Annotated in this window: 52 protein-coding genes and 1 riboswitch (2 of these 53 cut by a window edge); of the genes, 27 read left to right on the forward strand and 25 right to left on the reverse strand. The window is 60.8% G+C overall.

Going from position 1 to position 57,671, the window contains the following annotated elements; translation table 11 throughout:
• Together BJP05_RS03260 and BJP05_RS03265 are read left to right on the forward strand one after the other, a co-directional pair.
• Positions 1 to 93 carry the final stretch of a bifunctional [glutamine synthetase] adenylyltransferase/[glutamine synthetase]-adenylyl-L-tyrosine phosphorylase gene (locus tag BJP05_RS03260; RefSeq protein ID WP_070362164.1) on the forward strand. It extends 2,952 nt beyond the left edge of the window, so 93 of the gene's 3,045 nt are visible here — the last part of the coding sequence; its start codon lies beyond the left edge, outside the window; it ends in the stop codon at positions 91 to 93.
• Between the two features lie 15 nt (positions 94 to 108).
• A complete protein-coding gene (locus BJP05_RS03265) occupies positions 109 to 420 on the forward strand; it encodes a hypothetical protein (RefSeq protein WP_070363461.1) in 312 nt (103 codons plus the stop codon).
• On the opposite strand, the gene BJP05_RS03270 is transcribed toward BJP05_RS03265, so the two are convergent.
• Positions 417 to 1,745 (reverse strand): nitrate/nitrite transporter, encoded by a 1,329-nt coding sequence (locus BJP05_RS03270; protein ID WP_070362165.1) that lies wholly within the window; start codon positions 1,743 to 1,745, stop codon positions 417 to 419. The two genes, BJP05_RS03265 and BJP05_RS03270, sit on opposite strands and share 4 nt — an antisense overlap.
• A gap of 71 nt (positions 1,746 to 1,816) precedes the next feature.
• On the opposite strand from BJP05_RS03270, the gene thrC reads away from it, so the two are divergent.
• From thrC to BJP05_RS03280, 3 genes are read left to right on the forward strand one after another with little or no spacing between them, the layout of a single operon-like run.
• Positions 1,817 to 3,262, forward strand: a complete 1,446-nt coding sequence (gene thrC, locus BJP05_RS03275) for a threonine synthase (protein ID WP_070362166.1) — start codon at positions 1,817 to 1,819, stop codon at positions 3,260 to 3,262.
• 3 nt (positions 3,263 to 3,265) lie between these two features.
• On the forward strand, positions 3,266 to 3,409 hold the full coding sequence (locus BJP05_RS11275; RefSeq protein WP_168156175.1) for a hypothetical protein: 144 nt from the start codon (positions 3,266 to 3,268) through the stop codon (positions 3,407 to 3,409).
• Positions 3,399 to 4,424: a trypsin-like serine protease gene (locus tag BJP05_RS03280; protein WP_084028652.1), complete on the forward strand. Its 1,026-nt coding sequence runs from the start codon at positions 3,399 to 3,401 to the stop codon at positions 4,422 to 4,424. Before BJP05_RS11275 ends, BJP05_RS03280 begins: the two co-directional genes overlap by 11 nt.
• 1 nt (position 4,425) lies before the next feature.
• Here BJP05_RS03280 and BJP05_RS03285 read toward each other — a convergent pair whose 3' ends face one another.
• Entirely contained in the window at positions 4,426 to 5,154 is a 729-nt protein-coding gene (locus BJP05_RS03285) for a hypothetical protein (RefSeq protein ID WP_070362167.1), read from the reverse strand.
• Between the two features lie 33 nt (positions 5,155 to 5,187).
• Here BJP05_RS03285 and BJP05_RS03290 point away from each other — a divergent pair, with 33 nt between their 5' ends.
• From BJP05_RS03290 to BJP05_RS03300, 3 genes are read left to right on the forward strand one after another with little or no spacing between them, the layout of a single operon-like run.
• Positions 5,188 to 5,715 (forward strand): NUDIX domain-containing protein, encoded by a 528-nt coding sequence (locus tag BJP05_RS03290; protein ID WP_070362168.1) that lies wholly within the window; start codon positions 5,188 to 5,190, stop codon positions 5,713 to 5,715.
• Entirely contained in the window at positions 5,715 to 6,302 is a 588-nt protein-coding gene (locus tag BJP05_RS03295) for a glycoside hydrolase family 25 protein (protein WP_070362169.1), read from the forward strand. The genes BJP05_RS03290 and BJP05_RS03295 overlap by 1 nt, the downstream gene beginning before the upstream one ends.
• On the forward strand, positions 6,299 to 7,513 hold the full coding sequence (locus BJP05_RS03300; RefSeq protein WP_070362170.1) for a cutinase family protein: 1,215 nt from the start codon (positions 6,299 to 6,301) through the stop codon (positions 7,511 to 7,513). The genes BJP05_RS03295 and BJP05_RS03300 overlap by 4 nt, the downstream gene beginning before the upstream one ends.
• Here the strand turns inward: BJP05_RS03300 and BJP05_RS03305 are convergent.
• The 6 genes from BJP05_RS03305 to glnA all read right to left on the reverse strand — a co-directional run bounded on the left by BJP05_RS03305 (position 7,510) and on the right by glnA (position 19,047).
• Positions 7,510 to 8,343, reverse strand: a complete 834-nt coding sequence (locus BJP05_RS03305) for a polysaccharide deacetylase family protein (protein WP_240492797.1) — start codon at positions 8,341 to 8,343, stop codon at positions 7,510 to 7,512. The genes BJP05_RS03300 and BJP05_RS03305 overlap by 4 nt on opposite strands.
• 44 nt (positions 8,344 to 8,387) lie before the next feature.
• Complete coding sequence (locus BJP05_RS03310) at positions 8,388 to 9,572, reverse strand: ATP-binding protein (protein ID WP_070362172.1); 1,185 nt, start codon at positions 9,570 to 9,572, stop codon at positions 8,388 to 8,390.
• 133 nt (positions 9,573 to 9,705) lie between these two features.
• Positions 9,706 to 13,017 carry an exodeoxyribonuclease V subunit beta gene (locus tag BJP05_RS03315; RefSeq protein WP_070362173.1) on the reverse strand — a complete coding sequence of 1,104 codons (3,312 nt, stop codon included), beginning with the start codon at positions 13,015 to 13,017 and terminating at the stop codon, positions 9,706 to 9,708.
• Between the two features lies 1 nt (position 13,018).
• On the reverse strand, positions 13,019 to 15,790 hold the full coding sequence (locus tag BJP05_RS03320; RefSeq protein WP_070362174.1) for a PD-(D/E)XK nuclease family protein: 2,772 nt from the start codon (positions 15,788 to 15,790) through the stop codon (positions 13,019 to 13,021).
• Between the two features lie 186 nt (positions 15,791 to 15,976).
• On the reverse strand, positions 15,977 to 17,131 hold the full coding sequence (locus tag BJP05_RS03325) for an AAA family ATPase (protein ID WP_070362175.1): 1,155 nt from the start codon (positions 17,129 to 17,131) through the stop codon (positions 15,977 to 15,979).
• Positions 17,132 to 17,610: 479 nt separating this feature from the next.
• Positions 17,611 to 19,047 carry a type I glutamate--ammonia ligase gene (gene glnA / locus BJP05_RS03330; protein WP_070362176.1) on the reverse strand — a complete coding sequence of 479 codons (1,437 nt, stop codon included), beginning with the start codon at positions 19,045 to 19,047 and terminating at the stop codon, positions 17,611 to 17,613.
• Between the two features lie 101 nt (positions 19,048 to 19,148).
• Between glnA and BJP05_RS03335 the strand changes: the two genes are divergently transcribed.
• Positions 19,149 to 19,625: an RDD family protein gene (locus BJP05_RS03335; RefSeq protein ID WP_070362177.1), complete on the forward strand. Its 477-nt coding sequence runs from the start codon at positions 19,149 to 19,151 to the stop codon at positions 19,623 to 19,625.
• On the opposite strand, the gene BJP05_RS03340 is transcribed toward BJP05_RS03335, so the two are convergent.
• From BJP05_RS03340 to sucB, 8 genes are all read right to left on the reverse strand, one after another.
• Positions 19,622 to 20,887 (reverse strand): threonine/serine exporter ThrE family protein, encoded by a 1,266-nt coding sequence (locus BJP05_RS03340; RefSeq protein WP_084028564.1) that lies wholly within the window; start codon positions 20,885 to 20,887, stop codon positions 19,622 to 19,624. The two genes, BJP05_RS03335 and BJP05_RS03340, sit on opposite strands and share 4 nt — an antisense overlap.
• A 2-nt stretch (positions 20,888 to 20,889) precedes the next feature.
• Complete coding sequence (locus BJP05_RS03345) at positions 20,890 to 21,678, reverse strand: DUF4191 domain-containing protein (protein WP_070362178.1); 789 nt, start codon at positions 21,676 to 21,678, stop codon at positions 20,890 to 20,892.
• A 51-nt stretch (positions 21,679 to 21,729) separates the two neighbouring features.
• On the reverse strand, positions 21,730 to 22,776 hold the full coding sequence (gene lipA, locus BJP05_RS03350) for a lipoyl synthase (RefSeq protein ID WP_070363464.1): 1,047 nt from the start codon (positions 22,774 to 22,776) through the stop codon (positions 21,730 to 21,732).
• 39 nt (positions 22,777 to 22,815) lie between these two features.
• Positions 22,816 to 23,616, reverse strand: coding sequence for a lipoyl(octanoyl) transferase LipB (gene lipB, locus BJP05_RS03355; RefSeq protein ID WP_070362179.1), 801 nt, complete (start codon positions 23,614 to 23,616; stop codon positions 22,816 to 22,818).
• An 18-nt stretch (positions 23,617 to 23,634) separates the two neighbouring features.
• On the reverse strand, positions 23,635 to 24,027 hold the full coding sequence (gene gcvH / locus BJP05_RS03360) for a glycine cleavage system protein GcvH (RefSeq protein ID WP_084028565.1): 393 nt from the start codon (positions 24,025 to 24,027) through the stop codon (positions 23,635 to 23,637).
• A 2-nt stretch (positions 24,028 to 24,029) separates the two neighbouring features.
• On the reverse strand, positions 24,030 to 25,097 hold the full coding sequence (gcvT, locus tag BJP05_RS03365; protein WP_070363465.1) for a glycine cleavage system aminomethyltransferase GcvT: 1,068 nt from the start codon (positions 25,095 to 25,097) through the stop codon (positions 24,030 to 24,032).
• Between the two features lie 12 nt (positions 25,098 to 25,109).
• A complete protein-coding gene (gcvP, locus tag BJP05_RS03370) occupies positions 25,110 to 27,968 on the reverse strand; it encodes an aminomethyl-transferring glycine dehydrogenase (protein ID WP_070362181.1) in 2,859 nt (952 codons plus the stop codon).
• Between the two features lie 166 nt (positions 27,969 to 28,134).
• Positions 28,135 to 30,168: a 2-oxoglutarate dehydrogenase, E2 component, dihydrolipoamide succinyltransferase gene (gene sucB, locus BJP05_RS03375; protein ID WP_070362182.1), complete on the reverse strand. Its 2,034-nt coding sequence runs from the start codon at positions 30,166 to 30,168 to the stop codon at positions 28,135 to 28,137.
• Between the two features lie 156 nt (positions 30,169 to 30,324).
• On the opposite strand from sucB, the gene BJP05_RS03380 reads away from it, so the two are divergent.
• On the forward strand, positions 30,325 to 30,720 hold the full coding sequence (locus tag BJP05_RS03380) for an oxidoreductase (RefSeq protein WP_070363466.1): 396 nt from the start codon (positions 30,325 to 30,327) through the stop codon (positions 30,718 to 30,720).
• 9 nt (positions 30,721 to 30,729) lie between these two features.
• Here the strand turns inward: BJP05_RS03380 and BJP05_RS03385 are convergent, their stop codons facing one another.
• Positions 30,730 to 32,220, reverse strand: coding sequence for a leucyl aminopeptidase (locus BJP05_RS03385; protein WP_070362183.1), 1,491 nt, complete (start codon positions 32,218 to 32,220; stop codon positions 30,730 to 30,732).
• A gap of 147 nt (positions 32,221 to 32,367) precedes the next feature.
• On the opposite strand from BJP05_RS03385, the gene BJP05_RS03390 reads away from it, so the two are divergent.
• Positions 32,368 to 33,483 (forward strand): branched-chain amino acid aminotransferase, encoded by a 1,116-nt coding sequence (locus tag BJP05_RS03390; RefSeq protein ID WP_070362184.1) that lies wholly within the window; start codon positions 32,368 to 32,370, stop codon positions 33,481 to 33,483.
• A gap of 7 nt (positions 33,484 to 33,490) precedes the next feature.
• Here the strand turns inward: BJP05_RS03390 and BJP05_RS03395 are convergent, their stop codons facing one another.
• Positions 33,491 to 34,489: a nicotinate-nucleotide--dimethylbenzimidazole phosphoribosyltransferase gene (locus BJP05_RS03395; protein ID WP_070362185.1), complete on the reverse strand. Its 999-nt coding sequence runs from the start codon at positions 34,487 to 34,489 to the stop codon at positions 33,491 to 33,493.
• An 18-nt stretch (positions 34,490 to 34,507) separates the two neighbouring features.
• Positions 34,508 to 35,215 carry a DUF3043 domain-containing protein gene (locus BJP05_RS03400; RefSeq protein ID WP_070362186.1) on the reverse strand — a complete coding sequence of 236 codons (708 nt, stop codon included), beginning with the start codon at positions 35,213 to 35,215 and terminating at the stop codon, positions 34,508 to 34,510.
• Positions 35,216 to 35,365: 150 nt separating this feature from the next.
• Here BJP05_RS03400 and BJP05_RS03405 point away from each other — a divergent pair, with 150 nt between their 5' ends.
• The gene (locus BJP05_RS03405) at positions 35,366 to 35,710 is read left to right on the forward strand and encodes an iron-sulfur cluster assembly accessory protein (protein ID WP_070362187.1); all 345 of its coding nucleotides are present in this window, start codon (positions 35,366 to 35,368) and stop codon (positions 35,708 to 35,710) included.
• A 77-nt stretch (positions 35,711 to 35,787) separates the two neighbouring features.
• On the opposite strand, the gene BJP05_RS03410 is transcribed toward BJP05_RS03405, so the two are convergent.
• Positions 35,788 to 36,780: a S41 family peptidase gene (locus BJP05_RS03410; RefSeq protein ID WP_205634845.1), complete on the reverse strand. Its 993-nt coding sequence runs from the start codon at positions 36,778 to 36,780 to the stop codon at positions 35,788 to 35,790.
• 13 nt (positions 36,781 to 36,793) lie between these two features.
• Complete coding sequence (gene asnB / locus BJP05_RS03415) at positions 36,794 to 38,716, reverse strand: asparagine synthase (glutamine-hydrolyzing) (protein ID WP_070362188.1); 1,923 nt, start codon at positions 38,714 to 38,716, stop codon at positions 36,794 to 36,796.
• A 436-nt stretch (positions 38,717 to 39,152) separates the two neighbouring features.
• On the opposite strand from asnB, the gene BJP05_RS03420 reads away from it, so the two are divergent.
• The 14 genes from BJP05_RS03420 (at position 39,153) to BJP05_RS03480 (ending at position 53,218) form a co-directional block, all read left to right on the forward strand.
• Entirely contained in the window at positions 39,153 to 40,247 is a 1,095-nt protein-coding gene (locus BJP05_RS03420) for a cytochrome c oxidase subunit II (protein ID WP_070362189.1), read from the forward strand.
• Between the two features lie 17 nt (positions 40,248 to 40,264).
• On the forward strand, positions 40,265 to 40,696 hold the full coding sequence (locus BJP05_RS03425; protein WP_070362190.1) for a cytochrome c oxidase subunit 4: 432 nt from the start codon (positions 40,265 to 40,267) through the stop codon (positions 40,694 to 40,696).
• A gap of 455 nt (positions 40,697 to 41,151) precedes the next feature.
• Positions 41,152 to 41,772 (forward strand): heme-copper oxidase subunit III, encoded by a 621-nt coding sequence (locus BJP05_RS03430; RefSeq protein WP_205634846.1) that lies wholly within the window; start codon positions 41,152 to 41,154, stop codon positions 41,770 to 41,772.
• 80 nt (positions 41,773 to 41,852) lie between these two features.
• Positions 41,853 to 42,701: a cytochrome c gene (locus tag BJP05_RS03435; protein ID WP_070362191.1), complete on the forward strand. Its 849-nt coding sequence runs from the start codon at positions 41,853 to 41,855 to the stop codon at positions 42,699 to 42,701.
• Entirely contained in the window at positions 42,698 to 43,918 is a 1,221-nt protein-coding gene (locus BJP05_RS03440; protein ID WP_070362192.1) for a ubiquinol-cytochrome c reductase iron-sulfur subunit, read from the forward strand. The genes BJP05_RS03435 and BJP05_RS03440 overlap by 4 nt, the downstream gene beginning before the upstream one ends.
• Positions 43,918 to 45,537 carry a cytochrome bc complex cytochrome b subunit gene (locus BJP05_RS03445; protein ID WP_070362193.1) on the forward strand — a complete coding sequence of 540 codons (1,620 nt, stop codon included), beginning with the start codon at positions 43,918 to 43,920 and terminating at the stop codon, positions 45,535 to 45,537. Before BJP05_RS03440 ends, BJP05_RS03445 begins: the two co-directional genes overlap by 1 nt.
• A gap of 535 nt (positions 45,538 to 46,072) precedes the next feature.
• Positions 46,073 to 46,244: riboswitch (cyclic di-AMP (ydaO/yuaA leader) on the forward strand.
• Positions 46,245 to 46,258: 14 nt separating this feature from the next.
• Positions 46,259 to 47,002: a C40 family peptidase gene (locus BJP05_RS03450; RefSeq protein ID WP_070362194.1), complete on the forward strand. Its 744-nt coding sequence runs from the start codon at positions 46,259 to 46,261 to the stop codon at positions 47,000 to 47,002.
• A gap of 125 nt (positions 47,003 to 47,127) precedes the next feature.
• Positions 47,128 to 48,174: a C40 family peptidase gene (locus tag BJP05_RS03455; RefSeq protein ID WP_083433139.1), complete on the forward strand. Its 1,047-nt coding sequence runs from the start codon at positions 47,128 to 47,130 to the stop codon at positions 48,172 to 48,174.
• Positions 48,175 to 48,179: 5 nt separating this feature from the next.
• On the forward strand, positions 48,180 to 49,325 hold the full coding sequence (locus BJP05_RS03460) for a glycosyltransferase family 4 protein (RefSeq protein ID WP_070362196.1): 1,146 nt from the start codon (positions 48,180 to 48,182) through the stop codon (positions 49,323 to 49,325).
• An 11-nt stretch (positions 49,326 to 49,336) separates the two neighbouring features.
• Positions 49,337 to 50,308, forward strand: coding sequence for an ROK family protein (locus BJP05_RS03465; RefSeq protein WP_070362197.1), 972 nt, complete (start codon positions 49,337 to 49,339; stop codon positions 50,306 to 50,308).
• On the forward strand, positions 50,301 to 51,041 hold the full coding sequence (locus tag BJP05_RS03470; protein ID WP_070362198.1) for a 1-acyl-sn-glycerol-3-phosphate acyltransferase: 741 nt from the start codon (positions 50,301 to 50,303) through the stop codon (positions 51,039 to 51,041). Before BJP05_RS03465 ends, BJP05_RS03470 begins: the two co-directional genes overlap by 8 nt.
• Before the next feature lie 13 nt (positions 51,042 to 51,054).
• Positions 51,055 to 51,231: a hypothetical protein gene (locus tag BJP05_RS11280; RefSeq protein WP_168156176.1), complete on the forward strand. Its 177-nt coding sequence runs from the start codon at positions 51,055 to 51,057 to the stop codon at positions 51,229 to 51,231.
• Positions 51,231 to 51,743: a polyadenylate-specific 3'-exoribonuclease AS gene (locus tag BJP05_RS03475; RefSeq protein ID WP_070362199.1), complete on the forward strand. Its 513-nt coding sequence runs from the start codon at positions 51,231 to 51,233 to the stop codon at positions 51,741 to 51,743. Before BJP05_RS11280 ends, BJP05_RS03475 begins: the two co-directional genes overlap by 1 nt.
• An 86-nt stretch (positions 51,744 to 51,829) precedes the next feature.
• Entirely contained in the window at positions 51,830 to 53,218 is a 1,389-nt protein-coding gene (locus BJP05_RS03480) for a class II 3-deoxy-7-phosphoheptulonate synthase (RefSeq protein ID WP_070362200.1), read from the forward strand.
• A gap of 22 nt (positions 53,219 to 53,240) precedes the next feature.
• On the opposite strand, the gene BJP05_RS03485 is transcribed toward BJP05_RS03480, so the two are convergent.
• Positions 53,241 to 54,443, reverse strand: coding sequence for a protein kinase (locus BJP05_RS03485; RefSeq protein WP_070362201.1), 1,203 nt, complete (start codon positions 54,441 to 54,443; stop codon positions 53,241 to 53,243).
• Positions 54,444 to 54,491: 48 nt separating this feature from the next.
• Between BJP05_RS03485 and BJP05_RS11380 the strand changes: the two genes are divergently transcribed.
• Entirely contained in the window at positions 54,492 to 54,854 is a 363-nt protein-coding gene (locus BJP05_RS11380; protein WP_240492798.1) for an Rv2175c family DNA-binding protein, read from the forward strand.
• Here the strand turns inward: BJP05_RS11380 and BJP05_RS03495 are convergent.
• The 3 genes in view from BJP05_RS03495 to BJP05_RS03505 are tightly spaced (at most 56 nt apart) and all read right to left on the reverse strand, a layout consistent with a single transcriptional unit that may run on beyond the window.
• Positions 54,823 to 56,295, reverse strand: a complete 1,473-nt coding sequence (locus BJP05_RS03495) for an alpha-(1->6)-mannopyranosyltransferase A (protein ID WP_070362202.1) — start codon at positions 56,293 to 56,295, stop codon at positions 54,823 to 54,825. The two genes, BJP05_RS11380 and BJP05_RS03495, sit on opposite strands and share 32 nt — an antisense overlap.
• A 2-nt stretch (positions 56,296 to 56,297) precedes the next feature.
• Positions 56,298 to 57,410 (reverse strand): polyprenyl synthetase family protein, encoded by a 1,113-nt coding sequence (locus tag BJP05_RS03500; RefSeq protein WP_070362203.1) that lies wholly within the window; start codon positions 57,408 to 57,410, stop codon positions 56,298 to 56,300.
• 56 nt (positions 57,411 to 57,466) lie between these two features.
• Positions 57,467 to 57,671 carry the 3' end of a GNAT family N-acetyltransferase gene (locus tag BJP05_RS03505; RefSeq protein WP_070362204.1) on the reverse strand. Its footprint extends 368 nt past the window's final position, so the window shows 205 of its 573 coding nt (coding positions 369–573); its start codon lies off the right edge, out of view; the stop codon is at positions 57,467 to 57,469.

A 57,671-nucleotide genomic window follows, 5' to 3' on the forward strand; every position in this document is an offset into this window, starting at 1 on the left:
TTCCTGGAGGACTACCGGCGCACCACCCGCCGCGCATATCGCGTGGTGGAGGAGGTGTTCTGGGGCGAGGCGCCGTCGCACGAGTTCGAATAACTTATGCTGGTGCCCATGGCTGTACAGATCTCAATTGACCTTGATAATGCAACGTTCGCGGACCTCGTCGCGCTTGTCGACGCCGCCCGCGTCGCCGGCGTCACCCCCGACACCGAACTCGAACTGGCAGATTCCACGCTGAGCATCGCCGTGGAGCCCGGCACCACGGATGCACACCAGCAGCGCGTGCCCGAGCGCACCCGCGAAGGCGAGGGGCCGACCACGGTCTCCACGCCCGGATCCTCGGCGCTGCCGCAGCTTGGCGACGCCGCCATCCGCTCCGTCGTTGACATCCTGACCGGGCGCCAGGAACCCCCGCGGCGCTAGTTTGCCTTCGTTGGTGGCGCTTGCTCGACGATCTTGAGTCGGCGCATCTGCGGCTGCGCCTTCGCCCGTGCCACCAGCAGGCCCACGATCAGCAGGACTGCTAGCACGTAGACCGCGATCCAGGCGTACTGGAAGTCCTCCCACGTGTACTGCACCGAATCTGCCGAGTGGTCCAGCAAAATCCCCACCGCCTGGGCTGCCACCATGGAGGATGTGAACCCGCCCATGTTGGCCAGGCCGGTGCCGGTCGCCACCATGGCGGGCGGCACGTGCTCGCGCACGTTATCGAAACCGAAGTTGGACGCGGGCACCACCGTGCCCATCACGATCACCACCGCCAGGATCGCGCCGAAGCCGCGCGGAGTGGACGTCGAAAAGAACCACAAAAACATCAGCGGCGTCAGCGAGCACAGCACGATGACCGCCATGTCACGGCGCACGCCCAAGCGTGCAGAGACCGCACCGAGCACCGGCGACGCGACGATCATGCACACCGTCAGCACGATGAGCACCGTGCCGGCCTCCTGCTCGTTCAGGCCCATGCCGAGCGTCATCATCGGCACACCCCACAGCAGGGTGAAAGTGACCATCGGGAAGATGGAGAACCCGTGGATGAAGAATGCCTCCCAGCACACCGGTGAGCGCACCACCGTCGAGAGCGTGGTGCGAAGCGGCACCTTTGCACTTTTGGCCGCAGCCTCCTCGCCAGGCTTCGTGGGAGCGTCCGCCACTGCGACCACCGCGGCGAGCGCCACGAGCACCCCGACCGCACCGAGCGAGACGAACGCGACCTGCCAGCCCTTCGCGTGCAGCAGCGCCAAGAACGGCACCGCGGACAGGAACTGACCCATCTGCCCAATCGCAGTGGACAGCTGCGTAAACAGCGGCGTCTTGCGGGGAGGGAACCAGCTCGGCAGGATACGCATCACCGCCAGGAACGCCGTGGCGTCGCCCGCGCCGATCAGCACGCGAGCCGCAAGCGCGACAGGGTAGGAGGACGTAAACCCGAGCAGGATCTGGCCCACCGCCATCACGAGTGCGCCGACGATCAGCATGAAGCGCGGACCCTGCCTATCGATGAGCACCCCGGTCGGGATCTGCGCCAACGAGTACACGCCAACCTGCACTGCGGTGAACACTGCGATCCGAGAAGCGTCGATACCAAAGCGGTCGATCGCCTCAACTCCCGCGACGCCGAAGGACGTGCGGCCCAAGATGGCGACCACGTACACCGCGACCGCGCCGAACCACACAAAAAGGGCGCGTCGGGTGACGCGCTGCTGTGGATCGTTGGTCTGGGAGACAGGGGAGTTGGAATGGGGCATGCGGTACAAGGTACTCCCTCGGTTAGGCAATCCGGCATGCGGGTCCGGTGCGTCACGTAGACTGTGCAACCGTGGATTACATTTCAACGCGCGATACCGCAGGCACAACCTACAAGTTCACTGACATCCTGCTCACGGGCTTAAGCCCGGATGGCGGCTTGTTCCTTCCCGTGGAGTACCCGCAGCTGAGCCCCGAGCAGCTCGACAGCTGGCGCACACTGCTCGCCGAGCGCGGGTACGCGGCACTCGCCGCCGAGGTGCTCAAGCTCTTTATCGACGACATCCCGCACGCCGACATCGAAGCGATCACCGCCCGCGCCTACCGCACCCCCGTATTTAACGACGCCGCCATCGTCCCCGTGACCAAACTCGAGGACGACCTGTGGCTGGCACACCTCTCCGAGGGGCCAACCGCGGCGTTTAAGGACATGGCGATGCAGCTGCTCGGCGAGCTCTTCGAGTACGAGCTGGGCCGCCGCGGCCGCCACCTGAACATCCTGGGCGCTACCAGCGGCGATACCGGTTCCTCTGCCGAGTACGCGATGCGCGGCCGCGACAACATCCGCGTGTTTATGCTCACCCCGGCTGGCAGGATGACGCCATTCCAGCAGGCCCAGATGTTCGGCCTGGACGACCCGAACATCTTCAACATTGCCCTCGATGGCGTCTTCGACGACTGCCAGGATGTGGTCAAGGCCGTCAACGGCGACGCCGACTTTAAGGCGAAGTACGCCATCGGCGCCGTCAACTCCATCAACTGGGCGCGCCTGCTTGCCCAGACGGTCTACTACATCTCCACCTACCTGCGCGTGACCGAGAACAACTCGCAGAAGCTGAGCTTCTCAGTGCCGACGGGCAACTTCGGCGACGTGTGCGCCGGCTACATCACCAAGCGGATGGGGCTGCCCGTTGACCGCCTGATCGTGGCTACCAACGAGAACGACGTCCTCGACGAGTTCTTCCGCACCGGCCAGTACCGCCCGCGCAGCGCGGCAGAGACCCAGGCGACGTCCTCGCCGTCCATGGATATCTCGAAGGCGTCGAACTTCGAGCGCATGATGTTCGACGCCGTCGGGCGAGACGCCGCGCTGACCGGCGAGCTCTTCGGCACCAAGGTGAACAACGGCGGCTTCGACGCCGAGGACTTCGGCGGCGCAGACGTCCTGGCCCGCATCCGCGACGCGTTCGGCTTCTGTTCCTCCTCGTCCACCCACGCTGACCGCGTGGCGACCATTCGCGAGGTCCACGAGCGCTCCGGCGTGCTGATTGACCCGCACACCGCCGACGGTGTCCACGCCGCCCGCGCCGTGAGTGGCGACGTCAACACTCCTGTCGTCGTGCTTGAGACCGCGCTGCCGGTGAAGTTCGCCGAGACCATCGTCGAGGCCACCGGCACCCAGCCGGAGGTGCCCGAGCGCTTCCGTGGCATCATGGACCAACCACGGCACGTCACCGAATTGCCGAATGACGCAGACGCCGTGAAGGCCTTCATCCAAGACTCCATCGAAGGGAAGTAGCACATGGCACAGGAACAGTTCGCAGGCCCGGAGTACTTCACCGAGTTCGACCCCGAGAAGTTCATCCGAGACATGAAGATTCAGAAGGAAGAAGCTGCCAAGGGCGACCCCGCCTTCGCCGACGATGAAGCGGGCGATGAGCAGTAGCGGCGACCTCGCCAAAAAATACCAGCCCGAAGACGGGCAACAGTGGACGTTCCCGGAGCCGGTCGCCCCAGTAGGGCAGTCGGCGCCTCGTCGCGGGCTAGGTGGTGCCGCGTGGTTTACCATCATCGTCGCCGCGCTGTGCTTGGTCGGGATGGTGGTGTGGCTGGGCCTGCACACCTCTGAAATAGACACGCGCACCGCCGAGGAGCGCCAAGCCCAGGAAGCCGTCCAGCGACCCGGGGAGCAACCGCCTGCCGCGGCAACGGGCAACCGGATCCTGGTGCCCGAGTTCGCACCGTGGGCGCCGGGCTCGCTGATCCAGTCCACGGACCACTACCCAGAGCCGGGGGAGCGCTTCACCGCGCAGTCCTGCACCGTCGCGTTCACGTTCTCGGGTGCCGACGGCCGCTCCTACGCCGTCACCGCCGGGCACTGCGGGCGTGAAGGCAACCTGGTGTGGCCGAAAGGGGCCTCGGACACCAACGACTATTCGCAGGAAGTCGGTAGGTTTATCTACTCCGGGCTTTACACCCCTGATGTAGAGGACCCAGAGGCGGAGCGCATCGACGTCGGCATTATCGAGATCTACGACACGGACCGCGCTGTGCCGCTCGTCGGCGACCCGATCCCGACAGGCGTCGGTGCCGAGATCGGCCCCGTTGACCGCGTCTGCAAAACGGGCGGGACGACCGGCTACACCTGTGGCCACTTCGAGGCCGCGAGCCGCGTCCAGATCGTGACCGCCCACGACGACGAAGAACAACGTGAGTCCCGCGGCGACATCGCAGGCGTCTGCGCCTCCTCCGGCGACTCGGGCGGCCCCGTCTTCGCAGACGTGAATGGGCGCGCCACCATCATCGGCGTGGTATCCGGGACGGAAGCCGACCGTTCAGGGGAGGAGTGCTGGGAAGGCATGGAGCACCCGATCATGATGTCCTACTCCAACGTTGATCAAATTCTGAGCGTCATCGAGCGCGTCGTGCCGGACGCCCAGTGGGTCGAACAGCAGTGGTGAGCTACTGCGTATCGGGCGTCGGGTTCGTCTGCAAGTCGTGCTTGCCCTTGTCATCAATCTCGAGCGTGGTCACTTCGCCCGCCCCGTAGGCCTGGTAGATCACTTCGACGAAGCCGTCGGGCAGGCCGACTTCCTCCCACATTGTGATGAGGCTGTCGCGATCAGCCTTGTCGGCCACGTTCATCCACGTTACCTTGACTTTCTGCCCGAACGGGTAGTGCAGGAACCCGACGAAGTCGGCGTCGTACCCCACAGCGAGGCGCATTTGCTGCGCAATCGATTCGGGTGCGGGCGCATCGTGGCAGTAGTCCCACAAACTCACGTTGAGGTTGCTGCCCGTGCGCAGCTCAACGCCGGGGATGCAGTTCTGCTGCAGCAGGCGTGAGAGGTGCCCCGCGAACGAGTCCACGTCTTGCACCGCGGTATCCGTGATGTCGCCGCGCAGCGCTGCGCCGCGATGCGCCTCGCGCACCTCTGCATCTGCGATCAGGTACGGCCGGATGCTCGCCTCAATCGACGCAACATCGGCCTGCGGTGCCTCGGGCTGAAACACTAGTTCGCGCTGCAGCCGAGTCTCCTGTGGAGCGTTGTGCTGGTAGGCGTACAACGCGACTGCCAGCGAGGCCAGCACCACCACGAGCGCTCCGTACACCGCCACAAACAGTGCAGTGGGCACCCGGCGAAGCAAAGCAACAGACTGTGCGGAGTCATCAGTGGTGGTGTGCAACATGACGTAAATAGTAACCGAAGTACACTTGAACCCATGCCTATACCCGAGTTCATCGTGCAGACCCGAAAGAAGATCGGAACCGACCCAATGTGGGTACCCGCCGTATGCGCCGTCGTGCTGCGGGACTCCACCGCGGACACCCCGTGGGCAGTCCCCGAAGTACTCCTCGTCCGCCGCGCGGACAACGAGAAGTGGACGCCCGTGACCGGCATCGCCGACCCAGGCGAGGACGCCCACGACGCCGCGGTGCGCGAGGTGCTCGAAGAGACCGGCATCAAGGCCACCCCGGCTGCGATCCTCGGCGTCGGCGCCATCGGCCCCGTCACCCACGACAATGGGGACATCGCAAGCTACATGTCGACGCAGCTCCGCCTCGAAGCCGTCGACCCCTCCCAGGAGCCCGTCGTCGGTGACGACGAATCCATCGACGTCGGCTGGTTCCCGCTATCCCACATGCCGGTCACGGACGCGAAGTGGCGCCTCGTCATCGGCGACGCCGCCGCCCAGCGCAAGCGCCCCGAGGGCTTCCAGCCACGCATGGGCTTTAGCAAGCGCAACTAATGCGGTTCGGCGTCGACGTATCCGAGCACCAGGCAGGCTTTGACTTCACCGCCTGCCCGCTCGACTTTGCCATCATCCGCACCACGGATGGCACCTACCAGGACCATGCGTTCCCCACCCTGTTTGTCGACGCCCGCTCCGCCCACCTCAACGTATCCACCTACCACTTCCTGCGCAGCCCTTCCGAGGGAACCACCATCAACGAGCAGGTGGAGGCCAGCGTCGAGGTACTCCAGCGCGCCCCCGGCGCCATGAATTGCCCGATGTGGCTCGACGTGGAAAGCCCCGCTGGGCTCACACTTGCCGACGTCCGCTCCGCCTACGACACCTTCCAGGGGTTTGAGGTGCGCGTTGCTGGCGTCTATACGAATGCCGGGTATTGGCGCCGATACATGCACCTGGCCCGGCCCTCCCAGTTCGGAGCCCTCTGGCTTGCCGACTGGGGCTCTAACAATCCAGCATTCCCAGGTGCCGACGCGTGGCCGACCCCACTCGGCATGGGCACCCCCGAGGTGTGGCAGTACACCTCCCGCGGCTCCATCGGGGGATTCACGGTGGACCTCAACGCGTGGAGGGACGCCTCATGAACGATATGCGCGCTGTGTTGGCAGCCGTGGTGTGCGCTGCGTGCGTTGTGGTCCCGTCTGTGGCACCGCCAGCTCAGGCGCAGTTACTGGGGAAAGGCGATAGCGAGCCTTTGCCCGAGGCCCCGCTCGAGTCGTACGAGCGCAACATCGCGACCTCACCGCAGCGCTGCACTGATTTCGAGATTGTCATCGCCGCCGGCACCGGCGACTCCAACCAGGGCGACGACCCGCTACACGTGCGCGGACTGCGACCCGGGTCGACCCTGATCGCTGACGTCGAAGCGGCTGGCGAGAGCGTGTCTGCCTGGCAGGTGCCGTACACGGCCTCGGTTGGCGTGCTCGGCACGCTGGGGGAGACCAGGACGAACATGGCCCTGCCGTACGGGGCGTCGCTAGATACGGGCAAGCGTGCGGTGCGCACGCACCTCGCCACGCTCCACGACGCATGCCCGGACACGAAGGTGTTGTTCCTCGGGTTTTCGCAAGGGGCTGGCCTGCTCGGGGACCTCGTGGCGGAGTCCCCCGACCCGAGCCTTGTCGCGGCCTACCTTATCGCGGATCCGGGGCGCAGCCGCACCACCTACCACACGGCGGAAACAGTCACCGGCGCGCGTGGCGTCCGCGGCGAGAACGGCGAAATCCTCATCCCGCTCGACGGCGTACGCCTTGCTAGCGACGTCTCGGGTCTCACCGGGCCACGCCGTGCCGCATTCCACGACGCTGAGGTTCTCACGTTTTGCCACAGCAACGACCTCGCCTGCGCCACGCAGCACGACGGGTTGGCGCAGCGCGTCGGCGTGCGACTCGCCCAGCCCGCCGCGGCCCCGTTGCACAAGCTGGCGGGGCGGGGCTTCAAGGACTTTGGGCACAACCCCATCGCTACGCTGCTTGCACTGGCGTGGGAACTTGCTGCCGTGTCGAATGTGGTGCGGGGCTACGAGGGGCAGACCGCGCCGTTTTCTGGCGAGGACATCACGGGGTTGGGCGTGCTGCTCCACGTGGCCGCGCAGGAACTGCTGCCGATGGCCGCCGGGCTAGGCGTTCCTCAGATCCCGATGCCACTGATTGACCTCATCCCGCACGTGATGAACATGATGCCCCACCACCTGTCCTACTTCGAGGGCGGCGACCACCCCGCGTGGACCATCGACGGCGAGTCAGTGGAGTCGTGGATTGCCCACGACATGGTCGCCCGGATGCAGGCGAGCTAACTATTCCTTGTGGTGTACGTCTTACCTGGCACCGGCTGCGGCACCATCTGATCCAAGCTCGCCGGCCGCAGCCCCTTCGCCCGCAGGCCGTCGATCACGCACTCCACGGCTTGGGCCGTCGTCGGGTGGATGTCGTGCATCAACACGATCGACCCGGCCCGTGCCTGGTCAACCGCAGTCTTGCACGTCCGCGCCGGGTCGCGGTGCTTCCAATCCAGCGTATCGACGTCCCACAAGACCACCGCCTGACCCTGCACCCGCGCTGCCTCGGACACCGTCGCGTTGAGCGCCCCATACGGCGGGCGGACAAACCGCGGGGAAGCACCAGTGGCATCAGCAATCGCGCGGGAGCCCTCCTCCACTTCACGACGCACCTCCGGCTGCGAAAGCTTCGTCAAGTCGCGGTGCGTGGCAGTGTGGCTGGCTACCGTGTGACCGGCAGCCCGCATCCGCTGCACGGCGCCCGGGTTTGCGCGCACCTTCGGCGCCAACACGAAAAACGACGCCGTGGCGTGCTTGCGCGCCAGGATATCCAACACCTGATTCGTGGAGGCAGCCGGACCGTCGTCGAACGTGACGGCCACGCAGTTGGAACAGTCCGCAGGTTGATCCTGGGTCGGAGCCGGCGTGCTAGGCGCAGGTGCAGGAGCAAGCTGCTGTGCCAACGGATGGTTGCGCGCCTGCGGCGGCAGCGCCCGGTAGATAGCCGTGCGGAGCTCCTCACCAGCCTGGGAACTGGATTGAGAGAACGCCTGCGAGCTGCCCGCGAGCGGGTTCGCGACCGCGTGCGGCGCAGTACACAGCACCGCGGCAGCAACGAGTGTGGACATTACTTTGCGCATTGCTACACCACCATCCAGAGTCAGTACCCGTGTCAGAGTACCCGGTCTTCGGATTGTGCGAAATTGTGCCGCAAATACTCTGCTGCGGGCACCACCTTAAACTCTTCCAATTGTTGGCCGTGCTCGCCACGGTAGACCACCCAGCGCTGCGTCGGGTCAATGTCCAACTGGCTGCCAACCGTGGCGAGGTTTCTCCCGTGGCGCGAGCGAAACGTTGCGGAGGATTTTATTTCAACAGCGCGTGGCTCGTGCGTCATGTCGAGGAGATCCACTTCAATCTTGCTGTCATCGCGATAGAAATACAGGTCAGGGGCTATCCCTTGGTGGTGGTAGCACTTGGCTGTTTCTGCCACGATGAGGTTTTCCATCACCGCGCCGAAAGCCGGGGAGTTCACGAGGTCTACTTTTGTGCGGATACCCAGGAGGTGGCAGAGCAGTCCAGTGTCGTAAAAGTACAACTTAGGGGTCTTCGTCAGCGTCTTGCGGGAATTGGTGTGAAAAGGACGCAGTGTGAACACGATGAAGCTGGATTCCAGGATGCTTACCCAGTTCTTCACGGTCGCAAACGCGACGCCGAGTTCGCGAGCCAGTCCAGTGTAGTTGATGAGGTTGCCGGCATTAAGGGCCATCAGTTTCATCATCATTTGAAAAGCGTCCGTGTTCTGAACATTGAGTAACTGTGTGACGTCTCGTTCGACGTATGTGCGGAGGTAGTTCTGGTAGTAGATCTCCGGCGGCATATCTACTTGATAAAGGCGCGGATACCCACCGTGAACCATGAAATCTTCAGCGCTCGTGTCGGGTCGTGCGGTGAGTGCCTCCCGAAAAGAGAGTGGAAGCAGGTGGGTGATGCCGACTCTTCCGGCTAGACTTTGCGAGATCTTCTCCATTAAAAGGAAGTTCTGCGAACCAGAGAGCACGTATTGTCCAGGTGTGCCTCGTTCGTCCGAAATGACCTGCAGGGACGAGAATAGCTCGGGCGCATATTGAGCCTCGTCGATGATGAGGGCAGAGCCACGATCACGGATAAAACCCATGGGGTCCTCGATGGCGAACGCGCGTAGCGTTGGGTCTTCGAGATTGAGATAGGTGAAATCAGGGAACTGTTCACGAATCAACGTCGATTTTCCGCTTTGCCGTGGTCCGGTCACGCTCACGATCGGAAACCACGAAGCCAGTTGCTCAAGATGCTGGCCCAATTCCCTCGGAATGAACACTATTTCACCAAATCCCTAAAGTGCGACTTACCAAATCCCTAAAGTGCAATCTACCAAATCACTAAAGTGCGACTTACCAAATCCCTAACGTGGCGCCTGTTGGTGCAGGTTGATCGGGGATAATTCGGTCGGCTTAGCCCAGTGAACGCGTGCGTATCACAACTCCTTGCTTGCGGGGGAAGAGCAGCTCTAAGCGTGTAATCGGGGCGTCGAGCTCCCCGCCCAAAAGCTCGGCGTACAGCCGGAGCTGGTTGAAATACTCGGACACAGTTTGGGCATCGGCGCTGACATCCGTTTTGTAGTCGGCAATGACCCAGCTATCTCCCTCGCGGTAGAGCAGGTCAACGACGCCGTCGATAATTGGGCCGCCACTACTGAGTCGGCCGAATACCGGCAGCTCCCTGTAATGCTGCGAGGAAAAGGCGTGCGTGACGGTTTCGCACTCCAGCAGCTGTTCCGCCATTGATGCGAGCGTCTCCCGGAACTGCGAGGGCGCACCGCAGTCCACACTGAGCGTGGCCGCGTAATCGGCTGCACCACCGGCAGCTGTGAGGTCATCGAGCGTCGCGCGCTCCATCATTGCGTGCAGCGCGGTGCCCACTGCCGCGCCGTGCTCAGCGCGGGCCTCCCCAGTAACCACCAATGCCGGGTCGAGTGAGGCAGTCTCCCGCGTGAGCCCAAGCTTCACGACGTCAGCGTCTCGAGCATGAGCCACCGCCGTGCTGGCGACACGGCGTGCACGAGCCGACTGCCACGCGCTCTCCGAGGCATGAAGATCCGGCAGTCCCTCGGCGTTCGGCTCTGTGGGCCGCGTGGCGGAGGTGGTGAAGTCATATTCGTATGCTGGGATGTCCTCCGCAGCAATCGCTTCCGGGATTGCGCCCTCCGCGATCGTGTTCTCGATGGCCGTATTGAACGCCTTCGACGCCACGCTGTTCGGGTTATCAGTTCGCTTACACACCACTAGGTGGTCACGCGCACGCGTCGTGGCGACGTAGAAGAGGCGGGCGCGCTCGGCGGCGTCGGCAAGCTTTTCGTGCTCCAGGATTTCCCTCGAACGCGGGGAGGTGAGCCGGAACTCGCTGTACTCCAACACATGGTCCGCAGGATGCGGGCGGCTGACCTGAGGGTTGTTGTTCCTACCGCCGTACATCCCGGCCAAGATCACCATCGGGAACTCCCGGCCCTTGGACGCGTGCAGCGTCAGAATGCGCACCCCGCCCGCAGTCGTACTCTCCGGATCGGTGATCTGATGACGCTCGTTGGCCAACGAATCAGTCCACGCGGTGTATTCGCGCAGGGTACCGTGAGTCGCCTCGGTAAAGGCGCGCGCATTGTGCTTCACGAACTCGAGGCGGCGCAGCGCCTCCAAGGGGAACGCGCTTCGCGCAGCGGCCAGCTCCACCATGTTCAGTTGGTCGCACGCCCAGGACACCAGGGCGCCGACGGACATCTCACGGGAAGCCTCATGCAGCTTCAAAATGAGGTTGAGCGCATCCGGAATACGCCCAGTCAGGTCGTGCAACCGAGGCCCGTAAATGTTCAAACTGCTGCCCGCAGCGGCCCATTGCGCAAGCTCAAGGTCGGAAATACCAAGCAGGCTTGTACGCAGCGCGGCGCCCACCGACAGCGATTCCGCCGGGTCAGCCGCCGCGTGCAGCACGACGTGGAGCTCCTCAATCTCGGGCGCCAGATACGTCAGCGCAGCGCCCTCCGGGACGTAGGGCACGTCATGCGCATCAAGAAACGCCATTAACGACGCCGCCTGACGGTGGGTACGCACCAAAATCGCAATATCGTGCGGCTCCAACCCGACCAGGGTCTCATACGAAGTGCCGTCGTCACGTACAACCTTGTCGCGGCGCTGCCAGTCCTCCGCAAGCGCCTGCTTGATAATACTCAGGATGAGGCGGCACTCAGCCTCCTCCTTGGACAGATTGTCCTCCTTGATGGCTTCGTAATGCGCGACAATCGTGCGACTATTGAAGTCTGCCAGCTCGGGGGCGTCATCAAGCCCAGGCCGTGCGTCCAGTGCAGTAAAGGCCACTTCTCGGGGCACAAGCTTCGGGTCTGGCTTCTTGCTGGTAGCCAAGGCGTTCGGGAAATAGCGTTCGAAGACCTGGTTGGACCAGTCCAGGACCTTCGAGGTGGAGCGGAAGTTCGTGGTCAGCTCGACGACCTCGCAGTCCTGCGCGTCACGGGCAGCAAGGTAGGTGTCCAGATCCGCGTGGCGGAACCGGTAGATCGACTGCTTCGGGTCACCCACCGTGAACAAGGCCCCGGGAGTGAGCTTCCCGGTAGCAGGGTCGGTGGCAATCGCGCGCACGATGCGCAACTGGGCAGGGTCGGTGTCCTGGAACTCGTCCACAAGCAGGTGTGTAAACCGTGTGTGCACGTCCTCCCGGACATGCGGGTGGTGCTTCAACAGCTGGTCTGCCAGGTACACAAGGTCACCAAATTGGAGCTCACCAGTGCGGTGGCGTCGACGTGCGTTATCCAGCACGATCAAGGCCAACGACGCGCGAAGCACCGCTTTGGGACGCGCCGCTTGCCTTTCCACGTTCTCATTCCAGGAGTCCCAGACACGCTCACACGCCGACTTGATTTCTTTGACAACCGCTCCGCCCCAGTTCGCCTTTCGGCCACCGTTGCCCTTGCGGAACTTGCCGACCTTCGTGAAATCACCCGCGGTGATCCGCAGCTGAAGATCCGTAATTTGTTCTCCCAAGGTCAACGCAAACGCGTCTTCAGGGTCTGAGCACTCGTTGAGAGTGCGCTTGAGCTCACCCACGATTCGCGTGGCTGCGTCCTCATCGAACACGAACGCCTCCGGCAGGGCAGCAGCGATCGTCGGCTCCAACTCACCCCAGTTATCGTCCATGTATTGGGCAAGCTGCAGCAGCGAAGACATCGAACCGTTCTCGCCCGCGAAATGCTCCAGGGCTTCGCGGAGGTCGGCGTCGAGAATCTTGCCCCCGCTCAGCTCAGCGATGGGGAAGACCCCCTCGAGTGCGCTCGAAAACGCTTCGCTTACTCGGCGTCGAAGCACGTCGGATTGACGCTCCGCGGCGAAGTTATCCTGCACCGTGATCTCTGGAGGGATGCCGGACTCGAGCGGGTAAAGACACAGCAGGCGCTGGCAAAAGCTGTGCAGCGTTTCAATGGCTGCGCTGGGCAGCTCAAGCAGAGCGCGATCCGCCACTGGGTTGCCCGCGTGCTTTGCCAGCTCACGGGCGAGACGCTCCGAAAGCTCCGCCGCAGCCTTCTTCGTAAACGTGATCGCCGCGATCTGGGTGACTGGAACTTCACGTTCCAAGATGAGCGTGAGCAGGCGCTGGACGAGTGAGTACGTTTTACCAGCCCCGGCACCGGCCTCCACGAACAAGGTGGAGTCAACATCCGTGCGGATCCGCTCACGGTTTTCAAAATCTGGCAACAGAGTCATGTTAGTTCTCACCTTCATTTTCGCGCGCAGGTGTCAGGCTTTGGTAGAGCTCAAAGAGATAATCGCTGATTGCGTCGGCTTGGCGGACGTAATTATTTGCACCCAAGCGCAGAATCTGGGTGCGGAGGAAGCGTTCAGTATCAATCGGCCGCGGGAAGAAGACTCCCTGGGCCATTAATTCCAGGGTGCTGCCCAACACGTGGACGAAATCGTCATAGCGTTCCTGGTCAAAAATGGCAAGGTAGTGCTCCTCATCGGGATTGTCGGCGAACACGAAGTGGAAATCCACGTCCACGCTCGGAGAAACCGTGACCACATCCTCGCCGATGCCCATTTTGTCCAACCACGCTGCGAGCGCACCGTTAGAAATCGCTTGCCACATGGCTAGGCCGTAGAAATCCGGCTGGACGGTAAACGAGGAGACGTTGTCCCAAGCGAGCACGTCCTTCTTCGCGATCCGGTTCCTGCCAGTTTTGTAATCCACCACGCGCAGACTTCTGGTCTCCGGGTGGAAATCGACGCGGTCAATGAACCCCTTCAGCGATACCTGGCCGAAGGAGGTGTCGAAAAATACCTCGATGTCTGAACCCCGACCGAATGCAAGCTCGACACCAACAGGCATCCAGCCTGCCTCAGCCTGCTGACGTTCTGCCTCAAACCAGGCACCCAGAGCCTTGGTCAAGCGCAGCTCGAAGGCGTGCCGCGAAAGCGCGCTCACCTCACTGAGCAGGGGCGCGCTCAGGTGCGCGGCGGCGATAGAATCCAGCACTTCGCGAGCCGCATCCCAGTCCAGCTCCGCATAACTGGCAGGTCGAGGAGACGCATCGAGCCACACACGGCGCGTCCATTCCTCCACGATGGAGTGGAAGATCGTGCCCTTATCACGAGAATCCAGGTCCTCGGCGGGATCCGCCTCAAGCTCGCGCATGCCAGCTACGTACTGAATGAAGAAAAGGTACGGGGACTCCACATACAGGTTCAATGCCGACGCAGAGAACTCGTGATCTGCAATCCAGTCGCTCAGACCCTCAACGAAGCCATTGAACTCATCGCTCGGGTTGCCCTCGCTGCGAGCCTTCATCACTGACATCGTCTGCTGCGTGGATACCGGCCATGCTCCGCGCAGGGCGTGGGTGAAGCTGGCGGTTCGCCTGCTTGCGGCCGGGAAGTCATTCGCCTCGCAGCCATCTATTGGGGTGTGGTCTGCTGGGATCCAATGGCTGGGCTCCCCGCCAAACTCGCCACCGCTGAGCTGATCGGCGTGGATACACCGCACCTCGTTCGCCGTACGCAGAGCAGCTTCGAGGATCTCATGCTGACGGCTGGTCTCGCGCTCTACGCTGGTACCGAGCTGTTCGAGTGACACACCAGCAGGCTCCGGCACACCGTGCGGCATAAATATCGACGACGCGTTGCATACCAACAGCACGTCCAGATCCCCACCGACCAGCCCAGACAGTGCACCGACGCGCAAACCAGCCGGAAACGCATCATCGGTACCAAGTGGAGTTGCAACCGCAGCTTCCCACAGCGCCTCCTGTGCTGCGAGCACACTGAAGTCGATTCCCAACTGATCAAACTGTGCCAAGTTCGAAAACAGGGACTCCGGCACCGGTCCCTGCACATGCTTCTTCGCCAGCTGGAGCGCCTGTGTCGCCCACTCGCCCCAAGATTCAGACGCGCGAAGCGCCACCAGGTCGTCGTGGAGCGCCACAACCCACGCAGCCTCCACCCGCGCCGGGACCTTTTCTCCATTGACCACGTGATCCACGCTGAACTCCTGCCAGCGAGGCCAAGAACGCGGGCCGTTTCGGTGGCGACTGAGCGAATCGAACCCGAAGATTGCCGGGCGCTTACCCGCCGCATCCTGCCAGCCGATCCGTCCGCGCAGCAGAATCTCCGCAAGCTGCGCTCGCGGTATCGTGTCGACCTCGAGCGACACAAGCCCGACCACCGTGGCGACCTCCGGGGCGTCGAGTAGACACTCCGTTGCGCCACCCACCAGCGGGAGACCCTGCGCAGCATCAACTAACACCGGGTAGAACGCCTGATTCATCATCGCAACCCCGACGCGGTCCAGCGCCTCTTCCTGTGGGGCAGACGACTCGGCGATGCTTTCCCGGACCTTGCTGAGTACAGCGAGCGCCTGGACGTGTTCATCCGCAACTTCCATCGTGGTGACCTGGGCAGTGTCGTCCGGGCGCAATGGCTCCGGCAGCCGCTCGAGCAGACGATCCTCAGCAGGCGTCAGCCCAACAACATCCCACACAATGGTGCGCTCCGGGATGCAGGCCTGCTGCCAAGCCTCATATGGAAGCGTCCTGGCCGGCTCGCCTTTGGACGATGACTTGAACCTGTCCGCTATCCGCTCCGTGATCGAGGCGATCTCCTTCGGCAGTGTCCTGGTACCAGTGAGTCCCCATCGCTCCCGCGGGGCCTGCAGCAGCTGCCATACCGCCTTTCGTACTCCCGTTCGTGTAGCCGGTTCGCCAGCGAGCCCCCGCGCGCGGATCTCGGAATCCTCCGGGAGTTCCTGCAACGCATGCACCACCAAAGCGGCGACCTCAGCAGGGTCAACTAATCCCGGGAACTGGGACTCCACAAACAACTGCAACGACAGGACTTTCACGCCCACAGCCACGCCGGACTGCGACAACGCATCCATCACAGCATCACGTGCACCTGGCATGCACAACACTGTCACGGGGTTTGCGAGCGGATTGCCGTCCTGCGCTTGGCGAACGGCATGGATGAGCGGATTCATACGGGACATGGTTCGTACTCTATATGGTGGTCCCGACATTGTGATGCGCCTACCTACAGACTTTCAAAGACGAGAGTTGCTTGCATCCGATGATCTCCTCCGAGCAGTCCCTTGCTGCCTGATGGAGTAGTGGTGATGGTATGCAAGCGATAGCCCCTCGGTCTGCCGGAAGGCACGTTGCGAGTAAGCAAACTGTCACTCTTCAAACTCGGGCAGACGAAGAATATCTGCGACCACATGGGTGCGAAGGTACTCGCGCAGATAGGGGAGCGCTAAGTCTGCGGTGCCGCGGTCGTAAGTGATTAAGTCGGCTTCGCTAAGGCGGCGTCGATAGTTGTAAGCTTGTTGTTCGCTCACTTCGAGACGGCTGGCGACATCGCTGATTTTCGAGGCACCATCATCGAGCGACATTGCTGCAAGGAACCTACGATCCTCCGCAGAGAGATCGTTGAGCGCTGGTTCATGAACAAGTTGCCCGAGTTTCTTTCGTGCTCGCGTAATGGCCTTTTCTGTAGCCTCCAATTGAATTGTGTCAGAGGATTCAAAGCGCCAAGCGAAGTTGCCAATCAACTGGATCATGAACGGATAGCCTCCAGTAGCTTGTACAGCAGTCGCGAGGGCTTCCTCGTCCCACGAACGTCCAGCTTGCTGGACGGGAACTGTGAGCCCCTCACGGACCTCTGTACCTCTGAGTCGGCCGAGATCCACGCGGTTTGCACGCCTTAAGAAAGTGATTGGATTGCGCCCTTCGTCACTGGCAAGCAGAGGTCTCACCGAACTTGGAATACCGGCCATCACCACGGCGATTTCCCTGTTTTCTCGAACGAGGTGTTGAATAGCCGTCGCGAACTCAACAATTTCATCATGATGTACGAAATGAAGCTCATCGACCGTAATTAAGACACCACTGGCAGAACGGTTAAACCTGTTGTGGTTCGCGAGCGTGTCAAGGACCTCCGTGAGTAGAGTACGGAGTGAACGTGGCCTTTGAGCAGGCCGTTCAAACTCATGCTTGAGGCGCAAAGCGCTCGGACCAACTTGAAAAGAGGTTCGGGTCGGCGCATCGCTCTCGAGAAACTCTGTAAGTTGGTCTCTCAACTTATCGACGAACCCCTCAGTCGCCGTTTCGGAAAACGTTAGCCACCCAGCGTTTATTGCGGTGTCTTCTAACTCGTTGAGTAGGGCTGTTTTTCCAATACCTCGTGCGCCAACGAGGAGTGAGATGCGTTCGTGTGCACCTGGTCCTTCTTCAAGCCCGAGTCTGAAGTCATCGATTACTTCGTCGCGGCCGACTAGGAGTGGCGGGCTAGTCCCAAGCGAAGCACGGAAAGGGTTTTGCGTGGTCGTCATAGTTACACATTAGCGCTCTTGTGTGGAGTTGTGTGGTTTGTGTGGAAATGTGTGGTTTGTGTGGAGTTATGTATAGCGGGGATGTCGCTGGTTCTTGCGAGTGAGCTGTGCACCACAATCCGTCCGCGGACTTCGGCCACCTGGGGAAATACTCAAGTTTTTCTGGGAGAAATGGGGAATTTGGTGTCCTGGCCTGAGATGCAGTGACAAGGGACGCAAGTTTGAACTTCGACCTCCACGTTCCCGCAGGTCACAAAAGGGCTAGATGTTATGTGTTGTGTCTTTTGGCACTGGCACGAAGCGGCCCGCACCAGATTCCTGGGTTTGGGAAGGGGACGTCGGCAAATGCGCAGGTCGCCGATTTCGCGTGAGGGAATGTGGTGCAAAAGTCCGCTGCACAGGAAGAAGACAAAGAAAAACCCACGGCAACCGTGACGGAAACCGTGGGCAAGGGACCAGGACGAACCTGGGCTCAGAATCTAGCAGTCAAAATACAGCTCAAACTCCAGCGGCGTCGGGCGCAGGCGCGCCGGGGTGATCTCGCTGTCGTACTTGAGCTTCACGTACGTGTCGATGAGATCTTCGGTGAAGACGTCGCCTTCGGTGAGGAACTCGAAGTCGTCTTGCAGTGCCTGCAGCGAGGCTTCGAGTGAGGTCGGCGCTTGCGGAATGTCCTTGGCTTCCTCTGGTGGCAGCTCGTAGAGATCCTTATCCACTGGGGCGTGTGGCTCGATGCGGTTCTTCACTCCGTCGAGGCCGGCCATCATCATCGCAGCGAAGCCGAGGTACGGGTTGCCCGATGGGTCCGGTGCGCGGAACTCGATGCGCTTCGCCTTCGGGTTGGTGCCCGTGATCGGGATGCGGATCGCGGCAGAGCGGTTGCGCTGGGAGTACACGAGGTTGATTGGGGCCTCGAAGCCGGGGACGAGGCGGTGGTAGGAGTTCAGCGTCGGGTTGGTAAACGCAAGGACAGCGCCGGCGTGTTCGAGGATGCCGCCGATGTACCAGCGGGCGATGTCGGAGAGCCCGCCGTAGCCGTTCTCGTCGTAGAACAGTGGCTTGCCGTCCTTCCAGAGGGACTGGTGGGCGTGCATTCCGGAACCGTTGTCACCGGCCAGGGGCTTCGGCATAAAGGTGGCCGTCTTGCCGTACTGGGTGGCGGTGTTCTTGATGATGTACTTGAAGTCCTGCAGGTCGTCGGCTGCGTGCAGGAGGGTGTTGAAGCGGTAGTTGATCTCCTGCTGGCCGCCGTTGCCTACCTCGCGGTGGAAGCGTTCGATTTCGAAGCCGGATTCGCGCAGGTTCTTGACCATGGCGTCGCGTACGTCGACGGTCTTGTCGTGTGGTGGGACGGGGAAGTAGCCGCCCTTGACGCGGTTGTGGTAGCCAAGGTTCGGGCCGCCGACTGCATCTGTTTCCTTGCCACGATTCCACCAGCCTTCTTCGGCGTCAATCTCGTAGAACGCGCGGTGGCCTTCGACCTCGTATCGGATGGAGTCGAAGAGGTAGAACTCGGCCTCGGCGCCAAAGCTACAGGTATCGGCGATGCCGGTGGAAGCCAGGTACTGCTCCGCCTTGCGCGCAACGTTGCGCGGGTCGCGGGAGAACGCTTCGAGGGTGAATGGGTCGTTGACGAAGAACTTCACGTTCAGGGTCTTCGCTGCGCGGAACTGGTCCAGCTTTGCGGTGGCGAGATCCGGCATGAGCGTCATGTCGGACTCTTCGATGGTGGTAAAGCCACGAATCGATGAGCCGTCGAAGGCGAGGCCTTCTTCCATGACGGTTTCGTCAAACATGGAGGCAGGGATAGAGAAGTGGTGCTCGATGCCGGGGACGTCGGTAAACCGGACGTCGACAAACTCCACGTTCTCGTCCTGAATGAACTTCTTTACGTCTTCGATAGTTTCGAAAGACACGACCTTTTCTCCTTCGGACGGCGTTGGGAACTTCGCACAATTCTAGCGTGTAGCTCCCGCTCTGTAACAGCTTTCCAGGAAAAGAGGATAGGCTATGTCGCATGTCTGCACCCCAAGGAAAACGATGGCTCGACGGCCCGGAGCTTCCCGGCCAGTTCAAAGGCGATGATGCGATCCCTGACTACCCGGGGCAGTTCCTTGGGCTGCCGAAGGAGGGCGCGGGCGCGCAGGCGTCGGTGGCGCGACGCATGGGCGGCGTCGCGATCGACTGGGCAATTGCCTGGGCGGCTGCAGCGATCATTCATGCCAACACCACCGTTTTCGGTGGCACATCGACGTTGACGTATCTGTTGTGGATCGTGTTGGGCATCATTTGCGGTTGGTTATTTGCACGCACGCCGGGCATGGCGATCCTCGGGATGGGGGTGGCCCGCGTCGACGCGGAAGAGCCCGTCGGGCTGTGGCGCGCGGCAGTGCGCACGCTGCTCACTGCGTTCATTCTGCCCGCAGCGCTTGTCGACGCCGACGGCCGCGGCATGCACGATCGTGCCACGAACACGACCGTGATCCGCAGCTAAGGCTCGTCCAGCGGGCGGAATTCCACGGTGCGCTGGAACGCCCAGTTCTTGTCAGTGAGCAGACGGGCCACCGTCAGGCCTCCAGAGAGGAACAATACCGTGAGCACGACGGCGGTAGTCGAGTCGATTGCCGCGGAGATATTGCCGTTCGTGATCTGGTGCAGCGCCGCGTAAATGGTGGGGCCGGGGATCATGACCACGGCTGCGGGGATGGTCACCGTGGTGCGCGGCACCCGAAAGTGTTGGCCCAGCCAGGAACCAAGAATGCCGATCACGAGAGTCCCCAGCAGGCAGGCGAGGAAGTATTCCACGTGGGCGTCGACAAGCATGAGGCGCAACACATTGGCGACGGTGCCGAGCGTGGCTGCCAAAAGTGTCATCCTGCGTGAGGCATTAAACAAAATAGCGAACCCACCCACGGAGACGAAGCTGGCGAGCGCCGCAGCCCCGTAAAACGCAGGATCCGGGGTTGTGCTGACCGTACTGGGGGCGGGCGCATCGGTGACCATCGCGATGACCGCGACCGTCAGCATCATGGTGATGACCACTTCGAGTGCGAAGAAGAGCCTCGGCAGCCCCGAGGTGAAGTCGAAGCGGGAGAGATCCATCAAAGAAACGAACAGGGGAAAGCCCGGCACAAGGTACAAAATCGCGGGGACGAAGCCCGCGGAGAGCTCAAAGTCGGAGTGGGGAAGCGCCCACGCGAGCGCCAGGAACAGCAACGTTGACACCAGGGCCGCTGCCATCACGACGCCTAGTTGCAGGAGGTGTCGACGCCCCAATCGCAGACGGACGTACTGGCCCACACCAGCCGCAATAATCACCAGCAGCGCGGTGAAGAACGAGAAGTGGTTCAGTACAGCGAAGCCACCGCACGCAAGGCCAGCCGCGCAGCTGGAGGTCAGCGGACCCCAACGTGGAGTAGGGATCGCCTCAATCTCGTCAATGGCAGCGTTGATTTCTTCCGCGGTGGTGTAGCGGTGCATCTCGTGCTTGGTGAGGTTCTCGAGCGCCTCGATGCGCGACGCGTTCACCCCGGGCAGCGGAAGATCAGCCACGAGCGTGCGGAAATTATCACCGCGGTGGACAGTGCACGTGATCGTGTCGAAGCCGACGACCACGTCGGCGTCGTCGAAGTGCATCGCGCGGGCACAACGCTTCACGGCGCGGGTGACCCGGTAGCCGGGAGCGCCCGCGGACAACAAAAGAGCGCCGAGGCGCAGCGCGGTGCTGGCCTCGACGCCCATGTCGAAGGAAGACATACTTACTTGCCTTGACGCTGCTGCATTCGGCGCATACGGCGGTTCATACCCGCCATGTTCTGGGCCTGCTTCGGCAGCGGGCCGCCAGGCAGACCAGGCATCTGGCCAGGCTGCGTACGAGCGTCCATGGCCTCGAGCTTCGCGCTCATGGAGTAGACGTCATCCTTGCGGTAGTGGCGTGGCAGCTTCATCAAGTGCTTCTGCAGGTCACGTACTGCAACCTGGCCTTCGCCTTCGCCCACGTACACCTCGTGGATCGGCACGCCTGCCAGTAGGCGGTCCACGCGGCGGGACTCCTTCTTCATCAGGGTGCGTAGGCGGTTCTCGTTGCCCTCACCGACCAGGATGACGCCTGGCAGGCCAATCACGCGGTGCACGGTATCCATATGGGTGTTGGCCTGCACACCGGTCTTGGTGATCCACACCATGCCGATGGTGTTGCGCAGGTTCTCCAACGTCCAACCGGCAACGCCCGGGGTGTCACCGACCTCGTCGTACATCGAGCGCTCCAAGCGGCGGGTGAACATCCACATCGCCAGCACGGTACCGAACGCCAAGCCGAGCGCCAGCATGTACCACTGGCCGCCCCAAATGAGGCCGATCAAGAAGAAAAGCAGACCCATGCCAAGCAGGCAGGCCAGCATAATCGGGATGAGCTTCTTATCCCGCTTGCGCTGAATCTGAAACGCCTGCCAAATCTGGCTACGTGTCTGCTTTCCCTTTGCGCGCTTCGCGGCGCGCTCCTGCTTCTTCGCAGCCTTCAGGGCTGCCTTATCCTTCGACTGAGCCATGCCGTCAACTCTATGTCACGAACATGGCCGGACCAAAGTGGCCAAAGCGGGTTAGGAACGTGTTGCTACCGGGTGATCCTTCGAAGCACCGTACTTCTCCAGGAGCGTCGAGGCTTCCTGGGCAGTATCGCCCTTCGAGGTTTCCGCCAGGTGGCGCAGGTTTTCCGGCAACTCCAGGCCGCGGTGCTCCATCGCCTCGACGTAGAGCTTGCCCGCGCGGTATGAGGAGCGCACCAGTGGACCCGACATGACGGCGCCGAAGCCCATCTCGTAGGCCGCGTCGCGGTACTCGATGAACTCTTCGGGCTTTACCCAACGGTCGATCGGGTGGTACATCGGGCCGGGGCGCAGGTACTGGGTGATCGTGATGATGTCAGTGCCGGCGTCAACAAGGTCTTGCAGCGCCTGCATGACCTCTTCCTGGGTCTCACCCATGCCCAGGATCAGGTTGGACTTGGTGATCAAACCGAAGTCGCGCGCCTGGCGGATGACGTCCAGAGAGCGGTCGTAGCGGAACGCCGGGCGGATGCGCTTAAAGATGCGCGGGACCGTCTCCACGTTGTGCGCGAAGACCTCCGGACGAGCTTCAAAGACCTCCTGGAGCAGATCCGGCTTGCCGGAAAAGTCCGGGGTGAGATTTTCGACGCCAGTATGCGGGTTGAGCTCGTGAATCTTGCGCACAACCTCCGCATACAGCCACGCGCCCTCATCCTCGAGGTCGTCGCGGGTCACACCGGTGATGGTGGAGTAGTTCAGGTTCATCTCGCGAACTGACTCCGCCACACGCTGCGGCTCGTTGACGTCGAGCGGCTCGGGCTTCGCCGAGTTGATCTGGCAGAAGTCACAGCGACGAGAGCAGTTCGCGCCACCGATCAGGAATGTCGCCTCGCGCGACTCCCAGCACTCGTGAATGTTGGGGCAGCCGGCCTCCTGGCACACGGTGTGAAGGGACGCGCCCTTCACCTTCTTTTTCATGTCCTCGTACTCAGGGCCGGTCTTGACCGCGTTGCGGATCCAACGCGGTTTCGACTCGATAGGGGTCTGGGCGTTGCGTTTTTCTACGCGAAGTAGTTTGCGTCCTTCTGGTGCAATAGTCACGCCGTCCACCGTAACGGACAGCCCCTCCAAAGTCGAGGTTTAATGGGAGGCTCGCCTTACATCTCGACGTTTGAGCCCCTTCGTCGGATCCGGTGCCGAACCAAAGCTGTGGTCGGCCACCACGAGCTCGCCTGCAAGGGCGCGCTTGAGGGCGTCGAGCAGCGGAGCGGTCATCTCCTCAGGTGTGACGTCGCGGCCGAGCTCCAGGCTCATCGTGGTCACGTCGGCGTCGTCGATGCCGCACGCAACGATGTGGCCGTAGTGCTCCAAGGTGTTGTCGCAGTTCAGCGCGAGCCCATGCATGGTCACTCCGCGGGTGATACGGATACCCAACGCCGCGATCTTCCTATCGCGGTGCGACGCCGAGCTATCCGCCGCGTCGACGGTTTTTGGCACCCAGACTCCGGAGCGGCCGTCGATACGCCCGGCGGCATGTACCCCCGCCTTGCGCACCGTCTCGATGATGGCCTCCTCCAGGCGGCGCACGTAGTCCACGACGTCTACCGGTTGGGCAAGCTTGATGATGGGGTAGAGGACAAGCTGGCCCTCGCCGTGCCACGTGATACGGCCGCCACGGTCAACGTCGACGACGGGGACCGGGTACGACGGATCCGGCAAGTCCTCCGGCTGGGTTCGCTTGCCCGCGGTAAACACCGAGGGGTGCTGCAGCACCAGCACCGTGTCCGGGATCTCGTCTGCCGCTCGCTGCTTGGCCAAGTCCGCCTGGAGGTGCCAGGCCTCCTCATAATCAACGAGCCCCAGCTCGCGCACATCAATAGGCGCGGCTGAGGCCCGAATGGATTTGTCGGCAGGGAAGAACGGATCGCGTGGAGCTGTCATGCCTGCCAACGATAGTCGCTAGTTTTCGACACCGTTAGCGGCAGCGTACTCGTCCGCCGTCATCAGTGGACCAACCTCCTCGACCTCAACCTCGAAGAGCCAGCCAGCACCGAACGGGTCCTCGTTGATGGCCTCGTAGGCGCCATCAATGTCCTCGTTGACCGCGGTCACCGTGCCAGTCACCGGGGCGTACAGGTCAGACACCGACTTCGTCGATTCCACCTCACCGCACGTCTCACCAGACGTGACCTGGTCGCCGACCTGCGGTAGCTCAGCGAACACGACCTCGCCGAGGCGATCCGCCGCAACGTTCGTGATGCCTACGCGCACCTTGGTGCCAGCAGCGTCCTCAGGGCGAGCGTTGATCCACTCGTGGTCCTCCGAGTAGTAAAAATCAGGGTTCAAAGACATGATTACTGGTCCTTTCGGGAATAGAACGGTGTGTCCACAATAGTAAACGGATAGCGGCGGCCGCGGATATCAATCTCAACATCCGTGCCAACCTCGGCGTGCGCTGGGTCGATGTGTGCGAGCGCCACCGGACGCTGCAGCGTGGGCGAAGGCTGCCCGGAGGTGACGACGCCGATGCGCGTATCGCCCAGGTAGATCTCGGCACCCTCGCGAGCGGCGCGACGCTGCTCCGACGACAGGCCGGCAATAACCACCGAGGGCTCGCGGCTGACAAGCGCGTCCTTGCCCACGAAGTCCGCCTCTTTCTTCGCAAACGCGCGGCCCATCCCGGCCTCGACCGGGGTGATCTCGCGGGAAAGCTCGTGGCCGTACAGCGGCATCGACGCCTCGAGCCGCAGGGAGTCGCGCGCAGCCAGGCCACACGGCGTCGCGTTCGGTGCGAGAGCGTCCCAGATCGCGCGGGCGTCTTCGCGGTCGCAGTAGATCTCGAAGCCGTCCTCGCCGGTGTAGCCGGTTCGGGCGACCAAGACGTCGCAGTCACCGAAGCGCATCGGTGCCGCCGAGTAGTACGCCAAGGCACCGGCGTCGCCGTCGAGGTGCGAAGCGATCGTCGATAAGGAATCAGGGCCCTGCACCGCAACAAGCGCGACGTCCGCGCTACGGTTCGTCAGCTCTACATCGAAGTTTGCTGCGCGCTTTTGGAATGCCTCCCACACCGCGGGCGTGTTGCCAGCGTTCGGCACGACCAGGAAGTGATCGTCTGCGAGGCGGTAGGAGATCAAATCGTCGATGATGCCGCCATCTTCGGCCACGATCATCGAGTACTTCGCCTTGCCAACACGCAACGTAGACAGCGTGGAAATCAACGTGTAGTCCAAAAACTCCGCAGCCTGGGGGCCGCGTACATCAATCTCGCCCATGTGGGAGAGATCAAAGATGCCGACGCGCTCGCGCACCGCACGGTGCTCCGCAAGCTCGTTGTCGTACTTCAGCGGCATGTTCCAGCCACCGAAGTCCGTAAAGGAAGCACCAAGCTCCTCATGCGCTGCAAACAAAGGGGTCTCAGCCATCACAATCACTCCTTACTTTTCCGCACTCGCTGAACTTTCAGAAATATCAAACGCCTCCGGCGGCGGGCAGGAGCACACCAGGTTGCGGTCGCCGTACGCCTCATCAATGCGGCGCACAGGCGGGAAGTACTTCTCGCGCACCAAGCGCTCTACCGGGTAGGCGGCCTGCTCGCGGGAGAACTCGTAGTCCCACGCGGTGCCAGCGACGCTGTGCGCGGTAAACGGCGCATGGTGCAGGACGGAGGCCTCGTAGGACACCTTGCCGTCGATGATCTCCTGGATCTCCGCGCGGATGGAACGCATCGCCTCGATGAAGCGATCCAGCTCGTCCAAATCCTCGGACTCGGTCGGCTCCACCATCAGCGTGCCCGCCACCGGGAACGCCAGGGTAGGGGCGTGGAAGCCGTAGTCCACCAGGCGCTTCGCCACATCCGCCGCGGTCACGCCCGAGCGGTCCGTCAGCTCGCGCAGGTCAAGGATGCACTCGTGGCCCACCAGCCCGTGCTCGCCGGTGTAGAGGATCGGGAAGGAATCATGCAGCTCGTTCGCCACGTAGTTCGCCGCCAGCACCGCATGCGCAGTTGCGGATGCCAACCCCTCCGCACCACTCATCGCGATGTAGGACCACGCGATCTGCAGCACGCCCGCCGAGCCGAACTTCGCCGCGGCTACCGGCACACCCTCACCAACCGGGGCAGGGTTGGCCGCGTGCGTTGGATCTACGTTCGGGTCCGTCGGCAGGAACGGAATCAGGTGCTCTGCCACACCAATCGGGCCGACTCCCGGCCCGCCGCCACCGTGCGGAATCGTAAACGTCTTATGCAGGTTCAGGTGCGATACGTCGCCACCGAAGTCGCCCGGCCGCGCAAGCCCAGTCAACGCGTTCATGTTCGCGCCATCGATGTAGACCTGGCCGCCCACCGCGTGGACCTTCTCTGCGACCGCCTGCACCGTGTCCTCGTACACGCCGTGCGTGGACGGGTACGTGACCATAATCGCCGCGACGTGCTCGCCGTGCTGCTCAAGCTTCGCATCCAAGTCAGCCAGGTCGATCGAGCCATCCTCCGCAGTCTTCACGACGACCACCCGAAGGTTCGCCAGCGTCGCCGACGCAGCGTTCGTACCGTGCGCCGACGCCGGGATCAAGCAGATGTCACGGCCATGGTCACCACGGGAAACGTGGTAGCGGCGAATCGCCAACAGGCCAGCCAGCTCGCCCGTCGCTCCCGAGTTTGGCTGCATAGATACCTCGGCGTATCCGGTGATTTCGACAAGCCAGGCGCGGAGCTCGTCGATAAGCTCCCTCCAACCAGCCGTGAAGCGATCCGGTGTGTACGGGTGCACGTTCGCGAATGCTGGCCACGTGATGGTCTCCAGCCCCGCGGTCGGGTTCAGCTTCATCGTGCAGGAACCCAGCGGGATCATCGTGCGATCCAGCGCGAGGTCCTTGTCGCCGAGCTTGCGGATGTAGCGCATCATCTGCGTCTCAGAATGCACCGAGTTGAAGTTCGGGTGCGTCATGAACTCTGTTGTGCGGCGCAGCGCCTCGGGCAGCGTGGACGGCGCCTCGTGAGCAACCGTGTCGACACCGAAGCCAGCGAGCAGCGCCGCGAGGTCGTCCTCCGAAGTGTCCTCACCGAAGGAGACACCCACCGTGGTCGCGTCAATCGGGCGCACCAGGTAACCGGCATCCGCCAAGCGCTCGCACACTGCCTCGGAGCTGTCCACGACGACGGCCACCGTGTCGAAGAATGCGTCGTGCTTGACCTCGATACCCGCGTCACGCAGGGACTTGGCGAAGCGCGCCGCCCAGTCATGCACCTGAGCAGCGATTGCCTCAAGACCGCGTGGGCCGTGGTACACGGCGTACATCGACGCTGTCACCGCGAGCAACGCCTGCGCGGTACAGATGTTGGAGGTCGCGCGCTCGCGACGAATATGCTGCTCACGGGTCTGCAGCGCCAGGCGGTAGGCAGGAGTGCCCTCCGCGTCCTTCGACACACCCACCAGGCGGCCCGGCAGCTGGCGCTTCATCTTCTCCTTGACCGCCATGTACGCGGCGTGCGGGCCACCGTAGAACAGCGGAACGCCGAAGCGCTGCGTGGACCCGATCGCGATATCCGCGCCAAGCTCACCAGGGGACTCCAGCAGCGTCAGCGCAAGAATATCCGCATCCACCGCGACCAAGCCCCCGCGCTCGTGCACCGCCTCGACCACCGCGCGAGGATCAACCACGTCGCCCTCGGTGCCGGGGTAGGCCACGATGGCACCCACGAGGCCCTCTCCCACGACCCCCTCACGCAGGTCAACGACCTCCACCTCGAGGTCAAGCGTGCGAGCACGCTCCGATGCGACCCGCAACACCTGCGGGTGCAGGCGCGCATCCAGCAGCACCGTCCGACCCTTGCGCACTGCGCGAGCCATCAAGCCGACAGCCTCCGCAGCCGCCGAAGCCTCATCCAGCAGGGAAGCGTTCGCAATGTCCAGGCCGGTCAGGTCCTGCACCATAGTTTGGAAGTTCAGCAGTGCCTCAAGGCGACCCTGTGAAATCTCAGGCTGGTACGGCGTATACGCCGTGTACCACCCAGCATCCTCGACCACACCGCGCCGAATTACCGGCGGCGTCAACGTCGACGAGTACCCCTGGCCGTAGAACGCCTTGAGCACCTCATTTTTCGACGCCAACTCCCGCAACCGATCCTGCGCCTGGTATTCCGTGAGCGGGGCGGGAAGGTTGAGTGGCCCTTGAAGTAGCAGATCGGCGGGGATCGCGGCAGTGGTCAGCGCCTCGAGTGAGTCGTAGCCGACTTTCGCGAGCATCGCCTCCGTTTCCTGCGTGTCCGGACCGATATGGCGGGTGATGTAATCCAAGATCTACTCCTTTGGTAGTTCTGAACCTGATGTCGTGAATAGTCTACGGGGCAAAACTGGCCTGGGTCGGCCAGTCAGCTGAAAATATGCAGAGGTGAAAACAGCGGTGGCCCCAACACCGTATTGGCATTGGGGCCACCGCTAAGATTCCTCATCTTGACCTGTTTTAGAGGTCTAGGTCGTCTTCAAAGCCGCCGGTTTCGATGCGGTCCTTGATCGTGGTGACGAAGCGGCCTGCATCTGCGCCGTCGATCAGCTGGTGATCGTAGGTGAATGGCAGGTAGCACATCTGGCGGATCGCGATGGAGTCGCTACCTTCCTCTGTAACGATGACCGGGCGCTTCTCAATCGCCGCGGTACCCAGGATGCCTGCCTGTGGCGGGGTGAGCACCGGCGTATCCAGCAGTGCACCTTCGGAACCTATGTTGGTCACCGTGAACGTTGCACCAGACAGGTCGTCCGGGCGCAGCTTCTTGTTGCGTGCGCGGGTCGCCAGGTCGTTGATAGCTTGCGCGATCTGCGCCAGGTTCAGGTCCTGTGCACGCTTGATCACCGGCACGAGCAGGCCCTGTGGCGTATCCACTGCGACACCAATATTGACGTCCTCGTGGTAGGTGATCTCCTTCTTCTCCGCATTGTAGGACGCGTTGACGTTCGGGTGGGAGATCAGGGCCTCGGCCGTCGCCTTGATGAAGAACGCGAGGTAGGTGATGTTGGCGTCGTGCTTCTTGATGAACTCCGGCTTCACGCGCTTGCGCAGCTCTGCGATGCGGGTGACATCGACTTCCTGAACGTGCGTGAGCTGAGCCGTGGTCTGCAGCGACTCGACCATCTTCGCAGCGGTGATCTCGCGGATGCGATTGACCTTCTGGGTGGTGCCGATCAGCGACTGCTTCTCCGGATCCACGGACTTGGTGGACCAGTTGGAGCGTGCGCCCTTCTTTTCCTCGGACTTCGGAGCCGATGCCTCGGTCTTGTCGTCGGATCCACCCTTCGCCGCAGCGATCACGTCCTGCTTGCGGATTCGGCCACCAACGCCAGTGCCCTCGACCGTGGAAAGATCAACGCCGTGCTTTTCTGCCAGCTTGCGCACGAGCGGGGTGACGTACGGGAGGGAACCGTCGGACTTGTTCACCTTGGTCGAAGCCTGCGATGCAGGCTTCTCGTCCTTCGGCTTCTCCTCCTTAGGCTCTTCAGCCTTCGGGGCTTCCTTCTTTTCTTCCTTGGGTTCTTCCTTTGTCTCTTCGGCCTTTGGAGCTTCCTTTTCAGCTGGCTTGGCGTCAGCGTCGCCGATGCGGGCGATGACTTCGCCGACCTCGACGGTGTCGTCTTCCTCAGCGAGGATCTCTACGAGGGTGCCTGCGACAGGGGAAGGAATCTCGGTATCGACCTTGTCGGTGGAGACCTCGAGCAGTGGCTCGTCGACCTCGACGGTGTCGCCGACTTCCTTCAGCCAGGTGGTGATGGTGCCTTCGGTGACGGATTCGCCGAGCTCAGGCATGGAGACGTCGGTAGCGTCGCCGGAGGCTGGCTTGTCAGCCTTCTCTTCCTCCGGAGCTTCCTTCTTTTCTTCCTTTGGCTCTTCGGCCTTTGGAGCTTCCTTTTCAGCTGGCTTGGCGTCAGCGTCGCCGATGCGGGCGATGACTTCGCCGACCTCGACGGTGTCGTCTTCCTCAGCGAGGATCTCTACGAGGGTGCCTGCGACAGGGGAAGGAATCTCGGTATCGACCTTGTCGGTGGAGACCTCGAGCAGTGGCTCGTCGACCTCGACGGTGTCGCCGACTTCCTTCAGCCAGGTGGTGATGGTGCCTTCGGTGACGGATTCGCCAAGCTCAGGCATGGAGACGTCGGTGGCGTCGCCGGAGGAAGGCTTGTCAGCCTTCTCTTCCTCCGGAGCTTTCTTTGGCTCCTCTTCTTCCTGAGGCTCCTCGTCCTTTGCCGAGTCCGATGCCGGGGCTTCGCCTTCTTCGCCGATAATCACAATCACGTCACCGACATCAACGGTGTCGTCTTCCTCGGCCTTAATCTCGAGGATTACACCGGCGACAGGGGAAGGAATCTCCGTGTCGACCTTATCGGTGGAAACCTCCAGCAATGGTTCGTCGACCTCTACCTTGTCGCCGACTTCCTTCAGCCAGGTGGTGATAGTGCCTTCCGTGACGGATTCGCCCAGCTCAGGCATCTCGACAGAGTGCGCCATAATTTAGTCTCCTCGCAGATACATTTTCGTAGAAGCTATACAGGTCAATAGCGTACCTGTCACCGAAGACTTTCGTGCCTTTCGGGGGCAACTAATTTGTTGAAGGCCACCAAACGCAGAATTGGGGCGTCGAGAAATATCCGTATGATGAGAGAAGTGTTTAACCTGTTCGGCAAGCGGAAGAAGCAGACCACCTTCAAACCCCCACGCGCGCCCGGCGAAACCATCCGGCCGGAAGACGCTGCCTACCTCCAGGAATGGGTTGCGCAGCGTGCCTTCGTTGAGGGGTTTGTTGAGCCGGAAACGATGGTCAACGAGATGTCCGTCGTGCTTGTCGATGAAGAGGGCAACTACACCCGCCGGCGCATCGGAGGTCCCAAAGGTATCGACGCCGTCGCTACGCTGCTGAATATATCTCTTTATGACGTCGAAGAGACCGGGTACCCGGACCGGATGCGTCGCAAGATGGAGCAAGAACGCATCCTGCGGAAGCGAGCGGAACAGAAAGAACGCCGCGCCAAGTTTGAGCGCGGCGAACATCCCTTTTCCTAAATCCGGGGACTAGTTGGCTTCAGCAATGCTGCGAAGCGTTGCAACGATCGTGCGCAGCGGGGCGCCGGTCGCGCGCTTCGGCGTGTAGCCGCGTGGCGAGCCACCGTTCCACGCCGGGCCGGCGACGTCGATGTGCACCCACTCGGTGTCCTCGCCGACGAAGCGAGACAGGTACAGGCCAGCGAACAGCATGCCGCCGGTACGGGCATTGTGGACGTTGCGGATATCGGCGACGGGGGACTTCAGCTCTTCTTCCTGTTCCTCCAGCAGTGGCATCGCCCAGGCCTGCTCGCCAACCTCGCGGCCCAGCGCAGCGACGCGGTCGCGGAACTCATCAGAGCCCATGACGCCGGCAGTGCGGTTGCCGAGGGCGACGAGCTGAGCGCCGGTCAGCGTGGACGTCTCAATCATGAAGTCAGGGTTATCTTCAGCCGCGCGTGCCATCGCGTCTGCCAGCACGAGGCGGCCTTCAGCATCGGTGTTGAGTACCTCGCTGGTGATGCCGCCGTAGTGGCGAATCACGTCGCCTGGGCGGGTGGCAGTGCCGGATGGCATGTTCTCCGCGAGTGGCAGCCAGGCGTCGACCGCAACATCCAGGTTGAGGCGGGCAGCTGCAACAATTGCGCCGAACTGAGCAGCAGAGCCGCCCATGTCGGAAATCATGTCCTCCATCTTTGCACCCGGCTTGAGGGAGATGCCGCCGGTATCGAAGGTGATGCCCTTGCCAACCAACGCGACAGAGGACTTCGACGCGGAAGGCGTCCACTTCAGGTGCACCAGGCGCGGCGCGCGGGCGGAGCCTTTGCCGACCGCGAGGATGCCGCCGAAGCCCTGCTCCTCAAGCTGCTTCTCGTCGAACACCTCGACCTCGAGTCCAACCTGCTTGCCGACGTTCTCGATGAGCTCCGCATACACGGCAGGGTAGAGGTGGTTCGACGGCGTGTTCACAAGATCGCGCGCCAGCATGACCGACTCGGCGAGAATCACTGCCTGGTCGAATGCTTCCTTTTCGTCGTCCTTGCCTACAACGGTGACGTCGGTAAGCCCGTGCTCGCCGTCGCAGCCGCACTGGCACGGGGCCTTGAAGCCTTTGTACTTGTACGCGCCGAGCAGCAGGCCCTCCACGACGGGGGCGACGCCGAACTCAGTCGAGATTACCGCAGACTCCGTGCCGTACAGTGTGCGAGCCAGAGAACCGACAGCGCGACGGACAGTCTCATCATCAATCTCATCGGCGTTGCCGAGGCCAAAGGCGATGACCAGCTTCCCGTCAACGACCACGCGGGTGATCTCGCCGGCGGTGCCCTTCGCGCCGACTGTCTCCAGTGCCTCGAGAGCACCCTTCGGTGCCAGGGAGGTCACTGGGACCTCAACCTTCGAGTCATCCGAGGTCACGGGTAGCAAGAGGGCAGCGGTGTCGCTCGGAGCGGACGTCGAAAAGTTGAGGGAGACGGAGTCGCCCCGGACCGGGAGCAGCGATTCAGGAACCGAAAAAGTCATGAGTACATGCGCCTTTCTTAAGATTATTGAACATCGCCAAGGGTACCTGGAATAAGGGACGCGTGGCGCGGGGCAAGCAATTTGCGCATGCAAGAAAATATGGAATTCTGGTTCCAAAGAGTGGAATCGGGGAGTAGGGTGGTCTGCATGACTCAAGGCACACCATTTGAAATTATCCCGAATCCGAACAAGGCAACTGACGAAGAGCGCAATGCAGTGCTCGCAAACCCAGCCTTCGGGCAAGAGTTTACTGACCACATGGTCTCCATCGACTGGGACGAGGCCAACGGCTGGCATAACGCGCAGGTCCGCCCGTACGGGCCGATCTCGCTGGACCCGGCGACCAACGTCTTCCACTACGGGCAGGCGATCTTCGAAGGCCTGAAGGCATACCGTCACCACGACGGCTCGATCACGACGTTCCGCCCCGAGCAGAATGCGACGCGTTTTGCCCATTCCGCGCATCGCCTGGCAATGCCTGAGTTGCCGGAGGATCTGTTCATCGAGTCGCTGCAGCAGCTGGTGACGATTGATAAGGACTGGGTCCCCGAAGCTGGTGGAGAAGCGGCGCTGTACCTGCGTCCATTTATGATCGGAACCGAGAAGACGCTCGGGGTGAAGCCCTCGAGCACCTACACCTATTACCTCATTGCATCCCCAGCTGGCGCCTACTTCTCCGGCGGCGTCAAGCCCGTCAGCGTGTGGATCTCCGAAGAATACGTCCGCGCGGCGCCCGGCGGCACCGGTGACGCCAAGTTCGCCGGCAACTACGCGGGTTCCCTGCTCGCGCAGGCCGAGGCAGAAGAAAAGGGCTGCGACCAGGTTGTCTGGCTCGACGCCATTGAGCGCAAGTACATCGAAGAGATGGGCGGCATGAACCTCATGTTCGTCGAGGGCAGCGGGAAGGACGCGAAGTTGATCACCCCAGCACTGTCCGGTTCCCTCCTGGCGGGCATCACCCGCAAATCGCTGCTGCAGGTTGCGGAAGACCTCGGCTACAGCACCGAGGAGCGCAAGATCACGGTGGAGCAGTGGCACAAGGGCGCTGAAAACGGCACCATCAGTGAGACGCTTGCATGCGGTACCGCAGCGGTGATCACTCCGGTCGGGCGCGTGCTGAGCCGCCACGGTGAGTTCACCGTAAACAACAATGAGGCCGGCACCATCACCATGCAGCTGCGCGAGCGCCTGCGCGGTATCCAGGACGGCTCGGTCGAAGACGTCCACGGCTGGAACCACACGCTCGTCCCAGCCGAGAACTAGAGGGATCTCAGGCCGGGGCGCTCTCTGGGGCCTCCGGCCCGAGCACTGTAGTAACGAGCTCAGAAGCCAGGTTGATTTGCGGCAGCGCTGCGAGCGCGCCCACTCCCTGGTTGAGCGACAAGTCCAGTGCCAGCACCGGAATGATATCGAGGGCCTGGAGCGCCAGCATCTGGGCGGGTTCCGGACTGAGCTGGCCCGCCATGATCCACTGCTTAGTGCCGGGTGCGAGGCGCTCGGCGGCGTAGGCGGCGACGGTGGCGTAGAGGCCGTCGAAAAGTACGGGGGTTCGACGAACCGCGGCCTGCGCGAACATACCGACAAGGAACGCGAAATCTGGCCCCGAAAGCTCGGCAAGGACGCGGGGGACGTCGTCACTAAAGGTGCGCACCCGGAACATGGCGTCCCGAATTGCCGCAACTTTCACTTTCCAGATGTTGTCGTCGATGCCCGAGCCGCGCCCGATGACCTTGACCGGCTCGGTGCGCGACAGCGCGCCATAGACGGCGGCGGCGACCGTCGAATTGCCGACGCCAATGTCTCCAGGAATGAACAGGTCAACTCCACTGTCTACGCCCTGGTCAACGACGCGAGCACCGTGCGCGACTGCCTGCTCGAACGCCTCGGGCGTCATGGAGGCTTGCCGGTCTATCGCGCCTGTCGGCAGCGTTAAGTAGTCATTAATCTGAATAATCGACGCGCCCGCGGCTTCCGCTGCAACACGAGCGACACCGCCACCTGCCGCAATCTGCTTTACGGCGGTCCAGGCGGCGTCGTGTGGTTGCGCGGAAATACCGCGTGCTGCGACACCGTGGTTACCGGCGACAAGCACGCACTGCGGCTGACGGAACGCAACCGGGCGCGTACGGTTTTGCACCGAGGCAGTCCACTCCGCAATCGTTCCCACGCGACCGAGACCGCGCCCCTCCGGGCTGCGCAGTAGTTCGCGGGCAAGCTCGCGGCGCAGGGTTTCGCTTGGATGCTCAATCGGGTCGAATGCAACAGCCATGAAACGTCCTTTACCCAGTTAGTTCACGGTCTCGCCGATGCGCACCTGTGGCTTCGGCGAGCGCCACTTCCGCGGCTGCGACGCGCGAGAGAACGCGTACATACCAAGGCCGAAGCCGGTATCAGCCGTACCAGGGAACTTCGCGCGCACAGCGTTGTTCGCACGCTTGCCGATCAGGAATGCCTCACCAAGAATCAGCACGATAAACACCATCGGCAAAATAGCGATGGCGCCGGCGATCTCCGGGTACCAGGAGCCGATGAAGAGAATGAGGAACAGCAGGATCGCCAGCGGCATCGCGTAGTTGTTCATGAAGCGGCGCGAATCTACCCAGTCGCGGACGAAGCGGCGGGTTTCGCCACGGTCGCGGTCCATGAGGTAGCGCTCGTCGCCAGCGTCCATCTTGGCTTGGACCTCGCGATTGTGCTTCTTCGCCTCTTCGCGCTGCTGCTTCTTGTATGCCTTCCACTCCTCCTTCGACATCGACTTCTTCAGCTCTTTATTCTTCTGGTACTGCTGAGCGGGAGTCGTCGCGTTGGGGTCGCGGACCACGCCGCGCTTAATCTCCTGATCAAGGCGCTTCGGCGTCGGCCGACCCTTCGGAGGGGTGTAGCCCTTCGGGTACTTCTTCGCGGGTTCCGCGTCGGTTTCGGGAGTCTCCGCTCGATTCGCTGCGGCAGCAGCGGCGGCTGGAGCCTCATCAGATTTCTGCCAAGGAAGTTTCACGCTATACAGGCTACAAGGCCGTCCCCGAAAGTGGGGAATAAGCGCCCGCTCCCATACGCTGTAGACGATGACGGTGTGATGCGAGTACGCTAGTGCCACACTCCGAAGCACGCATCTTGCGTGAAGATATTCGCTAAGCAAGGAGAAAGAATGACTGCACCTACCTCTGCCACGGGCGTGACCCTTACTGAAGCAGCGGCTGCAAAGGCGAAGGCTCTGCTCGACCAGGAAGGCCGCGACGACCTTTCGCTTCGCATTGCTGTTCAGCCAGGTGGCTGCGCTGGCCTGCGCTACCAGCTGTACTTTGACGACCGCGAGCTCGACGGCGACAAGGCTGACGTTGTCGGGGGTGTGCGCCTCGTCGTGGACAAGATGAGCGTGCCGTACCTCACCGGTGCAACGATCGATTTCGCTGACACCATCGAGCAGCAGGGCTTCACCATCGACAACCCGAACGCAGGCTCGGCCTGCGCCTGTGGCGACAGCTTCAACTAAGCAGTAGCTTTTCGACGCCAACACCCCGCGCCCTCCTCATGATTGAAGATAGGCGCGGGGTGTTTCGTCTGCGTGGACTAGTTGCAACCGTGCTCGGTCGAGAGCCAATGTTTGGCCTCTTCGAGCGGCGTCTCCGTTTCGACGTCGGGCTGCACCGGATCGTCGGCGAACTCCTCACCAGTGCGCGCCTTGTCCTTCGCGATAGTCAGCATCAGCAGGCTGCCGTCTGGGAAGTCGTACACCATGTTTGCCGACGCGTAGCCCGCAGTAGGCGAGCCGAAACTGCGGGAGTGCTCAAGTCCCCGGAACGACAGCATCGTGGCCTCGCCCGACGAAGCAGTGTCGCCATCGACTAAGACCGCCACCGGCGCATCCCACTTCCCGCCAGAAGTCGTGATCGGGGTGCCGCCGCCGGTCACCGAGTTCCCCTCAACCGTGACCTGCGTGGTGTTCGTCCGCGATACGAACTCGAGTGCCGTGCCGTCCGGCAACAGTGAGGAGAGGCCTGAGACCATTGGACCCATGTCGCCTCCGTCGTTGCCACGCAGGTCAACGACCGCCCCGCATGCCCCGGCATCACGTGCGGAAGCCAGACCTGTTGCGAGCGTGTCTGCGTAGCCCTGCACATCATCGTGCTGATCGACGCCAGGCACGGTTGCCACCGCAACGCGGCCCTCGACGCTGACTGCGGCTTCCGACTTCTCTTCCATAGTCCAGCCGAGGTTAGGGTTACCAGGTTCAATCAGACGGGAGTGCTTCCCGCCAGCAGCTTTGACTGCGTCCTCGAGGGCGGGGTAAACGTCGTGAAGCGTATCAGCCTGCTTTGCGGCCTCCTTTGCGCGGGCCTTCGCCTCCTCGAACTCTGTCGAGTCGGCGTAGATGCCCTGCTCGGCGAGCGCGAGCACCGTCGCGCTATACCGCTTCGGCGTCTGTGTCCCCGCGAAACGAGCGGTGCCCGTCAGCATCGCGGTGAGCGTCGGACCGTAGACGAACGCCACGGCGCCAACTGCAAGCAGTAACGCGCTGAGCATCGCAACGATGGTGGTCAGTACTCGTTTCTTGGTCCACATGAGCAGGTCCTCCTTAAAGCTGAACCGGGTATTCCTTGTGCTCGATGCCCGGATCAATGCGATGCTCGACAAAAATGCCGTGCCAGATCATAAACGCAAGCACCGTCCAAAGGCGACGCGAATGATCGGAAACACCGTCACGGTGCTCCTTGAGCATCTCCAGCACCTGGTCCTTGGCGAAGATATGGTCGGTCTGCGAATCACGGATCGTGTCCTGCGCCCAACCAAAGAGCTCATCGCCGGCCAGCCAGTGGCGCATCGGAACAGGGAATCCCAGCTTCTTGCGGTGGAGAACATGCGGCGGAACGATCTGCTCCATCGCCTTACGCAACGCGTACTTGGTGGTGCCGTGCGCGATCTTCTGGTCGTACGGAATCGTCTGTGCGACCTCAAAGACCTCCTTATCCAGGAACGGCACGCGCAACTCCAGCGAGTTCGCCATGTTCATCTTGTCCGCCTTGACCAAGATATCGCCGCGCATCCAGGTAAACAGGTCCAAGTTTTGCATCCGGGCAACTGGATCCATCTCTGTCGATGTGGCGTAAATCGGCGCGGTGACCTCGCGGTGGTCCCAATCATGCTTCGCCCAAGGCAGCACACGCTGTAGTTGCTCGAAGTTAAAGGAACGAGCGTTACCGTAGTAACGGTCCTCCATTGGGGTCGTACCGCGTTCGAGTAAGCTCTTGCCCTTCATGCCTTCCGGCAGCACACGGCTTAGCCTGTTCAGTCCCCGTAGAAGAGGCGTCGGCAACTTCTCGAACGGCGCGAGCGACAGCGGTTCCTTATAGATGGTGTACCCACCGAACAGCTCGTCGGCACCCTCACCCGAGAGCACCACCTTGACGTGCTTGCGGGCCTCCTGTGCGACGAAGAACAGCGGGACAAGCGAAGGGTCCGCGACCGGATCATCGAGGTACCACATGATCTTCGGCACCGCGTCCGCGTACTCTTCAGGCGAGACAATCTTCACGATGTGCTCAACACCAATCGCCTCAGCGGACTCCGCAGCCACGTCTACCTCGGAGTAGCCCTCGCGCTCGAAGCCGGTGGTAAACGTCAGCAAGTTTGGATTGTGCCTCTTCGCCAGGGCCGCAATCGCTGTCGAATCAATGCCGCCCGAGAGGAAGGAGCCGACGGTGACGTCCGCTCGCATATGCTTCTCGACGGAGTCTTCGAGCGCCTGAGCGATCCTGTCGTAAAGCTTCTGCTCTTGACCTTGTGGGATTTGCTGTGGCTTGAAGTGTGGTTTGAAGTAGCGCTCCGATGTGACTTCACCGCCAGGCGTCAGTGACACCGTGCAGCCAGACTCCACACGTCGAATGCTCTCGTGCAACGTTTCTGGTTCGGGAACATACTGCAGGTCAACGTAGTGCTCGATAGCTCGCCGATATAGGTCGAGACCAATCTCCAGCTCTGGAGCCATTTCTAGGATGGACTTTTTCTCGGAAGCGAACACAGTGCCTACCGGGGTAGTAGCGTAAAACAAGGGCTTAATGCCGAATTGATCACGTGCCGCGAACATACGCTGTGTCTCGGTGTCCCAAATGACAAACGCGAACATGCCTCGCAGGTGTTCGACAACCTTCTCTCCCCAGTGGTGGAAGCCAACAACGATTGGCTCGCCGTCCCCCGAGGTATTGAAATCGTAGCCTGCCTCCTGCAGTTCCTCGCGAAGCTCGATGTAGTTATAAATCTCGCCGTTGAACGTCAGCGCGTAGCGCTCCGGATTCTCCTTCGGGCCCCAGCGTAGGGGTTGGTGAGAATGCTCGAGATCGATAATGGCAAGGCGGTTGAAACCAAAAACGGCGTGGTCGTCGTTCCAGGTGCCGGCGGCATCAGGGCCACGGTGATACATGCAGGGCAACGCACGTTCCGCGGCTTCCACGAAGCTTGCGGCATTGCTGTTTGTGGTGAGTAGAGCCAACAGGCCACACATAGACTTGAAAACCTCTCCTATATATAAGGTGTACGCAGCCGTGCGGAGTGCTGGGCCACGAAGCATTTCTTCCAATCAACAATAGGGTTTTCTGTAGGAGATGCGCGAACCAACGAAACCAGCGCCAAAATGCGGAAATTCTTCATCCTTTATTCGGTCCCCAAAAGGGGGCCAACTTATGGTTGAGCAATTTGAGTGAAAAATAAAGCTCTTACCAGGACGTTTGTACCGTTTTATGCAAAACCCGTTGAGTGCACGGCTTTTGCATACACGGTAAAAGATGTCAGCTGACCACGAATGCTTACCTCGACTCAAAATCAAAAGAATTCAGAGGCGATGCGCCTTATCCACTATTCTGACGGAGTAACAATGCTTGGGCGCACCTGTTTGTGCGTCCTGCCGTAAACAGCGAGTGTGGACAGGAAGGCAGACACACGTGGAAAAGGTAAAGGACCGCAACTTCGCGAAGAAAATCGCAGTTGCCGGATCGCTCCTGCTGGGCGGTCTCGCGCTGACGGGCTGTGAGGTTGCACCGCCAGAGGCGCTCTCGAAGGTGCTGGATATGGGTTGGCCAGATCCTGTTACCCCTGAGGGTGAGCAGATGTACAACTTCTGGGTATGGACCTGGGTTGCAGCATGGATTATCGGCATCATCATGTGGGGCTTGTTCCTCACTGCGATCTTCAAGTGGAACGCGAAGAGCCAGGAGAAGCGCGGCAAGTCTGAGTTCCCGAAGCAGCTCCAGTACAACGTGCCGCTGGAACTTGTGCTGACGATCATTCCGATCGTCATTGTTATGGTGCTCTTCTTCTTCACCGTCCAGGCGCAGACGAAGACTACAGCCCTCGGCAAGGACCCGAAGGTGACGGTTGACGTAACCGCATACCAGTGGAACTGGAAGTTTGGCTACGCAAACGTTGACGGCGAGTTCACCTCTAACGGTCAGGCATATGACGGTGTTGACACCGAGCGTCAGGCCAAGGCCGAGGCAACGAAGTACGACGACGAGAATATTAAGAACCCGAACCCGATCCACGGCACTTCTACCGGTGACCTCTCGTACCTCAATTTCAATGAGATTGAGACTCTCGGTACTACCGAAGAGGTTCCGGTGCTCGTCCTGCCAACCGATCGTGCGATTGAGTTCCGCCTCGCGTCCGGTGACGTGAACCACGCATTCTGGGTTCCTGAATTCCTCTTCAAGCGTGATACCTACGCTCACCCAGAGGTGAACCAGCAGCAGCGTGCATTCCAGATTGAGAAGATCGATAAGACTGGCGCATTCGTTGGTCGCTGTGCCGAGATGTGCGGTACTTACCACTCGATGATGAACTTCGAGGTTCGTGCCGTGACCCCAGAAAAGTTTGCTCAGTACATTCAGTTCCGTATTGACAACCCTGAGGCGCCAAACTCCGATGCGCTCGCATCTATCGGCGAAGCGCCGTACGCCACCTCCACACGTCCGTTCGTGTCTGACCGCCACGGCACCCGCGACGGCAACAACACCAACGACCCTAACGCGACGGTATAGAAAGAGAAGGCAGAGAAATGGCAACTGGTTCAAAAGTTTTCTACGCAATCGGTACCTTCCTGGCGCTGATGGCAGTCTTCTACATGATCAGCACAGCGTGGATTGGTGAAGATGCTTACCTCTACGGGCTCGAATGGGTCGGTGGCGTTGGCTTGGTTCTCGCTACTGCGCTCTGCTTCATGCTCGCTGTCTACCTCGACATCACCGAGCGTCGCATGGACGTTGTTCCGGAAGACTGGGAAGAGGCAGAGGTTGAAGATGGCGCAGGCGTGCTCGGCTTCTTCTCGCCAAGCTCCATCTGGCCGTTCGCAATGTCTGGTGCGGTTATGTTCCTCGGACTCGGAATTGCATTCTGGCAGCTGTGGCTCGTCGTGTTTGGCGCAGTATTCCTCGTGTGGACCACTACGCAGCTGAATCTGCAGTACGGTATCCCGCGCGAGAAGCACTAAAGATTCGCTGACCTCCCCGCCTTCGGGAGGTGTCGGCGAAAACTGATCCCCTTCAGCTAAGGCTGAGGGGGATTTTTGCTTGCTATTTTCATCCTTTCGGTTGAACTCATTCGTAACACTTGGGGGTCATACGAAAGTAGGTCTGCAGTCGAAAACGGCAGCGGTGTAATGTGAGTCCCATCACTATTGGGAACTTTTGAAACACCGCAAAGAATCGATGAAAAAGAATCCTGGATTGCCTAAAAATCAGCCGAAAGTGAGCTGAATGAAGTCGAGAAAGTTGTGACCTGCATTGATGTAGTCGGATGAGTGGCTAGAAAAGTTCCCGGTATTGCAGAAAGTTATTTCCTTCGAGCGCTATTAGGCCAGAAAAGGCAGGTTAGCGCGAAATCTGCCGGAAAGTTTGTGGGTGAAAGGAGATGACTTTGACCCGAAAACAGGGGATAATCACATGCGTGACGACCGCAATTTCTAACCAAGGTATGGCGACACCGCAGAATCGTGTCCCGGCGCTGAACCGACCAAACATGGTCAGCGTTGGCACGATCGCGTTCCTCGCCCAAGAGTTGATGTTCTTTGCCGGTTTGTTCGCGATGTATTTCACCTCGCGTGCAAACGGTATGACCGCAGGCGACTGGGATAACCAGACGGCACACCTGAACGTGATGTTCGGCTTGATCATCACGATCGTGCTTGTGTCTTCTTCCGTGACTTCTCAGTTCGGCGTATTTGCAGCAGAAAGGGGTGACGTTTTTGGGCTCCGCAAATGGTTCACGGTAACTATCGTGCTTGGCGTTGTCTTCCTCGGACTCGTGGCTTTCGAGTGGGGAGAAATGATCATGCACGGCGTGACCATTCAGGCGAGTGTCTTCGGGTCAGTGTTCTTCATCATCACTGGCTTCCACATGGCGCACGTGACCGCCGGCATCATTGCCTTCGTGGTTGTGCTGCTCCGCGTATCTAAGTCGAAGTTCACTCCGGCACAAGCTACTGCAGCAATGGTGACCTCTTACTACTGGCACTTTGTTGACGTAATTTGGGTCGGCGTCTTCATTACTCTGTATATCGTTCAATAGGTATCTGATACGTAGAGTCGCCGTCGAAATGACGGAAGGCCATTTATCTGTATTAGACACTGACGCTCAAAGGGAACAAGATGGAAAAATCACCTAAGAAAAAGCGCAGTCGGCGCAAGGCGCAGCGCACCTTTGCTGGTGCAGCAGCCTTGACGCTCGGCCTCACGGGTGCGGGTTTCCTCGCATCGGCGCTTGCCCCGAACGCGCAGGTCGCTACTGCGCAAAAAGATGACCAGGCAATGATTCAAGAAGGCAAGGACATTTACGACGTCGCTTGCATCACTTGCCATGGCGCAAACCTCCAGGGTGTTGAAGGCCGCGGCCCGTCCCTGATCGGCACCGGCGAAGGTGCTGTGTACTTCCAGGTCAACTCCGGACGTATGCCGATGATGTCGAATGACGCTCAGGCTGAACGCAAGCGTCCTCGTTACACCGAGTCCCAAGCACTGGCACTGGCTGCCTATGTTGCTGCCAACGGTGGGGGACCGGAGCTGGTGTACAACCCAGACGGTTCACTCGCGAAGGAAGAGCTTCGCGGTAAGAACTACGATGGCCAGATTCAGGCTGGCGACGTCGCACGTGGCGGCGAGCTCTTCCGCTTGAACTGCGCGTCTTGCCACAACTTCACCGGCCGCGGTGGCGCACTATCTTCTGGTAAGTATGCGCCGGAGTTGGACCCTGCGAATGAGCAGGAGATCTACCAGGCGATGCTGACTGGCCCGCAGAACATGCCAAAGTTCTCGGATCGCCAGCTCAGCGCCGACGAGAAGCGCGACATCATTGCGTTTATTAAGTCCTCGAAGGAAACCCCAAGCCCTGGCGGTTACGCCCTTGGTGGCCTTGGCCCAGTTTCTGAAGGTATGGCTATGTGGATGATCGGCGTAACGCTCGTTGCTGCCGCAGCTATCTGGATTGGATCGCGCTCATGAGTGAAGTAAACAAGAACTACACATCCCAAGATTTGGACCGCATGAATAATGCGGAGCTCGCTGCTCTGGGCACGGAACTCGACGACGTCACCGTTGCGTACCGCAAGGAGCGGTTCCCAGTTGATGGCGACCCACGCGAGAAGTCTTCCGAGCTCGGAATCAACATTTGGTTGATTATTTCGGTGCTCTGCGGAATCGCGTTCCTCGGTGTCTATCTCTTCTGGCCATGGGAGCCACGCTTCCATGGCGATGAAGGACTCTGGGTTTACACGCTTTACACGCCACTGCTCGGCCTTACCTCTGGTGTCGGTTTTGCCGCCCTGGGTATCGCGATCGTCCAGTACGTGAAGAAGTTCATCCCTGAGGAGATCTCCGTACAGCGTCGTCACGACGGCCGCTCTTCCGAATTGGACCGTCGCACGACGACCGCTCTTCTGAATGATGCCTGGGAGACTTCCACCCTTGGTCGTCGTAAGGCAATGAAGGGTCTGCTTGGCACCGCTGGTGTTCTCGCCGGCCTCATGGTCGTTGCACCCCTCGGTGGCATGATCAAAAACCCGTGGAAGAAGCGCCACGACCTTAACTACTTAGGTGATGGCACGCTTTGGACACACGGGTGGACCATGCAGGAGAAGGGCGTCAAGGTTTACCTCGGTCGCGACACTGGCGCGATCGCCGAGCTGCACGAAGGCGTAGCTGGCTCGCACTACTCCACGGCAGGTGTTTCCCGCCTGGTGCGTATGCGTCCAGAAGACCTCGCTGCTGCTTCCATGGAGACGGTATTCCCGCTCTACCCGGAGGATGTCAACGATGGTGACATTTACGACCCAGAGCGAGACGTATACGAACATCACATGCACTCGCTGCATGGCCCTCGTAATGCAGTTATGCTGATCCGCCTCCGCTCGGAAGACGCACGCCGCGTCGTTGAGCGTGAAGGTCAGGAAGATTTCCACTACGGGGATTACTACGCATACTCCAAGATTTGTACGCACATTGGTTGCCCGACCTCGCTTTACGAAGCGCAGACGAACCGCATCCTTTGTCCGTGCCACCAGTCGCAGTTCGACGCACTGCAGTACGGCAAACCGATCTTCGGACCGGCTGCCCGTGCTCTGCCTCAGCTTCCTGTGACTGTTGACGAAGACGGTTACCTCATCGCCAACGGAAACTTCATCGAGCCCGTCGGCCCGGCATTCTGGGAGCGTAAATCCTAATGAGTACTAAACTTGCACAAGCCGCGGACAACGTTGATTCGCGGTACACGGTAGCCGGTTTCCTCCGGCCACAGTTGAATAAGGTCTTCCCGAGCCACTGGTCTTTCATGCTCGGTGAGATGGCGCTGTACAGCTTCATTATCTTGCTGCTGACAGGTATTTACCTCGCGCTGTTCTTTGACCCTTCCATTACGAAGGTGATCTACGACGGCGGGTACCTACCGCTCAACGGCGTGGAAATGTCACGCGCGTACGCCACGGCTCTGAATATTTCATTCGAGGTCCGCGGTGGCCTGTTCGTTCGTCAGATGCACCACTGGGCTGCGCTGATGTTCATGATGGCGATGTTCGCCCACATGATGCGTATCTTCTTCACCGGTGCGTTCCGCCGCCCACGTGAGGCTAACTGGGTCATCGGCGTTACCCTGATTCTCATCGGCATGGCCGAAGGCTTCATGGGTTACTCCCTGCCAGACGACCTGCTCTCTGGTGTTGGCCTCCGTATTATGTCTGCCATTATTGTTGGTATCCCGATCATCGGTACCTGGATGCACTGGGCAATCTTCGGCGGCGACTTCCCGTCTGACCTTATGCTGGACCGCTTCTACATCTTGCACGTTCTGATCCTCCCGGGCGTGATCCTGGCTCTGATCGCAGCGCACCTGCTGCTCGTCTGGTTCCAGAAGCATACCCAGTTCCCAGGCCCCGGCCGTACGGAGAACAACGTTGTTGGCATCCGCATTATGCCGGTCTTCGCAGTCAAGGCGATCGGCTTCATGATGGTTGTCTTCGGTGTCCTCGCTGCTATGGCTGGTCTGACCACCATCAACGGCATTTGGAACATCGGCCCATACAACCCGTCGCAGGTCTCTGCCGGTTCGCAGCCTGACGTTTACATGCTGTGGACTGACGGCGCAGCTCGTGTCATGCCAGCGTGGGAGCTCTACCTCGGCCCGTACACCATTCCGGGTGCCTTCTGGGTTGCCCTCATGTGTGGCGTCATGGTCGTCCTGCTGATCAGCTACCCGTTCATCGAAGCGAAGGTGACCGGTGACACGGCGCACCACAACCTGCTGCAGCGCCCACGTGACGTTCCAGTGCGTACCGGCCTCGGTGTGATGGCACTCGTGTTCTTCCTGTTGCTGACGATTTCCGGTGGCAACGACCACGTTGCTCACTTCTTCCAGATCTCGCTGAACGCGATGACCTGGTTCGGTCGCATCGGTCTCATTGTCTTGCCGCCGTTCGCATACTGGCTGACCTACCGTATCTGTGTTGGTCTGCAGCGTTCCGACCGTGAGGTTCTGGAGCACGGTATCGAAACGGGCATCATCAAGAAGCTGCCTAACGGTGCGTTTGTGGAGATCCACCAGCCGCTTGGCCCAGTCGACGAGCATGGACACCCAGTGCCGCTCGATTACGCTGGTGCTCCGGTTCCGAAGCGCCTCAACCAGCTCGGCTTCGCTGACTCCGAGACCATCGGTAAGTTCAAACCTGCTGAGCTTGGCGTTTCCGAGCGCGTCCGGGACGCGCAGCGCGAGAACCACCATGAGGAGATCGAGACGTTGCGCAAGCTCGAGGAAACCAAACACCTCGATGACCGCAATGCTTCTGAATAGGCTCTAACACACTAGCGGTCGCTCAAGGCGCCCTGGTTGGTTGTACGAGAGTACAGCTGGCCAGGGCGTTTTTGTATGTCTGGTCAGTTCACTTTTGGAACCCAGCACCTTTATCTCACTCGTGCTATGACACAAGCCCACTTCAGGCTTCGTTCTGTTACGGCACTTGGTATAAATGCGGAGCAATGGCTCACCGCTTCACGTCTGAAGGCGGAGGAATTTGAAGCCATTTCGAAGCGTTATGGAAGCGTTACACAATATTAGTGAGTAATGTCACATAAGAGTGATTTAGTGCATTCTTACCAAATCGGCTCTCTGTGTACAGGTGAGGAAGGTTCGCAAAAGCGCAGGTAGAAGGTCATTCGTCAGGTTCGGTACATTGTGGCGCTCTGCTTGTAGTTCTCAGGAAAATTCGCGCGGAATGAGGGGAGGGAAAAATAACGGAACGATAACGGCCGTGTCGTTGGACAAAGATGTTTCCGTTTCGTAACCTAATCGAGACATTGCAGCAACAGCCGTTGAAAGCAAACAGTAAGTACATATAACGCCTAATTCCCTGAGCCTTAGTGGCTTCGGGAAGCCGGGGACCCAAGCAGGATTTTCTCTCTGGGGTGAATGCGAACGAGAGCGGAGTTTTCCGTGGAAGTCGTAAGGCTGGTTCTCTAGCCCAACCCGTCAGCTAACTCGGTCGGCAAAAGAGAAGATATGGAGTTTTACAATTATGGCTAAGCACCGTCGTCAGGCACACAGCACTGCACGTAACGTCGCGGTAGTGACCGCAGCAGCTGCAGGTGCCTCGCTGCTCTCGCCAATCTCTGCAGAGGCGGCTGAGGTTCGCGTCCCGAACTCGCCGGTAGCTGTTCAGGTCCCAGGTATTGAGAACGTGCCGGGCATCGCTGCGATTCCTGGCATCGAGGCTTGGATCCCATCCCTGGCAGGTCAGAAGTCCAATGCTGATGTCCCTACGGCAATTGCGCAGGTTCGAGCGGTTCCTGGCGTCAACAACGTACCTTCGTTTGGTGCATGGCTGGCAAACGTCGAGGCTCAGTTCAAGGCGCCAGTCGCGAAGGCATACTCCGCAAACGTTGCTGCGCCGGCAGTTGCTCCAGCGCCGCAGGTCTCCGCAGGTCAGCGCCTGGTCGATATTGCACGTACAAAGATTGGTGCTGCATACGTATACGGCGCTGCGGGCCCGAACGTGTTCGACTGCTCCGGTTTCACCTCCTGGGTATATGCGCAGGCTGGTAAGTCCATCCCTCGTACCTCGCAGGCGCAGGCGGCTGCGGGTACTCCGGTTCCGCTTGATCAGCTTCAGCCTGGTGACATCGTGGCTTACTACGGTGGCGCTTCCCACGTTGGTATCTACACCGGCAACGGCACCATCATTGATGCACTGAACACCAACGCACCGGTCGCTGAGCGTCCGCTGCACATGATGCCAGTGCACTCCGCTGTGCGCTTCTAAGCACGGTATTTATCGGCCGATCCAAACGATTGTGGTGGGGGTCGGCAGAAGAATTACAAGATTGTAACTTTAAGCCCCTCTCGCTATATTGGTGATAGTTTTTCTTGCCAGCGAAGGGGCTTTAAGTGGCTAAACACTCTTTACATGCGCGTCATGTTGCAAATGGGCGTTCCTGGGGGAAGCGCGTGGCGCTGGGTGCATCGCTCTCTGTCGTTGTGGGCAGTAGCGTTGCTGCTCCGTCCGCAGTAGCGGATGATGTCGAGGAACTGATTCATCAGGTTGATGAGCTTTCGCATGAGGTCACCGCAAAGGTAGAAGAGCTCAAGGGCGTCGAGGATGATATTGCCGCGAAGTCGGAGGAACTTGAGCGCTTGCAGTCTGACGCGGCGGATGCGCGTACCCAAGTCCAAGCTGCGAAAATCGCTCGTGATGATCTCCAAAGGGAAGTAGACCGCCTCGCTGCTTCCCGGTACCGCAACGTCCAGGCCGATGTGATCCTTACAACGCTGGACTCTGGTAGTCCCCAGACTGCTATTGACCGTGCTGCGTACCTGGATTCGCTGTCCCGCAAGCAGCAAAGCGTGCTCCGCGAGTACGAAGGCGCTGCCCAGGACGCGGCAACGAAGGCGAATGCTGCAAACGTAGCCCTTGCGGAAGCGCAGTATCTCCGAAATGACCTTGATTCAAAGCGTTCGAAGCTCGAGCGTGAGCGCGAGGCGCTGCAGGGACAGATTGAGGAGATTGAGGCGCGCGTCGATAATTTGTCGCCGGAAGCGCGTTCGTTGTGGGAGGGACGTCTGCACCCCGTTGATGCTGGCTCGTTGCCTCCGGTGGGGGATGGGGTTGTCGGTGCCGCGCTCGCGCAGGTTGGCAAGCCTTATGGCTGGGGCGCGACGGGGCCGTCGGCGTTCGACTGCTCTGGGCTCATGGTGTGGGCTTACGGGCAGAACGGTAAGGCGATCCCGCGTACCTCGCAGGCTCAGCTTGCTGGTGGCATGCCGGTGAGCATGGGGGATCTGCAGCCAGGTGACATTGTCGGTTATTACCCGGGAGTGACGCACGTTGGCATGTATATCGGCGACGGCATGGTTGTGCATGCCTCTGACTACGGTATTCCGGTTCAGGTTGTCCCGTTGAATTCGATGCCGGTCCAGGGCGCTGTCCGTTACTAGGCACCATGACTGTTTTATTGGTGACGAATGATTTCCCACCGACTGTCGGTGGGATTCAGTCGTACTTGCGGGATTATGTGCAGGAGGTCGTTCACCGTCGTGGGGCGCAGAGCATCATTGTGTTTGCCTCGATGCAGGATAAGGCGGCTGCTCTCGCATGGGATGCGGAACAGCCGTACACGATTATTCGTTGGCCTTTTCCGGTGATGTTGCCTACTCCTGCTGTCCGGAGGATGATGCAGCGAATTATCAGGGAACAGCACGTCGATACGGTGTGGTTTGGTGCTGCAGCTCCTCTTGGAGTGATGGGGGGTGCTGCGAAGCGTGCGGGTGCTTCGCGGGTTGTGGCAACGACGCATGGCCATGAGGTCGGGTGGTCAATGTTTCGCGTTGGTCGTCGACTGCTGCGAACGATTGGCGGTAGTGCCGATGTAATCACGTACATTTCGGAGTACACACTGGGGCGATTCAAGGAAGCGTTTGGTCCGAATCCTCAGTTCGTTGCGCTTCCCTCAGGCGTATCGACGTCCCGCTACGCGCCCGCAACGCAGCAGGAGAAGTTGGAGACCAGAGCTTCGTTCCGAATCGGCGCGGAGTCTCCGCTGATTGTGTGTGCGTCGCGTCTGGTGAAACGCAAAGGGCAAGACCGGTTGATCCGCGTCCTGCCGCGAGTGCGCCAGCGGGTGCCGGGTGCACAGTTGGTGATTGTTGGGGAGGGGCCGTATGCCCGTCGGCTTCACGCGATGGCGGAGGGCGTCGACGGTGTCAGGTTCACCGGGCGGGTCAGCGACGATGACCTGTGTCGAATCGTTGCGGCTGCAGACGTGTTCGCGATGCCGGTTCGTACCCGCGGCGGAGGCCTCGACGTTGAGGGTCTCGGGATTGTGTTTCTCGAGGCCCAGGCGTGTGAGGTGCCGGTGGTCGCTGGTGATTCGGGCGGTGCGCCGGAAACGGTGACGGACCACAGCGGAGTGGTCGTCGATAAGAATGATGATGCACTTGTCGCGGCGTTGGTGCGTCTGCTGCGTGATCCCCTGCTGCGGGAATCGATGGGGGAGGCGGGTCGACGCCATGTGCAGCGGGAGTTTTCGTGGCAGGTGTTGGGGGAGCGGTGTGAGAAATTATTATTTTCTCAGGCTCTCGGCGACTAGCATGGTCATGTATGTCTACTGAATCCAAGCTGACTGTCGGTTTTGATATCGGCGGGACGAATACTCGCGCAGCAGTGGTTGATGACTCTGGGCGCATCGTTGCATCGATATCTACTGGTACTCCGCAGACTGGTGATGAGCTTATCGACGTCATCGTCGATATGGTGCGGCAGCTGCAGCGGGAGTACGTGGTTGATGCTGTCGGCTTGGCTATCGCCGGTTTTCTTGACCCGGACTGCGAGATCGTGCGGTTCGCCCCGCATTTGCCGTGGCGCAACGACCAGCCGGTTCGGGCGCAGCTTGAGGAGGCTCTGGGGCTACCAGTCCGCCTTGAGCACGACGCGAACGCGGCAGCCTGGGGTGAATACCGATTTGGCGCAGCAAAGGATGCGGATATCTGGGTGTTCTTTGCCGTCGGTACCGGTATCGGCGCAACGCTGATGATTGATGGCAAGATTTACCGCGGATCGTTCGGCACTGCCCCCGAGTTCGGGCACTTGACTGTTGTGCCAGATGGTCGCGTGTGTTCCTGCGGTAAGCAGGGCTGCTTGGAGCGGTACGCCTCGGGCACGTCGTTGGTGGACTGTGCTTTGGAGGTCGCAGCGCACGGCGGTTTTAAGAAGTGCGGTTTGTACCGGAAAGTCGTCGATAAGCGGGCGACGGGCCATGACGTGATGGAGGCTGCACGCGAGGGCGATGAGCTTGGCGTGAAGGCGCTTGCGAGTTTTGCGGAGTGGCTGGGCCGTGGTTTGTCGATAGTGGCTGACGTTATGGATCCGGGCCTGGTGGTTCTTGGCGGTGGCGTGAGCGCCGACGCAGACCTCTTTATGGAAGATGCCAAGGATTCGTTGCGTCGTAACATGGTTGGCTCCGGGTACCGCCCTGTTCCGGAGATTCTATGCGCAGAGCTGGGCCCGCAGGCAGGTATGATCGGTGTCGCAGACTTGGCTCGTGAGGATCTAGCAGGGAGACACCGTGCATAACAAGTGGTATTCGGCGTTTAAAGCGTTGCTAGGTCCAGCGCTGCTCGTGTGGAACCGTCCCACGATTGAAGGCGCGGAGCATGTGCCGGACGAAGGTGGCGTCATTCTTGTCTCGAACCACCAAGCGGTGATGGATTCGTTCTATCTGCCGCTGATGCTGCGTCGGCAAATCACGTTTCCGGCGAAGAGCGAGTACTTTACACAACCTGGTTTGAGGGGCAGGTTCAAGCGGTTTTTCTTTACCGCTGTTGGTCAGATCCCTGTGCATCGCGGTGATTCGAATGCGGGCGCGAACCTGCAGCAGGCTGCGCGCGAGGTGATTGTTGATCGCAACGACGTGTTCGGTATCTACCCGGAAGGCACGCGTTCACCGGATGGTCGCATCTACAAGGGGCGCACCGGTATGGCTCGTGTCGCGATGGACACGGGAGCGCCGGTGATCTTGGTGGCCATGATTGGCACCCGCGAGGCGAACCCGATCGGGTCGGTACTTCCGCGCCCGGCGAAGGTCCGCATCAAGCTCAGCGAACCTATTGACCCGCACGCTTGGGCGACGGAGCACGGATTTGATCCGCACTCGCGGGAGGTGATGCGTCCGTTTACGGACTTCGTGATGCACAAGATGTCTGCGTTGTCCGGGTACCCGTACGTGGATGTGTATGCTTCGGACGTCAAAAAGCATCTGGAAGAGACGGGGCGCTACCCTGAGGGCGCCGAGCCCGAAGAGGATTAAGTAAGGACGTTTGATGGACCGGGACCTCGTTACTCGTATTGTGCTCGTGTGCTGCGCGGTGGGAGCGTATCTCGTCACGAGTGATCTTGAGATAGCCAGGAATGTGATTTCGCCGCTACTCGTACTGTTCGTTGCAGCGGTGATGTTTTGGCCACGCAAACCTGAGGGCCCGGAGGGTGAGGCGAACTAGTGCGTTACTTTTACGACACAGAGTTCATCGAAGACGGCTCGACCATTGAGCTAGTCTCCATCGGCATCGTCGCGGAGGACGGCCGTGAATACTACGCGGTGTCCAATGAGTTTGACGCCACGCGTGCGAACCAGTGGGTGCGCGACAATGTCTTGGATAAACTGCCCGGTGCGGGTCACCCCGCATGGAAGTCGCGGGAGCAGATCCGCAGCGAGGTCTACGATTTCTTGACGACGCCCCGCTCTGCCCCGGAGCTTTGGGCATGGGTGGGGGCGTACGATCACGTTGTGCTGGCGCAGCTGTGGGGTGACATGACCGGGTTGCCGAAGAACCTTCCGCGCTTTACTCGTGAGCTGAAGCAGTACTGGGAAATGGCGGGGCGGCCGAGGCTGCCACAGGTGCCGCGCGGGAACCACGATGCATTGGTAGATGCGCGCCATAACTTGAAGAAGTACCGCGTATGCGCGGAGTATTTGCCGCTTGACCGGCTTGGCCGCGCGTCTAGATCGTGAGACGCGCGTTTCACACTTTGAGTCTGTGCAGGTATTCGCGCCGCAAAGTTGTGGTATTCGTCGCAGCTTCGTGCTAAACATTAAGTGTGAGTTGGACAGTAGATATCCCCAAAGAAGTTCTCCCCGATTTGCCACCGCTCCCGGGAGACCTCAATGCACAGTTCCAGGACGCGTTGTCGCGTGACGCAAAGCAGCAGCCGAGCTGGGACCGTCATGAGGCTGAGTATGTGCGGAAGATTCTCGAATCTGTACCGCCGGTAGTTCTTGCCCCAGAGGTTGAAGAGCTCAAGCAGAAAATGGCGAAGGTCGCTAACGGTGAGGCGTTTTTGCTTCAGGGTGGTGACTGCGCAGAGACATTTGAGTCCAACACAGAGCCTCATATCCGCGCGAACGTGCGTACACTCTTGCAGATGGCGGCGGTGTTGACGTATGGCGCGTCGATGCCCGTAGTGAAGCTCGGGCGTATCGCCGGGCAGTACGCAAAGCCACGTTCATCCGATCTCGACGGCAACGGCTTGCCGAATTACCGCGGTGACATCGTCAATGGCGTCGAACCGACTCCGGAGGCGCGTCGCCATGATCCCGCTCGCATGGTCCGCGCGTACGCAAATGCGTCTGCGGCTATGAACCTGGTTCGTGCGCTTACTGCGTCCGGTACCGCGGACCTGCACAACATCAACACTTGGAACCGCGAGTTTGTGACCAACTCGCCGGCGGGTGCACGCTACGAGGCGCTCGGCCGTGAGATTTCGCGCTCGCTTGCGTTCATGGATGCTTGTGGCGTGAGCGACGAACACCTCCGGACCTCGGAGATTTACGCCTCCCACGAAGCTCTGCTTGTGGACTACGAGCGCGCAATGCTGCGCCTCGCCGAAGACGATCAGGGGGAGACGCGGCTGTATGACCTGTCCGCGCATCAGCTGTGGATCGGCGAGCGCACTCGCGATCTCGATGACTTCCATGTGAACTTCGCCGCGATGATCGATAACCCGATCGGCATCAAGTTGGGGCCGACGACCACTCCGGAAGAAGCCGTGGCGTACGCGGATAAGCTCGACCCGAATTTCGAGCCTGGCCGTTTGACGATGGTGATCCGGATGGGGCACGACAAGATTCGCGAAGTGTTGCCAGGCATCGTCAACGCCGTCGAGGCATCTCGCCATAAGGTGATTTGGCAAAGCGACCCGATGCACGGCAACACGTTTACGGCGTCAAATGGTTACAAGACCAGGCACTTTGACAAGATTCTGGATGAGGTCCAGGGCTTCTTCGAGGTGCACCGTCAGTTGGGCACGCACCCGGGTGGCATCCACATTGAGCTGACCGGCGAAGCGGTCACCGAGTGCCTCGGCGGTGCGCAGGACATCACTGACGTTGACCTGCCAGGCCGCTACGAATCTGCCTGCGACCCGCGCTTGAACACTGAGCAGGCGCTCGAGTTGGCCTTCCTCGTAGCGGAGATGTTGCGCTACTAAGATTGCGCGCAGTGGTGGCGCCTTAGGGCATCGGTAGGAGGATCTGCGGAATCTCGCCGTACATGCCGGACCCGAGCCACCAGCCGCCCACCGCAACCAAGCCTGTGCAGATTGCGCTGAACACTAGGAAAACTGCCAGGCCGATTCCCGAGCGGTTGCTCACCGGCTTGCGAGGTCGCGCCGGGGAAAGCGGGGCTTGCGGTGGAGCCGGGGCTGGCACCTGTGGTGGTGGCGGCGCAGGTACCGGGGGCTGGACTGTCGGCGCATCTACACGAGTTCTTGGGGAATCATCTGTTGAATTCGGCCGGAGGCGAAACTGCGTGGGGTGAGCTGCGGCACGATTCGCTGCGGAATGCCTTGGTGCTGGTACCGCGTAGGGTGGTAGCTCAAGCGCGTCCGCTACGTCGTTGAGCGCAGCGAGGAACTCCGATGCATCATGGAAGCGGTCGTGGGGGTCGGTCGCGGTGGCGGTGGCCACGAGTTCGTCGAAAAGCTTTGGTACGCCTCCGATCCGAGAGCTGGGCGCGGGCACCACATCATGTAGCCGTGCGAAGGCGTGCGCGATGGGGGTATCGCCGTTGAAGGGCTGCTGGCCGGTGAGTAGCTCAAAGAGCACGATGCCCGCGGAATAGACGTCGGAGGCCTGCGTGATCGGTGAACCGTCCACTTGCTCGGGGGAGAGGTAGGCGACCGTACCTACGATCTGGTCGGTGGAATGCGTGATGTCTGAGACTGCGCGCACAAGGCCGAAGTCCGCAAGCTTGACGCTGTGATCGCTGTTAATCAGGATATTGTCCGGTTTGATATCGCGGTGCACCATTCCTTTTTGGTGCGCGACCGCGAGGCCAGTGAGCACAGCCCGCATTACCTCGGCGGCGGCGTGCGGTGGCATGGGACCGCGCTCGGCGAGCAGCTCACGCAGTGTTCCACCGGTAATGAGCTCCATGATTAAAAATACTTGGTTCGTGGGTTCGCCTTGGGCAGCGAAGTCGTACACGTTGACCAGGTTGGGGTGGGAAAGCTGGGCCATCGCCCGAGCTTCTCGACGAAACCTCTCACGAAACACGCTGTCATGCACGTAGGACTCGTGCATCACCTTGGCGGCAACTTCACGGCCTAAACGCGTATCGACGCAGCGGTATACCGTCGCCATGCCACCGCGTGCGATGGGGCGATCGATGATGTACCGGTTGTCCAGCGTGTCTCCAACTGCGAGCTGTGCCATGCGCTCCAGTATGGCCCAAACGTGCTCTCGACGCGTAAACTGTCGGTCGTGAGTGCTCAACAGACTATTGATTCTTTGCTCGAACACGATGAACTGCTGACCTTTCCCGAAGTTGCGGAAACACTCGGCGTTCCAGTCACAAAAATCCACGACTATGTTCACGCCGACAAGCTCCTCGTTTACCGCAAGGACGGCGTGAATTACATTCCTGCGCTCCTGCTGGCGGACGGCGAAATGTCAAAGTTCATCAGCGGTGCAATCACCGTGCTTGCGGACGGCGGCTTTTCCCCCGAAGAGTCGCTCCAGTACCTATTCACCCCCGATGAATCACTGAGCGGCCGTCCAATCGACGCGCTGCACGGCCATGGTGCCCGCGAAGTTATTCGCCGAGCACAGGCGATGGCGTTTTAGCCTGCTTGAACGGCCACACCGCAAGCACTGCTGCAAAGGCCACGAACGGTGCCGCGACGAGGAACCAGGCATCGTAAAAGCGGTGGTTACCGCCGCCTGTAAACGCCAGCACGATGATCACGCTCGCACCCACGGCGACCTGTTGCACCCACCGCGGTGCCCGGAAAGTTCCCACGAGTGCCAAAATCGACGCGTAGTACCAGGGGAGCGTGACCGCATTCGTGATGAACGCGGCGACGTACGCGGCGGTCGTGCCCTGGACAGCGCGCACGTCGTTCGCTGCACCCGGTTTCGGGCGGAACCACCACCACACAACGGCTAACGCCACCAACATCAGGATGGAAGCGGCCGCGCGCACGACAACGAGCAGGCTGTTGTAGTAGAAGTGGTCGTCGAAAAGCTGGAACCCGGGAGTGAGTATCTCGGTGACCAGCGTGGGCCCTGCCAACGGGTTGATCACCTTCGAGTTGCCGGAGATCTCAGCCAGCCATCCCCACGACGCGCCAGACGCCGCGGTGACAACATAAAGCACCCCGCCTGTCAGCGCGATAGACCAAGCCGTGGCAAGGATGAACACGCCGCACTTCTTAAGCACAGATGCTGATGCACCCGCGAAATGGGCAACCATCAGCCACACGATGAAAGGCATCGCCACGGCAGCCGTGGCCTTGAGCGAGACCGCAACAGCCACCACAGCGATGGCGCCACTAAAAGTGGCGAAGGTTGCTGGGCGGCCTAGTGCCCACACGATGCCGACGCTGACGAGCCCCACCATCACGGCCTCGTTGTGCATGCCGCCAACCATATGCAGCAGCATCAAGGGGTTCGTCGCTCCAATCCAGAGCGCAAATGCACTGTCGCCGCCGAGCTGCTGCGCAATTTTCGGGACCGTGATGATAATCAGCGCGAAACCCGCCAGCGCTAGGAGCCGATATGCAACGATGCCGGCGCCTACACTATCGCCAGTTACCAGTGTGATCAGCTTGCCTAACCCCAGGTGCAGCGGACCGTACGGGGTGGTGGTGTTGCGCCAGTCGTGCGAGACTTCCCACAGCAGCGGGCCGGGGTTGACGGCCGCACCTTCTGAGTATGGGTCGAAGCCGTCGCGAAGCATGGCGCCTTGCATCAGATAGGAGTACACGTCGCGCGAGAGCATCGGTGCGCTCAGCGCGAGTGGTGCGGTCCACAGCCAGGTGGTGCGCCGTACCGTATCGAAGGTGGGACGCGTACGCCACAGCCACAGCCAGGCAAGCAACAACAAAACGATGCCGACGCTCATCGTGATGTCCATGAGCGCACGCCCGTGCCCGTACGTCAAATTGTCGACGCCCAACATACGCATCACGCCGCCACGGTTGCGGGTGGCGCCGGCCCCAAAGGAACCAAGGGCCACCAAGATACTTGCCAGCAGCCCTAGTCGTGTCGGCGAAAGAGACTTCATTGCTACATACGCCTAGCCGTGGCTTTGATAGCTAAGTCACGCATGAACTGCGCAACTGCATCATCAATCCCTGCGTCCGAAAGGTGCTGCAGGCCTGATTCAGTGAGGCGGTCGATGCGCGCCTCTACTGCCTCGACGGCGCCACTTTCTTGAATAAGCTCTGCGAGTTCGGAAAGCTCCTCTGGCGATGCTGCGACACCAATCCCGTCGCGAAGGCGTTGCGCTGCGGCAGGATCGGACGCGTCCAAGTTTGCCAGCGCAGTGGCGAACAAGACGGTACGCTTGCCCTCACGGATATCGTCGCCAGCCGGCTTGCCGGTCACCTCAGGTTCACCGAAGACCCCAAGGATGTCATCGCGGAGCTGGTACGCAATGCCAATATCACGTCCGTAACCACGGAACGCGGCGATCGTTGCATCCGGCGCGCCGGCAATCGCGGCGCCAAGGTGGAGCGGCCGTTCAATCGTGTACGCAGCGGTCTTGTACCGATTCACCTTGTCTGCGAGCTCAACAGATTCGCTGCCCTTAGCCTCTAACATGATGTCCAGCAGCTGGCCGCCGATCACCTCAGTGCGCATCCCCACCCACGGCTTCGCCGCGCGGTCGAGGGCATCATTCGTGAGCCCCGAGTATCGCCACATGTCTTCTGCCCACACCAGCGCAAGATCGCCAATCAAAATGGCCGAGTGCTCGCCGAACGAAGCGGCGTCACCACGGTAGCCTTCGTTGCGGTGCGTAGCCTCAACCGCGCGGTGCACTGTTGGGTTGCCGCGCCGGGTGTCGGAGGCGTCGATAATGTCGTCGTGGATGAGCGCACATGCCTGAATGAACTCGAGCGAGCTCACTGCGCGCAGCACCGCGTCGGGGTTCTCCTGGCTGTGGTCAAGCCCTCCTGCGCCGATGAAGCCAGCCCAACCGTAGAGTGGCCGTATCCGCTTGCCTCCACCGAGGACAAACTTGCGCAGGTAAGAGACTGCGTCCTCCACTGGGGCACCAATTTCCGCGACTACCGATTCCTGGCCGTCGAAGAACACGCGAAGCTGCTCCTCAACAAGTGCGGGGATAGCCTCGAGCGTCGGCCCTTGTGAGGATACTTCAGACACGTTGTGCTCCATTCCAGAATCTGTCGTAGACGTATGCACCTAGAGACTACCGAGTTACCACGACAAACCTACAACATTGGTGAGGCGCTGAGTGGCAGCGATCGCCCAAGAATCGCAAATGGCCGCGGATCAGCGGGGTAGAGGTAGTTACGTGCGACGTCGGAGAACCCAAATTTGCGGTAGAGCTTGAACGCACCGTTGTCCTCGTGCTCGACCTCAGGGGTAGACAGTAGAGCAAATTTTGCCGGCGCAAGGCGCAGGAGCTCCCGGAGC

Origin of the sequence: Corynebacterium sp. NML98-0116 (genome assembly GCF_001767255.1) — a bacterium.
GTDB lineage: Bacteria > Actinomycetota > Actinomycetes > Mycobacteriales > Mycobacteriaceae > Corynebacterium > Corynebacterium pseudogenitalium.

Bases quoted from the DNA above. Each gene is read 5' to 3' on its own strand.
- BJP05_RS03265 (WP_070363461.1), top strand. From the start codon at position 109: ATGGCTGTACAGATCTCAATTGACCTTGATAATGCAACGTTCGCGGAC.
- BJP05_RS03270 (WP_070362165.1), bottom strand. From the start codon at position 1,745: ATGCCCCATTCCAACTCCCCTGTCTCCCAGACCAACGATCCACAGCAG.
- BJP05_RS11275 (WP_168156175.1), top strand. From the start codon at position 3,266: ATGGCACAGGAACAGTTCGCAGGCCCGGAGTACTTCACCGAGTTCGAC.
- BJP05_RS03280 (WP_084028652.1), top strand. From the start codon at position 3,399: ATGAGCAGTAGCGGCGACCTCGCCAAAAAATACCAGCCCGAAGACGGG.
- BJP05_RS03285 (WP_070362167.1), bottom strand. From the start codon at position 5,154: ATGTTGCACACCACCACTGATGACTCCGCACAGTCTGTTGCTTTGCTT.
- BJP05_RS03290 (WP_070362168.1), top strand. From the start codon at position 5,188: ATGCCTATACCCGAGTTCATCGTGCAGACCCGAAAGAAGATCGGAACC.
- BJP05_RS03295 (WP_070362169.1), top strand. From the start codon at position 5,715: ATGCGGTTCGGCGTCGACGTATCCGAGCACCAGGCAGGCTTTGACTTC.
- BJP05_RS03300 (WP_070362170.1), top strand. From the start codon at position 6,299: ATGAACGATATGCGCGCTGTGTTGGCAGCCGTGGTGTGCGCTGCGTGC.
- BJP05_RS03305 (WP_240492797.1), bottom strand. From the start codon at position 8,343: ATGTCCACACTCGTTGCTGCCGCGGTGCTGTGTACTGCGCCGCACGCG.
- BJP05_RS03315 (WP_070362173.1), bottom strand. From the start codon at position 13,017: ATGACTCTGTTGCCAGATTTTGAAAACCGTGAGCGGATCCGCACGGAT.
- BJP05_RS03320 (WP_070362174.1), bottom strand. From the start codon at position 15,790: ATGTCCCGTATGAATCCGCTCATCCATGCCGTTCGCCAAGCGCAGGAC.
- BJP05_RS03325 (WP_070362175.1), bottom strand. From the start codon at position 17,131: ATGACGACCACGCAAAACCCTTTCCGTGCTTCGCTTGGGACTAGCCCG.
- BJP05_RS03335 (WP_070362177.1), top strand. From the start codon at position 19,149: ATGTCTGCACCCCAAGGAAAACGATGGCTCGACGGCCCGGAGCTTCCC.
- BJP05_RS03340 (WP_084028564.1), bottom strand. From the start codon at position 20,887: ATGTCTTCCTTCGACATGGGCGTCGAGGCCAGCACCGCGCTGCGCCTC.
- BJP05_RS03345 (WP_070362178.1), bottom strand. From the start codon at position 21,678: ATGGCTCAGTCGAAGGATAAGGCAGCCCTGAAGGCTGCGAAGAAGCAG.
- lipB (WP_070362179.1), bottom strand. From the start codon at position 23,616: ATGACAGCTCCACGCGATCCGTTCTTCCCTGCCGACAAATCCATTCGG.
- gcvH (WP_084028565.1), bottom strand. From the start codon at position 24,027: ATGTCTTTGAACCCTGATTTTTACTACTCGGAGGACCACGAGTGGATC.
- gcvT (WP_070363465.1), bottom strand. From the start codon at position 25,097: ATGGCTGAGACCCCTTTGTTTGCAGCGCATGAGGAGCTTGGTGCTTCC.
- sucB (WP_070362182.1), bottom strand. From the start codon at position 30,168: ATGGCGCACTCTGTCGAGATGCCTGAGCTGGGCGAATCCGTCACGGAA.
- BJP05_RS03385 (WP_070362183.1), bottom strand. From the start codon at position 32,220: ATGACTTTTTCGGTTCCTGAATCGCTGCTCCCGGTCCGGGGCGACTCC.
- BJP05_RS03390 (WP_070362184.1), top strand. From the start codon at position 32,368: ATGACTCAAGGCACACCATTTGAAATTATCCCGAATCCGAACAAGGCA.
- BJP05_RS03395 (WP_070362185.1), bottom strand. From the start codon at position 34,489: ATGGCTGTTGCATTCGACCCGATTGAGCATCCAAGCGAAACCCTGCGC.
- BJP05_RS03405 (WP_070362187.1), top strand. From the start codon at position 35,366: ATGACTGCACCTACCTCTGCCACGGGCGTGACCCTTACTGAAGCAGCG.
- BJP05_RS03410 (WP_205634845.1), bottom strand. From the start codon at position 36,780: ATGTGGACCAAGAAACGAGTACTGACCACCATCGTTGCGATGCTCAGC.
- asnB (WP_070362188.1), bottom strand. From the start codon at position 38,716: ATGTGTGGCCTGTTGGCTCTACTCACCACAAACAGCAATGCCGCAAGC.
- BJP05_RS03425 (WP_070362190.1), top strand. From the start codon at position 40,265: ATGGCAACTGGTTCAAAAGTTTTCTACGCAATCGGTACCTTCCTGGCG.
- BJP05_RS03435 (WP_070362191.1), top strand. From the start codon at position 41,853: ATGGAAAAATCACCTAAGAAAAAGCGCAGTCGGCGCAAGGCGCAGCGC.
- BJP05_RS03440 (WP_070362192.1), top strand. From the start codon at position 42,698: ATGAGTGAAGTAAACAAGAACTACACATCCCAAGATTTGGACCGCATG.
- BJP05_RS03445 (WP_070362193.1), top strand. From the start codon at position 43,918: ATGAGTACTAAACTTGCACAAGCCGCGGACAACGTTGATTCGCGGTAC.
- BJP05_RS03450 (WP_070362194.1), top strand. From the start codon at position 46,259: ATGGCTAAGCACCGTCGTCAGGCACACAGCACTGCACGTAACGTCGCG.
- BJP05_RS03460 (WP_070362196.1), top strand. From the start codon at position 48,180: ATGACTGTTTTATTGGTGACGAATGATTTCCCACCGACTGTCGGTGGG.
- BJP05_RS03465 (WP_070362197.1), top strand. From the start codon at position 49,337: ATGTCTACTGAATCCAAGCTGACTGTCGGTTTTGATATCGGCGGGACG.
- BJP05_RS11280 (WP_168156176.1), top strand. From the start codon at position 51,055: ATGGACCGGGACCTCGTTACTCGTATTGTGCTCGTGTGCTGCGCGGTG.
- BJP05_RS03485 (WP_070362201.1), bottom strand. From the start codon at position 54,443: ATGGCACAGCTCGCAGTTGGAGACACGCTGGACAACCGGTACATCATC.
- BJP05_RS03495 (WP_070362202.1), bottom strand. From the start codon at position 56,295: ATGAAGTCTCTTTCGCCGACACGACTAGGGCTGCTGGCAAGTATCTTG.
- BJP05_RS03500 (WP_070362203.1), bottom strand. From the start codon at position 57,410: ATGGAGCACAACGTGTCTGAAGTATCCTCACAAGGGCCGACGCTCGAG.